Annotated in this window: 42 protein-coding genes (1 of these 42 only partly in view); 25 read left to right on the forward strand and 17 right to left on the reverse strand. The window is 62.8% G+C overall.

Annotated elements, in window-relative coordinates; translation table 11 throughout:
• The 9 genes from AC1DUB_RS17885 to AC1DUB_RS17925 all read left to right on the forward strand — a co-directional run.
• Positions 1–790 carry the 3' portion of an ABC transporter permease gene (locus tag AC1DUB_RS17885; RefSeq protein WP_477730667.1) on the forward strand. Its footprint begins 413 nt before the window's first position, so 790 of the gene's 1,203 nt are visible here — the last part of the coding sequence; its start codon lies beyond the left edge, outside the window; its stop codon occupies positions 788–790.
• Positions 791–798: 8 nt separating this feature from the next.
• Positions 799–1,086, forward strand: a complete 288-nt coding sequence (locus AC1DUB_RS17890; protein ID WP_477718654.1) for a hypothetical protein — start codon at positions 799–801, stop codon at positions 1,084–1,086.
• 51 nt (positions 1,087–1,137) lie between these two features.
• Positions 1,138–1,752 carry a DUF3299 domain-containing protein gene (locus AC1DUB_RS17895; protein WP_477718655.1) on the forward strand — a complete coding sequence of 205 codons (615 nt, stop codon included), beginning with the start codon at positions 1,138–1,140 and terminating at the stop codon, positions 1,750–1,752.
• Between the two features lie 18 nt (positions 1,753–1,770).
• Positions 1,771–2,187, forward strand: coding sequence for a hypothetical protein (locus AC1DUB_RS17900; RefSeq protein WP_477730668.1), 417 nt, complete (start codon positions 1,771–1,773; stop codon positions 2,185–2,187).
• Between the two features lie 97 nt (positions 2,188–2,284).
• Complete coding sequence (locus tag AC1DUB_RS17905) at positions 2,285–4,468, forward strand: TonB-dependent receptor (protein WP_477730669.1); 2,184 nt, start codon at positions 2,285–2,287, stop codon at positions 4,466–4,468.
• A gap of 75 nt (positions 4,469–4,543) precedes the next feature.
• Entirely contained in the window at positions 4,544–5,506 is a 963-nt protein-coding gene (locus AC1DUB_RS17910; RefSeq protein WP_477718658.1) for an AEC family transporter, read from the forward strand.
• 54 nt (positions 5,507–5,560) lie between these two features.
• Positions 5,561–5,923, forward strand: coding sequence for a DMT family protein (locus tag AC1DUB_RS17915; protein ID WP_477718659.1), 363 nt, complete (start codon positions 5,561–5,563; stop codon positions 5,921–5,923).
• Between the two features lie 281 nt (positions 5,924–6,204).
• The gene (locus AC1DUB_RS17920; RefSeq protein WP_011482621.1) at positions 6,205–6,852 is read left to right on the forward strand and encodes a DUF47 domain-containing protein; all 648 of its coding nucleotides are present in this window, start codon (positions 6,205–6,207) and stop codon (positions 6,850–6,852) included.
• 14 nt (positions 6,853–6,866) lie between these two features.
• Positions 6,867–7,877, forward strand: coding sequence for an inorganic phosphate transporter (locus AC1DUB_RS17925; protein ID WP_477718660.1), 1,011 nt, complete (start codon positions 6,867–6,869; stop codon positions 7,875–7,877).
• Between the two features lie 286 nt (positions 7,878–8,163).
• On the opposite strand, the gene AC1DUB_RS17930 is transcribed toward AC1DUB_RS17925, so the two are convergent.
• Positions 8,164–8,622, reverse strand: a complete 459-nt coding sequence (locus AC1DUB_RS17930; RefSeq protein ID WP_477718661.1) for a hypothetical protein — start codon at positions 8,620–8,622, stop codon at positions 8,164–8,166.
• A 7-nt stretch (positions 8,623–8,629) separates the two neighbouring features.
• Positions 8,630–9,166, reverse strand: coding sequence for an N-acetyltransferase family protein (locus AC1DUB_RS17935; RefSeq protein WP_477718662.1), 537 nt, complete (start codon positions 9,164–9,166; stop codon positions 8,630–8,632).
• A 210-nt stretch (positions 9,167–9,376) separates the two neighbouring features.
• On the opposite strand from AC1DUB_RS17935, the gene rpsP reads away from it, so the two are divergent.
• The 6 genes from rpsP to AC1DUB_RS17965 all read left to right on the forward strand — a co-directional run bounded on the left by rpsP (position 9,377) and on the right by AC1DUB_RS17965 (position 13,815).
• A complete protein-coding gene (gene rpsP / locus AC1DUB_RS17940; protein WP_011482625.1) occupies positions 9,377–9,628 on the forward strand; it encodes a 30S ribosomal protein S16 in 252 nt (83 codons plus the stop codon).
• Between the two features lie 17 nt (positions 9,629–9,645).
• Positions 9,646–10,254: a ribosome maturation factor RimM gene (gene rimM / locus AC1DUB_RS17945; RefSeq protein ID WP_477718663.1), complete on the forward strand. Its 609-nt coding sequence runs from the start codon at positions 9,646–9,648 to the stop codon at positions 10,252–10,254.
• Positions 10,255–10,318: 64 nt separating this feature from the next.
• Positions 10,319–11,098 (forward strand): tRNA (guanosine(37)-N1)-methyltransferase TrmD, encoded by a 780-nt coding sequence (trmD, locus tag AC1DUB_RS17950; protein WP_477718664.1) that lies wholly within the window; start codon positions 10,319–10,321, stop codon positions 11,096–11,098.
• Positions 11,099–11,228: 130 nt separating this feature from the next.
• Positions 11,229–11,585 carry a 50S ribosomal protein L19 gene (rplS, locus tag AC1DUB_RS17955; RefSeq protein ID WP_305635523.1) on the forward strand — a complete coding sequence of 119 codons (357 nt, stop codon included), beginning with the start codon at positions 11,229–11,231 and terminating at the stop codon, positions 11,583–11,585.
• A 165-nt stretch (positions 11,586–11,750) separates the two neighbouring features.
• Positions 11,751–12,458: a CoA pyrophosphatase gene (locus AC1DUB_RS17960; protein ID WP_477718665.1), complete on the forward strand. Its 708-nt coding sequence runs from the start codon at positions 11,751–11,753 to the stop codon at positions 12,456–12,458.
• Between the two features lie 328 nt (positions 12,459–12,786).
• Complete coding sequence (locus AC1DUB_RS17965; RefSeq protein WP_477718666.1) at positions 12,787–13,815, forward strand: CobD/CbiB family protein; 1,029 nt, start codon at positions 12,787–12,789, stop codon at positions 13,813–13,815.
• 78 nt (positions 13,816–13,893) lie between these two features.
• On the opposite strand, the gene rsgA is transcribed toward AC1DUB_RS17965, so the two are convergent.
• Genes rsgA through AC1DUB_RS17980 form a run of 3 tightly spaced genes read right to left on the reverse strand, consistent with a single transcriptional unit; the run spans position 13,894 to position 16,471 of the window.
• Positions 13,894–14,868: a ribosome small subunit-dependent GTPase A gene (gene rsgA / locus AC1DUB_RS17970; protein WP_477718667.1), complete on the reverse strand. Its 975-nt coding sequence runs from the start codon at positions 14,866–14,868 to the stop codon at positions 13,894–13,896.
• Positions 14,865–15,185: a 4a-hydroxytetrahydrobiopterin dehydratase gene (locus AC1DUB_RS17975; RefSeq protein WP_477718668.1), complete on the reverse strand. Its 321-nt coding sequence runs from the start codon at positions 15,183–15,185 to the stop codon at positions 14,865–14,867. The genes rsgA and AC1DUB_RS17975 overlap by 4 nt, the downstream gene beginning before the upstream one ends.
• Positions 15,182–16,471 (reverse strand): M48 family metallopeptidase, encoded by a 1,290-nt coding sequence (locus AC1DUB_RS17980; protein WP_477718669.1) that lies wholly within the window; start codon positions 16,469–16,471, stop codon positions 15,182–15,184. Before AC1DUB_RS17980 ends, AC1DUB_RS17975 begins: the two co-directional genes overlap by 4 nt.
• Before the next feature lie 35 nt (positions 16,472–16,506).
• On the opposite strand from AC1DUB_RS17980, the gene orn reads away from it, so the two are divergent.
• The 3 genes from orn to AC1DUB_RS17995 all read left to right on the forward strand — a co-directional run bounded on the left by orn (position 16,507) and on the right by AC1DUB_RS17995 (position 20,537).
• Positions 16,507–17,070 (forward strand): oligoribonuclease, encoded by a 564-nt coding sequence (gene orn / locus AC1DUB_RS17985; protein ID WP_477718670.1) that lies wholly within the window; start codon positions 16,507–16,509, stop codon positions 17,068–17,070.
• Between the two features lie 378 nt (positions 17,071–17,448).
• Positions 17,449–19,317 carry a DEAD/DEAH box helicase gene (locus AC1DUB_RS17990; RefSeq protein WP_477718671.1) on the forward strand — a complete coding sequence of 623 codons (1,869 nt, stop codon included), beginning with the start codon at positions 17,449–17,451 and terminating at the stop codon, positions 19,315–19,317.
• 311 nt (positions 19,318–19,628) lie between these two features.
• Positions 19,629–20,537 (forward strand): proline dehydrogenase family protein, encoded by a 909-nt coding sequence (locus AC1DUB_RS17995; protein WP_477718672.1) that lies wholly within the window; start codon positions 19,629–19,631, stop codon positions 20,535–20,537.
• Positions 20,538–20,540: 3 nt separating this feature from the next.
• Here the strand turns inward: AC1DUB_RS17995 and AC1DUB_RS18000 are convergent, their stop codons facing one another.
• The 4 genes from AC1DUB_RS18000 to AC1DUB_RS18015 all read right to left on the reverse strand — a co-directional run bounded on the left by AC1DUB_RS18000 (position 20,541) and on the right by AC1DUB_RS18015 (position 24,568).
• A complete protein-coding gene (locus AC1DUB_RS18000; protein ID WP_477718673.1) occupies positions 20,541–21,437 on the reverse strand; it encodes an NAD(P)-dependent oxidoreductase in 897 nt (298 codons plus the stop codon).
• Positions 21,438–21,496: 59 nt separating this feature from the next.
• Positions 21,497–22,855, reverse strand: a complete 1,359-nt coding sequence (locus AC1DUB_RS18005; RefSeq protein WP_477718674.1) for an NAD(P)H-dependent oxidoreductase — start codon at positions 22,853–22,855, stop codon at positions 21,497–21,499.
• 103 nt (positions 22,856–22,958) lie between these two features.
• On the reverse strand, positions 22,959–23,840 hold the full coding sequence (locus AC1DUB_RS18010; RefSeq protein ID WP_477730670.1) for a phytanoyl-CoA dioxygenase family protein: 882 nt from the start codon (positions 23,838–23,840) through the stop codon (positions 22,959–22,961).
• Complete coding sequence (locus AC1DUB_RS18015; protein WP_477718676.1) at positions 23,837–24,568, reverse strand: GntR family transcriptional regulator; 732 nt, start codon at positions 24,566–24,568, stop codon at positions 23,837–23,839. Before AC1DUB_RS18015 ends, AC1DUB_RS18010 begins: the two co-directional genes overlap by 4 nt.
• 139 nt (positions 24,569–24,707) lie before the next feature.
• Here AC1DUB_RS18015 and AC1DUB_RS18020 point away from each other — a divergent pair, with 139 nt between their 5' ends.
• Entirely contained in the window at positions 24,708–25,565 is an 858-nt protein-coding gene (locus AC1DUB_RS18020) for an alpha/beta hydrolase (protein WP_477718677.1), read from the forward strand.
• Positions 25,566–25,594: 29 nt separating this feature from the next.
• Here the strand turns inward: AC1DUB_RS18020 and AC1DUB_RS18025 are convergent, their stop codons facing one another.
• The 4 genes from AC1DUB_RS18025 to AC1DUB_RS18040 all read right to left on the reverse strand — a co-directional run bounded on the left by AC1DUB_RS18025 (position 25,595) and on the right by AC1DUB_RS18040 (position 29,587).
• A complete protein-coding gene (locus tag AC1DUB_RS18025) occupies positions 25,595–25,984 on the reverse strand; it encodes a tautomerase family protein (protein ID WP_477718678.1) in 390 nt (129 codons plus the stop codon).
• 63 nt (positions 25,985–26,047) lie between these two features.
• Positions 26,048–27,025 carry a GMP reductase gene (locus tag AC1DUB_RS18030; protein ID WP_477718679.1) on the reverse strand — a complete coding sequence of 326 codons (978 nt, stop codon included), beginning with the start codon at positions 27,023–27,025 and terminating at the stop codon, positions 26,048–26,050.
• 499 nt (positions 27,026–27,524) lie between these two features.
• On the reverse strand, positions 27,525–28,253 hold the full coding sequence (locus tag AC1DUB_RS18035; protein WP_477730671.1) for a hypothetical protein: 729 nt from the start codon (positions 28,251–28,253) through the stop codon (positions 27,525–27,527).
• A 419-nt stretch (positions 28,254–28,672) separates the two neighbouring features.
• Positions 28,673–29,587, reverse strand: coding sequence for a LysR family transcriptional regulator (locus AC1DUB_RS18040; RefSeq protein WP_477730672.1), 915 nt, complete (start codon positions 29,585–29,587; stop codon positions 28,673–28,675).
• A gap of 123 nt (positions 29,588–29,710) precedes the next feature.
• Between AC1DUB_RS18040 and AC1DUB_RS18045 the strand changes: the two genes are divergently transcribed.
• The 4 genes from AC1DUB_RS18045 (at position 29,711) to AC1DUB_RS18060 (ending at position 35,137) form a co-directional block, all read left to right on the forward strand.
• Positions 29,711–31,117, forward strand: coding sequence for a M20 family metallopeptidase (locus tag AC1DUB_RS18045; RefSeq protein WP_477730673.1), 1,407 nt, complete (start codon positions 29,711–29,713; stop codon positions 31,115–31,117).
• 49 nt (positions 31,118–31,166) lie between these two features.
• A complete protein-coding gene (locus AC1DUB_RS18050; protein WP_477730674.1) occupies positions 31,167–32,153 on the forward strand; it encodes a Bug family tripartite tricarboxylate transporter substrate binding protein in 987 nt (328 codons plus the stop codon).
• Positions 32,154–32,207: 54 nt separating this feature from the next.
• Positions 32,208–34,661 (forward strand): UvrD-helicase domain-containing protein, encoded by a 2,454-nt coding sequence (locus AC1DUB_RS18055; protein WP_477730675.1) that lies wholly within the window; start codon positions 32,208–32,210, stop codon positions 34,659–34,661.
• 113 nt (positions 34,662–34,774) lie between these two features.
• A complete protein-coding gene (locus tag AC1DUB_RS18060) occupies positions 34,775–35,137 on the forward strand; it encodes a hypothetical protein (RefSeq protein WP_477730676.1) in 363 nt (120 codons plus the stop codon).
• 51 nt (positions 35,138–35,188) lie between these two features.
• Here the strand turns inward: AC1DUB_RS18060 and AC1DUB_RS18065 are convergent, their stop codons facing one another.
• The 4 genes from AC1DUB_RS18065 to AC1DUB_RS18080 form a co-directional block, all read right to left on the reverse strand.
• Positions 35,189–37,420 carry a PhoX family protein gene (locus AC1DUB_RS18065; protein WP_477730677.1) on the reverse strand — a complete coding sequence of 744 codons (2,232 nt, stop codon included), beginning with the start codon at positions 37,418–37,420 and terminating at the stop codon, positions 35,189–35,191.
• A 213-nt stretch (positions 37,421–37,633) separates the two neighbouring features.
• Positions 37,634–38,443, reverse strand: a complete 810-nt coding sequence (locus tag AC1DUB_RS18070; protein ID WP_477718687.1) for a BPSS1780 family membrane protein — start codon at positions 38,441–38,443, stop codon at positions 37,634–37,636.
• Between the two features lie 204 nt (positions 38,444–38,647).
• Positions 38,648–39,598 carry a homoserine kinase gene (locus tag AC1DUB_RS18075; RefSeq protein ID WP_477730678.1) on the reverse strand — a complete coding sequence of 317 codons (951 nt, stop codon included), beginning with the start codon at positions 39,596–39,598 and terminating at the stop codon, positions 38,648–38,650.
• 28 nt (positions 39,599–39,626) lie between these two features.
• Positions 39,627–39,971 carry a hypothetical protein gene (locus AC1DUB_RS18080; RefSeq protein WP_477718689.1) on the reverse strand — a complete coding sequence of 115 codons (345 nt, stop codon included), beginning with the start codon at positions 39,969–39,971 and terminating at the stop codon, positions 39,627–39,629.
• A gap of 157 nt (positions 39,972–40,128) precedes the next feature.
• Between AC1DUB_RS18080 and polA the strand changes: the two genes are divergently transcribed.
• A complete protein-coding gene (gene polA / locus AC1DUB_RS18085) occupies positions 40,129–42,954 on the forward strand; it encodes a DNA polymerase I (RefSeq protein WP_477730679.1) in 2,826 nt (941 codons plus the stop codon).
• Between the two features lie 261 nt (positions 42,955–43,215).
• The coding region (locus AC1DUB_RS18090; RefSeq protein ID WP_477730680.1) for a helix-turn-helix domain-containing protein at positions 43,216–43,403 on the forward strand (188 nt) is incomplete at its 3' end.

Raw genomic sequence — 43,403 nt, forward strand, 5'->3', positions numbered from 1 at the left:
GGCGGTGGTTGGCGCGCAAGTCGCCCGGCAAACCGGCCTGAAAGTAGGTGACACCTTTGCGGGGACCCATGGCCTCGGGGGTGGCGGGGATGTGCACGGACAAACTCCCTACACCGTGGCCGGGGTGCTGGCGCCCAGCGGCACCGTGCTGGACCGCCTGGTGCTGACCGCGACCGAGTCGGTGTGGAAGGTGCATGAAACCGACACGGCCCTCGATGAAGAAGACCAGAAGATTCTGGAAGAAGAGCGCGAGGTCACGCTGGCGCTGATCCAGTACAAGTCGCCGCTGGCGGCGGTGACCTTTCCGCGCTACATCAACAGCAGCACCGACATGCAGGCGGCGGCCCCGGCGCTCGAAATCACGCGCCTGCTCAACATGGTGGGCGTGGGCACCGATGTACTGCGCGCCCTGGCCGGCGTGCTGCTGCTCACCGCGGCCCTGAGCGTATTCATTGCCTTGTGGGGTGCCGTGCGCGAGCGCCGCGCCGACCTGGCCCTGCTGCGCATGCTGGGTGCGCCGCCGCGCAAGGTGGCCGGCCTGCTGTTGTGTGAGGCCTTGTGGCTGGCCATGCTCGCCACGCTGCTGGGTGTGCTGGCCGGGCAGGGGCTGACGGCGCTGATTGGCTGGACGCTGCAGCTGGAAAAATCGGTGTTGATCGGTGCGCTGTCGTGGCCGGTCGAGTTGGTCAGTGTGCCGGTACTGGCGCTGGGTGTGGCGCTAGCGTCCGCGTTGCTGCCCGCCTGGGAGGCCTACCGGGTCAACGTGTTTGAACTTCTTCAACCAAGGTGAAACTTCTTATGAAAAACTTTGCTTTCCTTCAGAACGTCCTTCAACAAACGCCGTCCATTCTTGCCGCCGTTGCGCTGGGTGCCGTGTTGTCAGTGGCTTCAGTGGCGTATGCGCAGCACAGCGACAAGGAAACCAAGGAAGACGTCCAGCGACACCGCGCGATGGCCGCGGCCCACGAAGCCGCGGCCAAGTGCCTGGAATCGGGCAAAAAGGAGGAGGTGTGCGAGAAGGAACTGCAGGCTGCTTGCAAAGGGCTGGCGGTAGGGAAATACTGCGGCATGAAACACGTTCATTGAGGCAGGTGAATAATCCGGCTTGGCACCGCGCTACAACTTCTGGAGCACCGCGTGAAAAATCGTCTTTGCATTGAACCTTCGACGGGCTCGTCGACAGGGCGTTTGGCGCTTCGACTGGCGTGCGCGTATTCGCTGGGTTCCGCACTGCTTCTGGCCGCAACCGGCCTGCCGGCGCAAACGCTGTCATCGCCGCTGGCTTCGGGTACTGCGAAATCCGCAGCGCCTGCTGCGCCCGGTTTTGAACTTCCGGCAGGTCGGGGGCCGGGGGTGCATGGCGTCAACAGCCCTTTCCCGAATCTCTCGGCCAGAGACGACGTGGTGCCCTGGTCGGTGTTGACGGCGGTCAAAACGAAGACCGAAAAAAACCGCATTCTGCCGGTCTTCAGCATGGACCAGCTGGCACTGAACCAGAAAACCCAGCGTATCCAGGGCTTCATGATGCCGCTGGACCCGGGCGAAAAACAGCGCCATTTCCTGCTGTCGTCCGTGCCCCTCACCTGCGCCTTCTGCACGCCGGGCGGCCCTGAAAGCATGGTCGAGGTCAAGACCAAAACGCCGGTGAAATACAGCATGGAGCCGGTGGTGGTGGAGGGCCGCTTCCTGGTGCTCAACGACGACGCCTACGGCCTGTATTACCGGATCACCGATGCGACCAGCATCAAGTAAGGTTTCGGGCCGGCTCGCATGACGCGGTTGCCACGCGCTCCGGCCAGGTCCCTGGCCTGGTTACTCGTGTTCGCGCTGTTGCTGGCGCAGATGCTGGGCCTGATGCATGGCGTGGTGCACGGGTCGCAGATGCAGGCAGTGGGCAGCGGGCAGGGGCACCATCATGCCCACGATCACGATCACGATCACGATCACGATCAAGGCCCACATGCCGACCATGGCAATGGCTGGCTGGAGTCACTTTTCTCCTCACATGACGCCGATTCGGATTGCCGCCTGTTTGACCAGGCCAGCCATGGCAATGCGGCGCCCACGCTGCCGGCATTGAGCTTGCCGATACTGCTGTCATCGTGTGTTGTTGATATTCCCCAGGGCGAAGCACTCGCCCGCTGGGCGGCGCTGTTCGACGCGCGCGGCCCGCCCTTGACCAGCTGAATCCCCCCAGGTTGCGATGCGCTGGCCTCCAGGCCAGGGCGCAGCTTTGCCCCTGCGCCTGAGCAGGTTCGCATTTTCCCGATTCAACAAGGTCATCATGAACCCATCATTTTTGAACGGTGCCGCCGGTACCGTCGTTTACGCCCGTCCGGGCGCTCCCTTTTTTCCGCATCACTTCGTTCAGCGGGCTGTGCTCATGCTGGGCGCCGCGGCTGCGCTGCAATGCGGCGTTGCAAGCGCGCAGACGCCTGCAACGCCTGTTATGCCTGCGATGCCTGAAGTGGGCAGCCTGAAAGAAGTCACCATCACGGGCAACCCGTTAGGTGCTACTGATTTAATAGCGCCTGCCGCCCAGTATTCGGGAACGGGACTGCTGTTGCGCTCCAAGACCACGCTGGGTGAGACGCTGGACGGCGTGCCCGGCGTGAGCAGCACCTACTTCGGGCCGAACGCCAGCCGGCCCATCATCCGCGGGCTGGATGGTGACCGCATCCGCATCCTGGGCAACGGTGGCGCCACGCTGGACGCGTCCAGCCTCAGTTACGACCACTCGGTCACGACCGATCCGATCAGCATCGAGCGCATCGAGGTCCTGCGCGGGCCCGGGGCCTTGCTGTATGGCGGCAGTGCCGTGGGCGGTGTGGTCAACGTGATCGACAACCGCATCCCGCGCGAGGCGCTGTTCGATGAAAAAGGCGGCGTGGGCGGCAAGGTCGACCTGGGCCTGGCGACCGGCAATCGCGAAAAAAGCAGCGGCGCTTTGCTCGAAGGCGGCAACGATCGCTATACCCTGCATGTGGACGCATTCAACCGCGAAACCGGTGATGTCAAGGTGCCGGCCGACCTGGCCTGCACCAAGGACGGCGTCAACACCACCACTAACCGCATCTGCAATTCAGCCAGCAAGGTTCGGGGCGGTGCGGTGGGGGGCTCGGTGTTTTTTGACCAGGGCTACCTGGGCGCGTCGGTCAGCACTTACCGCAGCAACTACGGCACCGTGGCTGAAGACGACGTGACCATCGACATGAAGTCCGACCGTGTCGCGCTGGAAGGCGAGGTGCGCAACCTGGGCGGGCCTGTCCAGAGCATCAAGGGCCAGTTGAGCCATACCGACTACATGCACACCGAGTTTGAAGGGGCCACGCCCGGCACGGTGTTCAAGAACAGGGGCAGCGACTTCCGCCTGGAAGCGCGCCACGCGCGCTTCGGAAACCTGGACGGGGTGGTGGGTTTTCAGGCGGAAAACAACCGATTCTCGGCGGACGGCGCGGAAGCATTTGCGCCTTACAGCAAGACCTCGCAAAACGCGGTTTTTGCGTACGAAGAATACGGCACAAGCTGGGGCAAGCTGAGCTTTGGCGGTCGGCTGGAATCGGTCAAGGTCGAATCGCTGGGCAACCCGCTCGTGGCGCGGTTTGCGCCCTTGACGCGCGACTTCACGCCCCACAGCTATGCGCTCGGCGCCCTGTGGAATACGGCGCCAGGTTGGCAGCTCACAACGAACCTGGCTTACACCGAACGGGCGCCCAAGGATTACGAGCTTTTCGCCCAGGGCCCTCATGTGGCGACCAACGCCTGGGAAACCGGCGATGCGACGCTGGGCAAGGAAAAGTCGACCAGCCTTGATGTGGGCACCAGCTGGAAATCGGGGGCCAACCGCTTTGCCGCCAACGTCTACATGCATCGCTTCAGGAACTACATCGGCCTGATGGCAACGGGCAACACCTATGGCCAGGAAGATGGCGCGCTCAATCCGGCCGATGCCGACGGTGATGGTGTGGATGACAACGATCCGGACAACAAGCTCCTGCCGGAGTTTGCCTACACCGGCGTGCGTGCGCGCTTTGTGGGCCTGGAAGCCAGCGGCAATATCCGCCTGCTGGAAGGCGCTTCCACGCTGGACCTGGCTTTGCGCGGTGACCTGGTGCGTGCCACCAACCTGAACAACGGCCAGCCGTTGCCGCGCATTGCACCGGTGCGGCTGGGTGCCAGCCTGTTGTGGGCAAGCGGGCCCTGGGGCAGCGGCATCGGTTTTGACCATGCCATGGCGCAGAACCGCGTGGCTGCGGGCCAGCGCGCCACATCGGCTTATACGCTATGGAACCTGGCGGCGACTTACCGCACGAAAGCCGGCCCTTCCAGCCTGCTCTGGTATGCCAGGGTGGACAACCTGACCAACCAGCTGGCCTACAGTGCTTCGTCGGTGCTGACCACCACAGCATTTCCCAAAGCGCCTTTGCCGGGTCGCAGCCTGAAGGTGGGATTGCAGGTCGCCTTTTAAGCGCAGGCAGATGGAGCACCAGGAGGCGGGACGCCAGGAGCGCGCACGGTGGAGGGCGCGCTAAGATTGCCCCGGATGAACCAGCCTGTCTTTGTGTCCCTGCTCCCGGTTGTCTTGTTGATTGCTGCAGGTTTTATAGCTGGTCGCGCAGGCTGGATAAGGCCTGTGGCCATTAAAGATCTTTCCAGCCTGGTTTTTCTGCTGCTCGCGCCGGCGCTGCTGTTTCGCACCATGAGCCGTGTGCGCGTCGAGCAACTTGACTTCAAGCCGGTCGCAGCGTATTTCCTGGCCGTCATCATCCTGTTTGCCGGCACGCTGCTGGTGCAGGGCTTCAATCGCCGCGCAGCCGTGCTGGCGCTGGCCAACACGTTTTCCAACACGGTCATGATTGGCATTGTGCTGGTCGGCCTGATGTACGGGCCCGTGGGCCTGGTCACGCTGCTCACGCTGGTTTCCGTGCATTCACTCGTGTTGCTCACCAGCGCCACGGTGGTGCTCGAGCTGGCTGTGGCCTACGAGCAAAAGCGGGGCACTTCGGACGAAGTCACAAGGGCACCGCGCCACCCGGTGACCACGGTGCTGATGGCCGTGAAAAACGCGTTGCTGCATCCGGTGCCGCTGCCCATCATCGCGGGCCTGCTGTTTGCGCAAACCGGGCTGGCGATTCCCGCCGCGATCGACAAGCCGCTGGAGTTGCTGGCCAATGCCTTCGGACCGCTCGCGCTGGTGATGGTGGGCGTGACGCTGGCCTACACACCCGTGGGGCCGCACTGGCGCCAGGCGCTGTTGCTGGCCGGGGTGAAGAACCTGTTGCATCCCTTGCTGGTGTTTGCCCTGTGCCATCTGCTGGGCGTGGGCGGCGTGCCCATGGCCGTGATGGTGGTGGCGGCCGCCTTGCCGATCGGCGCCAATGTATTTCTGTTTTCGCAGCGCTACAAGGTTGCCGAAGAACTGACCACGGCCAGCGTGGCGGTTTCCACTGTGCTGGCGCTGCTGACCCTGACCCTGGTGCTGCTGCTGGTCGGGCAGCCCGTATGAAGTATGAAGTATGAAGTATGAAGTATGAAGTATGAAGAATAGGAGTGTGATCTGATGCAATTCCTGCAATCGTTTCCGGTGTCGGCCCAGGCCATTGGATTGTTGCTGCTGTCCAATGTCTTCATGACCTTTGCCTGGTACGGGCATCTGAAAAACCTGGCGACCTCGCCCTGGTATGTGGCCGCGCTGCTCAGCTGGGGCATTGCCTTGTTCGAGTACCTGCTGCAGGTGCCTGGCAACCGGATCGGTTTTACCCAGTTCAGCGTCGGGCAACTCAAGATCATGCAGGAGGTGATCACCTTGGGCGTGTTTGTTCCTTTTGCCGTGTTTTATCTGAATGAGCCCCTCAAGCTTGATTACCTGTGGGCTGCGCTGTGCATGATGGGCGCGGTGTACTTCATCTTCCGATCCGCCTGAAAGGCTCTTCAGCCAGGCAGGGGCCGCGGAACCGGCTTAGCCGGGCCGCAGGCGCAGCGGCCCCTCGGGGGGGAGCGCAGTACACGAAGTGACGAGCGCGGGGACTCTGTAGCCAAGCAGGGGCCGCGGGACTGGCTTTGCCAGACCGCAGGCGCAGCGGCCCCCTCGGGGGGCAGCGCAGTACACGAAGTGACAAGCGTGGGGGCTCTATCCCACCCCGGTTAAACTCCCCCGCAGTTACAAAAACGTCATAGTTCTGACATATTCCCTGAGGATTCGATATGCTGTTTGGCAAATTGCTGCCGCGCGAAGGCAATTTTTTCGAGATGTTCAACCAGCATGCCAGCCGCATTGTCGAGGCTGCCCATGCCTTTTCGGACCTGGTGGCCAACTACAGCGACGTGCAGAAGCGGGAGTCCTACAACCTGGCCGTTGACAACGCCGAACGCGCGGCCGACCGGATTACCCAGGAGGTGAACCGGATGCTGCACAAGACTTTCATCACGCCGATTGATCGGGAACAGATCCATTCCCTGATCAACACCATGGACGACGTGGCCGACCTGATCCAGGACTCTGCTGAAACCATGGCGCTGTATGACGTGCGCCACATGACCGAAGAGATCGTGCGCCTGACCGACCTGAGCGTGAAGTGCTGCGAGCGGCTCAAGGATGCTGTGGCCCTGATCGGCAAGCTCAATGATGCGGCCACCGCCGAGGCGGCGCTCAAAACCTGTGAAGAGATTGACAAGCTGGAGTCCGATGCCGACCGTGTGATGCGTTCGGCCATGAGCAAGCTGTTCCGTGAAGAGCCGGATGTGCGCGAAGTCATCAAGCTCAAAGCCATTTACGAGTTGCTCGAAACCATCACCGACAAGTGCGAGGATGTGGCCAATCTCATCGAGGGCATCGTCCTCGAAAATTCCTGATCGCCGGCTCCGCTATGCAAACCGTACAGACCGCCCTGTGGGTCGTAGTGCTGCTGGTGTTCCTGGCCATTGCCTTTGACTTCATGAATGGCTTCCACGATGCGGCCAATTCGATCGCCACGGTGGTGTCCACCGGCGTACTCAAGCCGGCTCAGGCCGTCGTCTTTGCGGCCGCGTTCAACCTGATCGCCATTTTCATCTTCCACCTCAGCGTGGCCGCCACCGTGGGCAAGGGCATTGTGCAGCCCGGTGTTGTCGACACACACGTGGTGTTTGGTGCGCTGACCGGCGCCATCACCTGGAACTTCGTGACCTGGTATTACGGCATCCCGAGCAGCTCGTCGCATGCCCTGATAGGCGGCATTGTGGGCGCGGTGATTGCCAAGGCCGGGGCCGCTGCCCTGATTTCGGCGGGCATCCTCAAGACGGTGCTTTTTATCTTTATATCGCCATTGCTGGGTTTTCTGCTCGGCTCCCTGATGATGGTGCTGGTCGCCTGGGTCTGCCGGCGCGCAACGCCGTCAAAAGTGGATGGCTGGTTTCGTCGCCTGCAGCTGGTGTCCGCCGGGGCCTACAGCCTGGGGCACGGCGGCAATGACGCGCAGAAAACCATAGGCATCATCTGGATGCTGCTGATTGCCACCGGCTATGCGTCGGCGAGCGACGCCGCCCCCCCTGGCTGGACGATCGTGAGCTGCTACCTCGCCATTGCGGCGGGTACCATGTTTGGCGGCTGGCGCATCGTCAAGACCATGGGCCAGAAAATTACCAAGCTCAAGCCCGTGGGCGGCTTTTGTGCCGAAACCGGCGGTGCGCTGACGCTGTTCCTGGCGACCGGGCTCGGTATTCCTGTCTCAACCACGCACACCATCACGGGCGCCATCGTCGGGGTGGGTTCCACGCAGCGGGCTTCTGCCGTGCGCTGGGGCGTCGCCGGCAACATTGTCTGGGCCTGGATATTCACCATTCCCGCCTCCGCCTTTGTGGCGGCCATTGCCTACTGGTTCAGCCTGCAGATTTTCTGAACGGTTTTCCGCAGGGCCGCCCCAAGCAAGTTCAGCCCCCGGGAGGCATCCTTCGACAGGCTCAGGACGAACGGAGTTCAGTGAGCAAACCTTGGGGTCATCCCCCTTCAGCCGGGGCCGCGGAACCGGCTTTGCCGGGCCGCAGGCGCAGCGCCCCCTCGGGGGGCAGCGCATTACACGCAGTGAAAAGCGTGGGGGCCCATTTCGACGCCGGGCCGCCCCAAGGCGAAACCGCCCCCTCGGGGGGCAGCGCATTACACGCAGTGAAAAAGCGTGGGGGCCCTGTTTACTGGCTTATTTTCCTCGCCTCTTCCACCTGGTATTCGAAGTAGCGCTGGAAGCTGAACGCAATGCTGGACATCAATGAAACGGTGCCAAACAGCAAGGCAAACACCACGGCGCCTATGGTGAGCCAATTGGTGTAGCCGGCGGGGGCCTCGGGTGCCTCCGGATTGTGGCGTGCATTCCATTTTTCGAACGGCATCAGGCCGTAGTAAATGGCGGTCAGCGCGGTGCCGGCCAGCATGAAGCCCAGCAGCGGAATCAGCACCCAGGCGAGCTGATCGTCCTGGCCATACAAGCGCACGCGTTCAACACCCCACCAGCCCAGGGCTGCGGCGATGGGGTGCACCCACAGCCAGCGGTCTTTCATGCCAAACAGGTACAGGCGATGCAGCCCCAACTGGCCGCCGATGAAGGCCAGCCAGGCGGCGGCTGTTTTGTTTTTTGAGGTGAATGAGTGCATGCGGGGATTATGGAGCGGGCAGTTGGGCGGGCGGTTGCGTATCGCCCGCGCCCAGGGTTTTTTGCATGATGACGATGTCGCGCCAGGCGCCGAATTTCCAGCCACAGGACTCGATGAGGCCGACTTGCGTGAAGCCCAGCGCGAGATGGACGCCGACGGACCCGGCATTGGCCGAGTCACCAATAATGGCCATCATCTTGCGGATGCCCACAGCCTCGCAGCGTGCCAGCAGTTCGGTGAGCAGTGCGCGGCCCAGGCCCTTGCGGTGCAGGTCGGGAGCCAGGTAAATCGAATCTTCCACCGAATACCGGTAGGCCGGCCGCGGCTTGAACCAGTTGCCGTAGGCAAAGCCGGCGATCCTGCCGTCCTCCTCGGCGACCAGGTAAGGCAGGCCCTTGGACAGCACATCGGCCCGGCGGGCCGTCATGTCGGCCACGCTGGGGGGCTCGGTTTCAAAGGTGCCCGTGCTGTGGAGCACATGGTGCCCGTAAATGGCGGTGAGGGCGGGAAGGTCTTCGTCGCGGCTGGGGCGTATGAGAGGCATGGGGTGCGGTAATTCTGGCTAAAAAATCGGTTAGGCGGGTGCCGGGAGGAATCCATTTTCCGGTAAAACCGTCGGAAGCGGGTCAGCGGGTTATAATGTCAGGCTTTGCAGCATTTCGCTGGCCGGGTGGCCATGTCGTGTGTCTCAAGCGCTGCAGGAATATTTGGGGTGTGTATTACCCGTCACATCCCACCACCCGAAGGATAAATCATGGTCGTCATTCGACTTGCACGCGGCGGTTCCAAACACCGTCCTTTTTTCAATATTGTTGTGGCTGACAAACGCGTTCGCCGCGATGGCCGCTTTATCGAGCGCATCGGTTTTTACAACCCGATCGCCAAAGGCGGTGAAGAAGGTTTGCGCATTGCGCAAGACCGTCTGACCCACTGGCTCGGTGTCGGCGCTCAGCCGTCGCCTACCGTTGAGCGTCTGGTCAAGCAGGGCGCCGCCAAGGCTGCCTGATCTTTTCAGACGTCTTGATGTTGCCCGGCCGTGAGCCGTCTGCAGGCTTGACGCCGTCAAGCCTTCCGGACGACGCCATTGAGGTCGGGCGCATCCTGGACGCCTGGGGTGTCAAGGGCTGGGTGAAAATCCTGCCGCACAGCACCGATCCGGAGGCCCTTTTTTCGGCCAAATCCTGGTTTCTCCAGGCACCGGAGGCCAAATTCCGCCCGGGCTTCAACGCGTTCTCCGGAACCGTTTTGCTCAGCGTGGACGAAGCCAAAATCCACTCCGACACTGTCGTCGCCAAAATCAGCGGCCTGGACGACCGCAATGCCGCAGAGGCCTTGCGGGGCGCCCGCATTTTTCTGCCGCGCAGCAGTTTCCCGGCTGCCTCCAAAGACGAGTATTACTGGGTCGACCTGATCGGCCTGAATGTGGTCAACCGCGAAGGTGTGACCTTGGGGCAGGTGCGCGACCTGATGGCGACCGGTCCCCATTCGGTGCTGTGCGTGGAGTACACGGCGCAGCAGGAAGACGGCACGTCTGTAACCGCCGAACGCATGATTCCCTTTGTCTCCGCCTATATCGACACGGTCGATATTGCGGGCAAATGCATCACGGTTGACTGGCAGCCCGACTATTGACGCCGGTGCAGGCTCTCGGGGTGGATTGCCCTGAGTCGGCCGGTGCGCGCAAAATAGCCTTTCCATGCGCTTTGACGTCATCACCCTGTTTCCCGAGCTTTTTGCGCCATTTCTGGTCAGTGGCGTCACCCGCCGTGCCTACGAAACGGGCCTGGTCGAGGTCAAGCTCTGGAATCCCCGCGATTTTGCCGAGGGCAGCTACCGCCGTGTGGACGACCGGCCGTTTGGCGGCGGCCCCGGCATGGTGATGATGGCCGAGCCGCTCACGCTCTGCCTCGAACAAATACGTGCCGAGCGTACCGCTGGCGGCGTGGCAGATGTGCCCACCGTGCTGTTCTCCCCCATAGGCGAGGCGCTGAACCATGCGGGCGTCGAAACCTGGTCAGCCAGCAGCGGTGCCGTGCTGGTTTGCGGCCGCTATGAGGGCCTGGACCAGCGGTTCATTGAAACCCATATCGATCGGCAGATCAGCCTGGGCGATTTCGTGTTGTCCGGCGGTGAGATCGCCGCCATGGCCCTGCTGGACGCCGTGGCGCGTTTGCAGCCCGGCGTGCTGAACGACGAAGGCAGCCACCAACTGGACAGCTTCAATCCGGCGCTGGACGGCTTGCTGGATTGCCCGCATTACACCCGGCCGGAATCCTGGCGCGGCCAGCCCGTGCCGCCCATCCTGTTGTCCGGCAACCATGCCCAGATCGAGCGCTGGCGGCGTGAGGAGCGGCTGGCGCTTACCCAGCGCCAGCGTCCCGAACTGGTGCAAAAGGCGCGGGTGGCCGGCCATTTGACCGCTCGCGACGAAGCTTTTCTGGCTGATTTGTTCGAAAATCCTGAAAAAGATGCCTAGCTGCTATAATCAAAGGCTTTTCGATCCTCTGGCGGCCACTGCAACCATCTGAATCATCTGCGGATGAATCCTTGGATTTGCGGTCTTTAGCGTAGCGCGTGAATGAACGAAGAAGTTAGATGGAAAAATCATGAATCTGATTCAAACCCTCGAGCAGGAAGAAATTTCCCGCCTGAACAAAACCATTCCCGCTTACGCTCCTGGCGACACCGTCATCGTGAGCGTGAATGTGGTTGAAGGCACCCGCAAGCGTGTGCAGGCTTTTGAAGGTGTGGTGATTGCCAAGCGCAATCGCGGCCTCAATTCGAGCTTCATCGTTCGCAAAGTGTCGAACGGCGAAGGCGTTGAGCGTACCTTTCAGGTCTATAGCCCGCTGATCGCGAAGATTGAAGTCAAACGCCGCGGTGATGTGCGTCGTGCCAAGCTGTACTACCTGCGTAGCCGCAGCGGAAAGTCTGCACGTATCAAGGAAAAACTCGGCGCCTGATCAACCGGTCGGGTTGTGCTTGCAGCTCAACCCGGCGCGGGGCGGCCTCAAAGGCAACCTGAAAATTCCCTTGAAAAAGCCGCTCCGAGAGCGGCTTTTTTTATGTCTTGCCAGCTCCCGTGATCGCCTCATCAACAGTCCCTCAACCTCAGCCGATGCGCTCCCATGAAGTTCAGCAAGCCCTTGCCGAAATTTGACCCCCGCAGCATCCCGGTGCAGGGCGTTGATGACCATCTTGCGGGTGTGCCGCTGGAGCGCCTGACGCCGCCGGCCCTGCGCGAGCGCTTTCGGCATCCGCCGGTCTGGACCCCGGAGCACAGTGTCGAAAAGAAATTTGCCGACCGCGAGCCGGCGCTTGCGGCGGTGCTGTTGCCCCTGGTGATGCGGGACGAGCTCACCTTGCTGTTGACCGAGCGGGCGACCAATCTCTCCACACATTCCGGCCAGATCGCGTTTCCGGGCGGCCGCACGGACGAGTCCGACCAGGATGCGGTGGACACTGCCCTGCGTGAAGCCCACGAGGAAATTGGCCTGCCGCGCAACCATGTGGAAGTGCTGGGTACCTTGCCCACCTACGTGACGGGAACCGCGTTCATCATCACGCCGGTGGTGGCGCTGGTGAGGCCGGGGTTTGCGTTGCAGCCCAACCCCGGCGAGGTGGCTGATGTTTTTGAGGTGCCGCTGGGCTACCTGATGAACCCTGCCCACCACCGCCGCCATGAATTCGAATTTGACGGCATGCTCCGGCAATGGCTCTCGATGCCCTACACCGAGCCGTTGGACGAGGCTGACGGCGGCGAATCACGGGAGCGCTACATCTGGGGCGCCACGGCCGGTATGCTGCGCAATCTTTACCGCTTTCTAAGCGCCTGAGTTTATAAGCCCACCCCCGTCCAGGCTCACTGCGTGTAGCCTGTTCCCCCTCAAGGGGGAGGAGAAACAGCCCCACCCCCGTCCGGACTCACTTCGTGTAGTCCGTTCCCCCCTCTAGGGGGCGGTGCCTGCGGCCCGGCAAAGCCGGTTCCGCGGCACCCTGAAATACCCTTCCGCTGGGTTACGCCCACTGAACTCTTAAACCCAGCATGAGCCGCAGGACCGGCTTTGCCGGACTGCAGGCGGGCGGCCCCCTCGGGGGGGCAGCGCATTACACGAAGTGAAAAGCGTGGGGGCTCGCCTCACCGTGGGGGCAGTATGATTCCGCATGAGCTTTTTTGCCGTTTTGTTTGCACTCATCATCGAACAGGCCCGGCCCCTGGCCCGCGGCAACTGGGTTCATGCCGGATTTCGGGGATGGGCGCGCTGGGCCAACCGCAGCCTGGATGCCGGCAAACCACACCATGGCTGGATTGCCTGGACGGTCGCCGTGGTGTTCCCCGCGCTTGCAACGCTGCTGGTTCACTGGCTGCTCTGGAGCATCAACGCCTTGCTGGCCTTTGCGTGGAGTGTGGCGATTTTGTATGTCACGCTCGGCTTCAGGCAGTTCAGCCACTATTTCACCGACATACGCGACGCGCTGGACGATGGCGATGAGACCACGGCGCGCGAGCTGCTCGCGCAGTGGCGCCAGGTGGATGCCAGTGAATTGCCGCGCAGCGAAATCGTTCGTCACGTCATTGAATACTCGGTGCTCGCCGCCCATCGCCATGTGTTTGGGGTGTTGGGCTGGTTTTCGGTGCTGGCCGCACTCGGCCTGGGGCCGGCGGGGGCGGTTTTTTACCGCATGAGTGAGTTTGTGTCGCGTTACTGGGTCTACAAAAGCAAGCGGGCGGAAGCCGCCGGTGAGGGCGCCAGCCCCGCGCTCCAGCAGGCGGCCACGCGCGCGTGGGGCATCATCGATTTTCTGCCGGCCCGCGTCACCTCGCTGGGGTTTGCGGTGGTGGGCAGTTTTGAAGATGCCATTGACGCCTGGCGCAGCTACACACAGCGCTTTCCCGCCAATACACCTGTAGCCTCCGAGAATCGCAATGACGGACTGATTCTTGCCGCCACGTCGGGCGCCGTGAATGTGCGGCTGGGCGGCGAAGCGCTCAAGACCGCTTATTCGTCCGAGGCCTCCCGGGGCGGTGGACTGGATGCCGAAGTGGTGGAGGGGTCTGGAATCATCGAGACCACGTCGGGACGGGAACCTGAAGTGGCGCACCTGCGCAGCATTGTGGGCCTGGTGTGGCGCTCCGTGGTGCTGTGGATGGTGCTGCTCGCCTTGCTGACGCTGGCGCGCCTGCTGGGCTGAGAGGGTCCGAACGACCCCTGCAGCGCGATCCGATCTCGGGTCGATCGCCAAGTTCTGTCGGTGCCCTGAGGGCGCTGTTCAATAACGGGTCTGCGACAGCTCCGCAAACAATTCGCTATACAAACGATAGCGATTTGCGCTGATGCTGCTGGGGCCATCTGCCAAATTCACTTCTGAAATCACGCCGCAGCCGGGCTCATGAAGATGCGTGCAGTTGTAGAACTTGCAGTTCTGTGCGTGCGCCTTGAGGTCGGGCATATAGCCGGCCAGCTGCATCGGGTCGATGTGGTGCAGGCCGAACTCCTGAAAGCCTGGTGAGTCGATGAGTGCGGTGGTCTTGGCGCTGTCAACCCAGTACAGCGTGGTGCTGGTGGTGGTGTGCTTGCCGGAGTTCAGGGCTTGTGAAATCTCGGCCGTCAGCACCCGGGCCTGGGGCACCAGAAGATTGGTGAGGCTGCTTTTCCCGGCCCCGGAGGGCCCGAGCACCAGCGTCTTTTTGCCTTGCAGCAATTCGATGAGCCTGGCGGCCTGCGTTCCGTCGATGTCGGTGTCGGCCTCGGGCTGGGCGGCCTTGGGCTTGATGGCCAGCGGCAGCATCTGGTAGCCCATGGCTCGGTAAGGCGCGAGTTTGGTCCATGCGCGCTGGAACGGCTCGGTCAGGTCGCTTTTGTTCAAGGCAATGATGGGGGTGATGCGCTCGGCTTCAGCCGCGATCAGGGCCCGGGTCAGCTGGCTTTCCGAGAATTCGGGCTCAGCCGCGATCAGGATGAGCACCTGGTCCAGGTTGGCGGCAAACGACTTGGTGCGCATCTCGTCCTGCCGGTAAAACAGGTTGCTGCGCTCCTCGATTTTCTCGATGGTGCCTTCATCCTGCGAGGGCAGCCAGCGTATGCGGTCACCGACCACGGCCTGGCTTTTCTTGCCGCGCGGGTGGCAAATCACACGGTCGCCCGACTCGGTTTCCACCAGCACATGGCGGCCAAACCCGGCCACCACCAGACCCGGCCGGGTGCCCGAGACCGGCGCCGCCCCGGCGCGAGCCGGTTTGCTCAAGCGAGCAGGGCGTCAACCTTGGACGCGCAGAAGAAGTCGCTGGCGGAAATGCCGTTTACGTCGTGCGTGTTGAAGCGGACCGTGCATTTGCTGTAACTCACCGTCAGGTCGGGGTGGTGGTCTTCGGCATTGGCAATGAAGGCCAGTGCATTCACAAAAGCGATGGTCTCGTAGTAATTCTTGAAGCTAAAGGTCTTCTCCAGCGCGCCATCGATCAGTCGCCAGCCCAGTGGCTGCTCGCCATTGAGCTTGCTCAGTTGCGTGACGATTTCGGTGGCGCTCAGGGCACGGCGGTTTTGATGAACAGGATGGCTCATGATGCAACGCTTTGGGTTGAAGGGTTCATGCGTCCCAGCCGCTCGGAGGCGGGCGGGTGCGAGTAATAAAACTTCACAAACACCGGGTCGGGTGTCAGTGTGCTGGCATTGTCCTGGTAGAGCTTGAGCAGGGCGCTTTGCAGATCCTTGCCATCCGTCTGTGCGATCGCATAGGCGTCGGCCTCGAACTCATGCTTGCGCGAGAACTGGGCAAACAGCGGCGAGATAAAAAAACTGAACAGCGGAACCACCAGCATGAACAACAGCAGGGCCAGCGCGTCGTTGGCTCCGGTCATGCTCGGCCGCACGCCGAGCCCGGTATAAAACCAGGCCTGGGATGACAGCCACCCCAGCAGCGCAAAACCGACCAGGCTCAATGCAAACATCGAAACGATGCGTTTGATGATGTGTTTGTGCTTGAAGTGACCGAGTTCGTGGGCCAGCACCGCGTCCACCTCGCCGGGGGTCAGTTGCTTGAGCAGGGTGTCGTAAAAAACCACGCGCTTGGCCGCGCCAAAGCCGGTGAAGTAGGCGTTGGCGTGGGCCGAGCGTTTGCTGCCATCCATCACGAAAAGCCCCTTGGCTGCAAAGCCGCAGCGCTGCATCAGTGCTGTCACCCGCGCCTTCAGCACTTCATCTTCGAGTGGTTTGAATTTGTTGAAAAGTGGTGCGATCACGGTGGGGTAGAGCACTAAAACCAGCAGGTTGAAACCCATCCACGCCCCCCAGGCCCAGAGCCACCACCATTTGCCGGCGCTGCCCATCAGCCAGAGGATCAGCGCCACAATCGGCAGGCCGACGACGGCGCCGACCAGCGTGGATTTCACCAGGTCGGTCAACCAGAGCCGGAAGGTCATTTTGTTGAAGCCGAAGCGCTCTTCAATCCTGAAGGTGCTGTACAGGGTAAAAGGCAAGTCGAGCAGGCCGCTGATGACGCCGAATGCCGCCAGCAGTGCAAGCTGGGTCACCAGGCTGCCATAGGCTGCCAGGCCGGAGTGGAGCAGCGCCTGATTGAGCGCATCGATGCCGCCCAGCAGCGTCCAGCCCAGCAGCAAGGCGGCCGCGAACGCCGTCTCCAGCATGCCGAAGCGCGCTTTGGCGACGGTGTAGTCGGCTGCCTTCTGGTGCGCCTCCAGCGAAATGGTGGCCGCAAATGCCGCAGGGACGCTGCTCCTGTGCCGCATCACATGGTGTATTTGCCGGGACGCCAGATAAAACCTGACCAGCAACCCGATCACCAGCAAGGCGGCAAACACCAAGGTAAAGACAAGTGAATAGTCGGTCATGATTCGCAGTTTAGGCTATCGGCGAGAATCGGGAGATGTCTGAAATTGAATCCACACTCAAAAAATCCGACCAGAACCTTGTCTGGCTTGACTGCGAAATGACCGGCCTGGACCCGGAAAAAGAACGGCTGATCGAGATTGCCGTGGTCGTGACTGGTCCGCAGCTCACGCCGCGCATCGAAGGCCCGGTGCTGGCCATTCACCAGTCCGATGAGCTGCTGGACCAGATGGACAATTGGAACAAGGGCACGCACGGCCGCAGTGGGTTGATTGACAAGGTCAAGGCCAGCACGGTCACCGAGGAGGCTGCCGAGGCCCAGTTGCTGGCGTTTTTGGCCCAGTACGTACCCAAGGGCGGATCTCCCCTGTGCGGCAACAGCATCAGCCAGGACCGCCGCTTTCTGGTCAAGTACATGCCGAAGCTGGAAGCGTTTTTGCACTACCGCAACGTGGATGTCAGCACGTTCAAGGAGTTGGCCAAGCGCTGGCGGCCCGAGGTCTATAGCAGTTTCAAGAAACGCCAAAGCCATACCGCGCTGGCCGATGTGCATGAATCGATTGACGAGCTGGAACACTACCGGCAGCATTTTTTGAAGTGATGCTCTCAAGCGAGTTCTGGCCATTTCCCCGCATTGATGGCGTTTGTAGCTCCTGAAATAATAGCAAACAGCCTGGCGAGCGCCTCCCGCGGAAAGCCGTAATGGCCTTGGCTGAACCGGGGGACTGGTAGAAACCCGTAAACCGAGCTATAATCAAAGGCTTGCAGTTGCACAGGGTGCGCTGCATTTGTACATCTACCTCACACTTTTGGACTCTACCGACAGAGTCACCGCTTCGGGCTGATTCGCCTGAACCGCATATTCGTTTGATGGTTGGTGTTTTATTAACCATGAACGAATCCTCTCGCATCGCGGGGGGTGAAGTTTCCTGTCCTTCGCTAACAAAGCGTTGCGCACGGGTGATGATTGAGAATAAACATGACTGACTCTTTTGAGGCTCGCGGCGACTTTTTGCCTGAAGCAAACACCGATACCGACATCCTGGGCGTTCCGGATTTTTCCGATGCGCCTGCCACCGCCGCCACCTCGCTGGACGCCATTGCGCCCCAGCCCAATGGTTTCGTGAAGCTGGGCCTGGCCCAGGAACTGCTGCAGGCCGTGGCCGACATGGGTTTTACCCAGCCTACCGCCGTGCAACTCGCCACCATCCCCAAGGCCATGCAGGGCCTGGACGCAGACGGCACAGACCCGAAAGCCAAATTCACCGACCTGCTGGTTTCCAGCCAGACCGGCAGCGGCAAGACCGCCGCTTTCCTGCTGCCCGTGCTGCACACCCTGTTGATGCAGCAGGAAGAAGCCGAGCGTCAGGAACGCGCTGAATTTGAACGCCTGAGCGCGGAAGCCATCGCCAAAGGCGAAGCTCCTCCGAAAAAGCCCAAGCGCAAAGACCCGACCAATGCCCGCAATTTCAAGGCCGCCACCCCTGGCGCGCTGATTCTGTGCCCGACGCGCGAATTGGCCCAGCAGGTTTGCGCCGACGCGATTGACCTGGTGCGCCATTGCCGCGGCCTGCGCATTGCCAATGTGGTGGGCGGTATTCCTTACCAGCTGCAGATTGCCAAGCTGCAAAACGCCAATCTCGTGGTGGCCACGCCGGGCCGCCTGCTGGACCTGCAGCGCAGCATGCAGATCAAGCTCGACCAGGTGCAATTCCTGGTGGTTGACGAGGCCGACCGCATGCTGGACCTCGGCTTTGCCGACGACCTGACCGAAGTCAACCAGCTCACCATTGAGCGCAAGCAGACCATGATGTTCAGCGCCACGTTTGCGCCGCGCATCATGCAGCTGGCCACGCGCGTGATGCGCCAGCCGCAGCGCGTGGAAATTGATTCCCCGCACGAAAAACACCTGTCCATCACGCAGTCCCTGCTGTGGGCCGACAACATGACCCACAAGCGCAAGCTGCTGGACCATTGGCTGCGCGACACCACAATCAACCAGGCCATCGTGTTTGCGAGCACGCAGGTCGAGTGTGACGGCCTGGCCAATGACCTGGTGCAGGACGGCTTCAGCGCCGTGGCGCTGCATGGCGCCCTGGGCCAGGGTTTGCGCAACCGTCGCCTGATGGCTTTCCGTGACGGCCGCGTGCAGGTTCTGGTCGCTACCGATGTGGCCGCCCGCGGCCTGGACGTGCCCACCATCACCCACGTGATCAACTACGGCCTGCCGATGAAAGCCGAAGACTATGTGCACCGCATCGGCCGCACCGGCCGTGCCGGCCGCTCGGGCCAGGCCATCACGATTGCCGAGTTCCGCGACCGCCGCAAGATTCAGGATATCGAGCACTACACGCAGCAAAACCTCAAGCCCAGCGTCATTGCCGGTCTGGAGCCGCAGCAGCGTTTCGCGCCGACGTCCGAGCGTCCGCGCGGCAATTTCGGTGGTGATCGCGGCGGCCGCAGCTTCGGCGGCGGCGGTGGTGGCTACGCAGGCCGCAAGCCGTCAGGCGGCTTTGGCGGTGGTTCGGGTGGTGGGTTTGGCGGCAACCGCGATGACCGCGGCGGCTCCTTCCCGGCGCGTCCCGCGCCGCAGGGCAACGGGTATGCCGATCGCACCAGTTTCAATGATCGCGGCCCACGCCGCCAGGACGACCGCAGCTTTGGCAACAACAACGCTGGCTTCGCCCCACGTGACGATCGCAACTTCGGCGCCCGCAATGAAGGCTTCGCGCCGCGCCCTGACTTTGCAAACCGCAAACCCGCGTTCGCCAAGCCTGCGGGCAAGGTGTTTGTGCCGCGCGATGCTGCCAAGAAGGCTGGCAAGTTCTCCAAGCCTGCACGCGACTGATCGCGGACCGGCCTCGATAAAAGCCCCGGCGACGCCAAGTCGCCGGGGCTTTTTTTGTATATGATCCGCAGGCCGCGCGCCTTTCGGCGCGCATCCGGAAAACAGATGACCGCAGCCGCCTGGCCACCCCTCTCGAAGCACTGAACGCAAGCCACGGTCGCACGCCCTGAGCGCGCGGCCGCTGCCTTGCCTGAACGCCTGCCGGATCGTCCCGGCCGGGCGTTCCCTTTCGACCACGCACTCATCGCGAAGCGGCCCGGCGCCGCCCGATGTCTTGCGCCGTCCGCTTCATTCTTTTTTCGGAAAAAATCATGTCCCTGTTCAATACCCTGATGGCGTCGGCCATCTCCCTGGTTCCGCGCGCGTTGATCCGCAAGGTCTCGCGCCGTTATATTGCCGGCGAAACCGCGGCCGAAGCGCTGGCGCGCGTTCGCGCGCTCGATGCCCGAGGCTTCTCGGCCACGCTAGACGTGCTCGGTGAGACGGTCTCGTCGCTGTCGCAGGCCGACCGCACGACCGATCAGTACCTGCAGATGCTCGACGCAATCGGTCACCACGGCCTGCGCGCGAATATCTCGGTCAAGCCGACCGCGCTGGGCCTGTTGCTCGATGAGGCGCATTGCGAAAGCAACTTCCGGCGCCTGATTGCGGCGGCCGAGCGGCACGGGATTTTTGTGCGCATCGACATGGAAGACGCAAGCATTACCCAGAAGGAAATCAATCTGCTCGCGCGATTGAAATGCGATCATGACCGCGTCGGCATCGTGCTGCAGGCCTACCTCAAGCGTACTTACGGCGACATCGGGCCGCTGCTCGGCGAGCGTGAAAATCTGCGCCTCTGCAAGGGGATCTACGTCGAAGGCCGCGAGCACTTGGTCGACCAGGCATGGCGAGACCGGCGCGCCATCAACGCGCATTTCCTGAACCATGCGGCGCGTTGCTTCGACAGCGCGACCTTTGTCGGCCTCGCGACGCACGACGAAGAGTTGATCGACCAGTTGATCGAACTGTCGCGCCGCAAAGGTGTGGACAAGGACCGGTTCGAGTTCCAGATGCTGCTCGGTGTCTGCGAAAACCTGCAGGGCAGGCTGCTCGGCATGGGTTACGCAGTGCGCATCTACGTGCCTTACAGCAAGGACTGGTACGGCTACAGCATGCGCCGGATCAAAGAAAATCCGCAGATCGCGGGTTACCTGATGAAGGCCGCGCTGACCCGTTGAAGCTCAGCTCATGCCGTTGCGGCTGGCCAGTTCCACAAAGAGTCCCGACTGGTCGAGGTCTGTCAGGCCGTGTTCCACACCCTCGGCGTAGAGCTGCTCGAAGAGCCCGGTGATGGGCGCATCAAAGCCGATTTCCTGAGCGGTTGCCAGCGCATTGCGCATGTCCTTGAGCTGTATCGACAAGCGGGCGCGTGGCGCGAAGTCCCGCTCCACCATGCGCTGGCCGTGCAACTGCAACACGCGGCTGTCGGCAAAACCGCCGGTGATGGCTTCCTTGACCTTGGCCATGTCGGCGCCGCCCTTGGTGGCGAACAGCAAGGCTTCGGCCACCGCGCCAATCGTGATGCCGACAATCATCTGGTTGGCCAGTTTGGTGAGTTGCCCGCTGCCGTGCGGGCCGACATGCGTGGCGCGGCCAAACACCTGGAGCAGGGGCAGGGCGCGCTCGAAGTCGGCCGGCTTGCCGCCCGCCATGATGACCAGCGTGCCCTGTTCAGCGCCGACGGTGCCTCCGGACACCGGCGCATCCAGGTGCGCGATGCCCAGGGCGCCCAGCCGCGCGGCGTGGTCGCGTGCTTCACGGGGCGTGATGGACGCCATGTCAAGGAAGAGCGACCCTGGTTTCATCGCTGCTGCAACGCCTTGCGCGAACAGTACGTCTTGCACCACGGCGCCGTTTTCCAGCATGCTGACCACGATGTCGGCCCCGCGCGCTGCCGCACTGGCCTGGGCGTGAACGGTCGCGCCCAGGGCGGCCAGCGACGCGGCCTTGTCGGGGGTGCGGTTCCACGCCTGCAGCGCATGGCCGGCTTCACACAGACGCCTGGCCATGGGCAGCCCCATGCTGCCGGTGCCCAAAAAGGCGATTTTTTTTGCGTGCGGGTCGCTTTCAACGGTCATTCAGGTTCCTGGTTAATGGCGGATGTACCCATCATCCGGCACGCAGCGCAAGAAGGCTGTCAGGCGGCTTTCTTCATGGCCGGCGAGAACATGGTTTCCATCTCATGGCGCACCTTGTAGGCGGGTGTTGAGGTGTCCATGGCCACGTCGGCCCAGCTCAGGCTCTGGCCTTTCTTGACCGCCCGCACCACCTTGACCTGGTGCGCCAGGCCCAGGGGCAGGCCACCCATCTGCAGGGAGGTGTCGGCCGGCAGCAGCTTGCCCCAGACCGTGTAGCCGCCTTCGCCGTCCAGCATGTCGCCGGGTTTGAGGTCGCGCTTGGCGGTGGCCACCACGTCGGCGTTCCAGCAGGTCGCCACGCCGGTCGGTTCGCCGCGCAGCGCCACGCTGGCCACCGACACGCCGACCTCCAGCCCGATCAGGTGCCAGCGCTTGTACAGCGTGAAATAGCGGCCGCTCGGATCGGTATGTGCGTTGTACTCTTCAAAGCAGTTCTTGATGTAGTCGGTTTCGGCCTCGACCGTGACCCAGACCCCCATGCGGATGTCGTAGGGAATCTTGCGGCCATTGGCTTCCAGCGAGGAGATGACTTCGACCATGCCCTTGCGCTCCAGCACGCCGCCCTCTTGAATAGGTCGCGTCACAAAGGGAATGTCTTCGATGCTGGCGGGCGGGTAGAGCAGGCCGTTGCTGGGCACGGTGAGGCCGGTAGCGTTGGCCACGGCGGTGCATTCGATGGAGGGTTTGGAGCCATCGAGGAAGCTGTTGAACATTTTCGGGTTCAGTCCGCCACGCAGGGCCTGCTCGGGCGTGAGGCCGTAGTTGCCCCACACCGTATCGGGCGTGGATTCGCAAAAATGCGGCAGCCATTTGTGGCCACGGCCTGCCGCCACCACCGGAAACCCGCAGGTGCGGGCCCAGTCCACCAGGTCGCAGATCAAGGCCGGCTGGTCACCGAAGGCCAGCGAGTAAACCACCCCGGCCTCAGCCGCCTTGCGCGCCAGCAGCGGGCCGCAAAAGGCATCGGCCTCCACCGTGACGTTGACCACATGCTTGCCATGCGCAAAAGCCTGCAGGCAGTGCTCGACGGCCGCCACCGGGTTGCCGGTGCATTCCACAATGATGTCGATTTGCGGATGCATGACGACCGCCTGCCAGTCGTCCGTGATCCAGGTCGCGCCTGTTTTGATCGCCGTTTGCGCCGATTCCGCCTGGCTCATTTCGGGTTTCCAGCCGACGCGGGCGAGGTTGGTGCGGGCCGCGTTGGGCGACAGGTCGGCAATGGCGACGAGGTGTATGCCGGGGGTTCTGGGAATCTGCGCCAGGTACATGGAGCCGAATTTTCCGGCGCCTATCAGGCCGATGCGCACGGGTTGGTTGTCGGCGGCGCGTTGCTGGAGTTTGGTGTAGAGGTTCATGGTGTTTTGTTCGTGAAAACCGCTCTTGCCGAGCCTGTCGACGTGCCGCTTGCGCAGCGCGCTTCGACAGGCTCAGCCCGAACGGAAAGGGGGTGGAAAGTTCTCAGGCCGCCTTGCGTTCAGGGGCGATTTCGTCCGTCGACGTTTGCAGCGCGGTGGCCGGCACGCCATCTTTCCAGGGCAGGTCCACCGGGTAGTCAGCCAGCAGGCAGTCATCCGGCAGGCAGGTGATGGGGGTGAAGTCGCGGTGCGCAATGTACTCGGGGCGCTTGTGGCGGCGAATGTGGTTGCTGACGGCGCACAGGCTCAGGTAGACGCTGACGCGGTTGAAGGGCGACAGGTTGCTCCCCGAGGCGTGGACCAGGCAGGAGTGGAACAGGATCATCGAGCCGGCCGGGCCTTTGGGGCTGACAATGCCACCCTGTTTGCCGCCGGCACGCTGCACTAGCTGGCGAATCAGGTCGTTGTCCACCGTCCACAGCGGGTAGCTGGTGGTGGTGAGGTCATGTCTGGCGTCCACCACGCCCTTTTTGTGGCTGCCGGGAATGAACATCAGCGGGCCGTTGTGCTCGGTGACATCGTCCAGGAAGATCGCCACATTCATCGCACGTTCGGTCGGCATCATGTCGTCGTTCAGCCAGGTGCCGTAGTCCTGGTGCCACTGCCAGACATCGCCTTCAAAGGCCATCTTGCCGTTGATCTTGAACTGGTGCATGTAGAGTTTTTCACCCAGCAGGTCTTCCACCGGCTCGATCATGCGCGGATGCCGGCCCAGTTTGGCAAACGGCTCGCTGTACATGTGGGCGGCGAAGTTGGTGCGCACCGCGTCCTTGCCTTTTTCGCGCACGTTGTAGTCCTCGCGCCGGCTGTAAAGGTCGGGCACGGCGTTGTTGAGCGCCTGCGTTTCTTCCGGCGTAAAAAGGCCGGGGAAAAACAGGTAGCCGTCGCGGTCGAATTGGGCGAGTTGTTCGGGCGTCAGTTTCATCGTGTGTCTCCATGGCTTTGGCGGGGCAGAACGGGCTGGGCTGTGATGTTCGCGGAAGGGGCAGGCTGCTTGAGTGCGCTGGACAGCAGGCTCGCCAGGTTGTGGCTGGCGTCCTCGTCATGCTGGCGGATCAGGGTTTCGGCCGTGTCTTCATCTCCGCTGGCTATCGCCCTGGCAATCGCCTCGTGCTCATCCCAGATCGATTCGCGCATGGTCGACACCTGCAGCACCGCGCCCATGGCGCGGCGGATGTGGTGCCAATGCAGCTGCGCGCTCTGGGCGATCAGCGGGTTGCCGGATGCGGCATAAATCGCAGCATGAAACTGCGCGTCCGCCGCCATCATGGCCTTGACCTTGTTGCTCCGTGCGGCAGCGCGCCCCTGGCTGATCAGACGCGGATCCAGCGGGCTGCGGGCACGTGCAGCGAGCCGGGCGGCCAGCGCGTCCAGAGCGCCGCGTACCTGGTAAATCTGCACCAGCCAGGCCACGTCGAGCGGCGCCACCAGCACTCCGCGGCCGGGCGCGTCCAGCACAAAGCCATCTTTTTTCAGCAGCCGCAAGGCCTGCAGGACCGGCTGGCGCGACACCGCCAGCCGCTCCGCAATATCTTCCTGCATGATGCGCGAACCCGGCGCCAGGGAGCCGTCGCTGATGGCGTCCAGCAGGCTGCGATAGACCTGGTCCACCAAGTCGGGGGTTGATTCGATTTTGATGAGATGGGAAGTCATTTTTTGTACTCTGTATACAGAATACGCCGAATGGCAAAAAAGCTACTCCGGGTTTTCCCGTGGGGTCAGGGGCGTGCGCGACTGTGCCAAGATGGCGGCAGTTTGAGCAGTTTTGACGACTTGATTTTCAGGAGCATCCATGAACCAACCTGACCCTGCGTGGCTAGACAGCATGTACAACAACCGGGCGCGCGTGGCGGAGCACGAGGCGCATTTCACGCACTGGGCCGAGGCTTCGGCGCAGGCCAGGAGCACGCTGCCTTGCACGCTGGACGTCCCCTACGGCCAGGGCAGCGGTGAAAAGCTGGACGTGTTTCCGGCTGCGAAGCCCGGGGCGCCGGTGGTGGTGTTCATTCACGGCGGTTACTGGCGGTCGCTGGACAAGGCCGACCACTCCTTTGTCGCTCCTGCCTTCGTGGAGGCGGGCGCCTGTGTGGTGATTCCCAATTACGACCTGTGCCCGGCCGTGACCATTCCCGACATCGCGTTGCAGATGGTCAGGGCGCTGGCCTGGACTTACCGCAACGTGGCGCGGTTTGGTGGCGACCCGAAGCGCATCACCGTGATGGGGCATTCGGCCGGTGGCCATCTGGCCGCCATGCTGCTGGCCTGCCGGTGGCCGGTCCATGCCGGGGACCTGCCGGCCGAGCTGGTCAAAAACGCGCTGTCGATTTCGGGCCTCTATGAGCTTGAATCCATCATGCATACGCCGTTCCTGCAGGAGGCGCTGCGCTTGACCCCGGCGCAAGTCCTGCAGGCCAGCCCGGCGTGGATGCCGCCGCCTGCGCGGGGCGTGCTCTACACCGTGGCCGGGGCCGACGAGAGCGAAGAATTCCTGCGGCACAACGCGCTGATCGAGCAGGCATGGGGCCCCCGGGTGGTGCCTGTGCGCGAAGCCTTGCTGGGGCTGAATCACTTCAGCATCGTCGAGGCCCTGGTGCAGCCTGGTCACCGGCTGAACCAGCTGGCCCTGGATCTGTTGCGGGCTACGGCCTAGGTGTGATGTTTCAATAGGGTGAACAGGCCCTAAATATTGACGTCGTACTCCAGTGCGACGTCAGACGCCGGGATGCCGCCGCGAATCGCCCAGTTCTCGCGTGGCGCTTCCCGCACCACCACCTTGATGTGGTCGGCGGGGACGCCGCACAGGCCCAGGTTTTGCACGATGGCCTGGTACAGCGCGCGTTTGGTCTCGACGGAGCGCCCGATGAAGCAGTCGATGCTGACCAGGGTGTATTGGTCGCCCTTGTCTGGAGGCCCGACAAAGCGGTGCGGCTCGTGGACGAAAAGGCGAATCATCGTGGTCCAGTGCGGGACTTTAAGCACCGCAATCATCGCGGCCTGCACGGCATCGATGAGGGCCGTTTCTTCTTCGCGTGAATATTTTCGACGTATTTCAATGGCTGCAGTGGGCACGGATCCTCGCTTTCATGGTTTGGCGATGACTGTACTCCTGCAGCAGCCTGGACCGGCAAAGCCTCACATCAGCAGGTGTTCGCCTGCGTTGTCGCCGCCCAGGATCACGTAGTTGACCTTGCGGATGTCCATCAGTTTCTTGCCCCCGGCATAGCTGATGGAGCTCTGGATGTCTTCTTCCATCTCGCGCAGGGTGTCCGCCAGCGTGCCCTTGATGGGTTCCAGGATGCGTTTGCCTTCGACGTGCTTGTACTCGCCCTTGTTGAAGTCCGAGGCGCTGCCGTAATACTCCTTGAAGAGCTTGCCATCGACCTCCACGGTTTTGCCGGGGCTTTCTTCCAGGCCGGCGAGCAGGGAGCCTATCATCACCATGGTCGCGCCAAAACGGATGGACTTGGCAATGTCGCCATGCTCGCGTATGCCGCCGTCGGCAATGATGGGCTTGGTTGCCACGCGGGCGCACCACTTGAGCGCCGAGAGCTGCCAGCCGCCGGTGCCAAAGCCGGTTTTCATTTTGGTGATGCAAACCTTGCCGGGGCCAACGCCCACCTTGGTCGCATCGGCGCCCCAGTTTTCCAGGTCAATCACCGCTTCGGGCGTGGCCACGTTGCCGGCAATCACGAACGATGCGGGCAGCTTTTGCTTGAGGTAGCCGATCATTTTCTGCACGCTGTCGGCATGGCCGTGGGCAATGTCTATCGTGATGTATTCGGGGGCGAGACCCTCGGCCACAAACTGGTCCACCGTGTCGTAGTCGGGCTTTTTAACCCCCAGCGAGATTGACGCGTAAACGCCTTTGGCCGTCATGTCTTTGACAAACTGCAGGTTGTCCAGGTCAAAGCGGTGCATGACGTAGAAGTAGCCGTTCTTGGCCATCCAGGTGCAGATGTTTTCATCGACCACCGTTTTCATGTTGGCCGGCACCACCGGGATGCGGAAGGTGCGCCCGCCCAGCGTCACACCGGCATCGCACTCCGAGCGGCTTTCTACCCGGCATTTGCGGGGCAGCAGCAGCACATTGTCGTAATCGAAAATTTCCATGTTTCCCAAGCTCCTGAAGACTGTTGATAACCAGGGATGCTCTGCCTAACTCGCGCCGCGCGCGGCGGGGCTTTTGCGGGATGAGCCGCAAGGCGCAAAACCCAAGGCAAGGCTGGACGCCTTGCCTGGTTTTGCAACGCGGCGGATCGCCCGCAAAACCACGCCCCTTCGGGTTCGACCCAAAACGGGCGCTTTGCCCACCAAACCGCTTGCGTGTGCCTTCGGGCACACGACGCGCGGTTTGGTGGGCAAATCATCCCGTTTTGGACTCGAACGCGCATGGCGGGAGTTAGGCAGAGCATCCCCAGGCACTTGGACTGGACCGGTCCTTGTCCGCATTGTCCCCATGGAACGCAGAAACAAAAAACCGGGCGCAATTGCTTGGGCCCGGTAAGTGATTCTAGGCGCGCGGGTGTCCGGCGATGATGCCGCGACCTGTATACCCTTTATATGGGCAGTCCCATTCCGGGACGCTATTCCGGGCTCCTATTTCGGGTCGCTATTTCGGGCCCTGGCTGGGCGTTGGGGGACTTGCCTCGCAACGCGACTGGGCCGCAGCCCGCACCCGTTTTTTCTCATCCTCAACCCAGCCAATCACACGCAGCCGGCCCGCATTGGCGCCCTGTGCAATGGCCATGGAGCGCGCTTCGAAAAAACGGTTCTGGTTCTGCTCTGTGTTTGACAGCTTTCGACCATCCCAGGAGACCTGGAGCAGGTTTCTGACGAGGTTCCGCTCGGTGGGCGAGCCCTCGGTGCCGGCTGGCAGGGTTTCAACCAATGCCAGCCAGGCTGTCCAGCGTTGCCCCTGTGCGGCGGACGGGGCGGGCTTGAGCTCTATCGAAGCACCCAGATAGTCGGCCAGCGGCAGGCCGTGGGCCACCCGCAGTGTGCTGCCTGTGAGGCGGTTGACGGAATGGGTACGGTTGCTGGTCTTGGCGGGAACAGGCTGCCCCGAGGCCTCCAGACGGGCCAGTGCATCGCGCGTTGCCACCGCAGACAGCGGCGCGTCGTCGCCTTTGCTGCCTGGGACGACCCAGTCCAGCGCGATCTGGCCGGCGTTGGCCCGCGGCGTGGTCGGGTCTACCCAGCAACTGTCGCAGTCGGCGTTGATGAAACGCTCGATGAGTTGAGTTGGCCGGGGCTGGCCGTCGCTGGCGCAGAACGATTGGGCCCAGGAACCGGACGCGGCGCAACTGAACAAAGCGGTTAACAGAACAAGGTGTTTCATTTCAGGGGTTCCTGCAGCATGGGACCATAGGAGCACAGGCATTTTCCCAGATGTCGTTTGGGGCGCCTGACTCTTAGAACCTGTTTACGATCTAAACGAGGCCGCGTTGGGGTGCAATCGGGATGAGTGGGGCGCCCGGGTCCGCCGCATGGGCTAATGCCCATGCATGGGCCTGGGTGGCTCAATCGCCCGACCGCACAGCCGGCCGGCTGTGCGTCGTGCGGCTGCCCCCATGGGGATGCAAACGCGACCGCGTTTGCGTCACCCCAACCCGAAGGGCAAGCGCCTTCTCGGGCGGTCTGCGGCGTTGCGGCGCTTGCCCATAGCCCGAGCTATGGGCGGCGCACCGCGCCTTGCATCCCATCCCGAGAAGGTGCTTGCGCGGCCCCGTTTAGATCGTAAACAGGTTCTTGCACCCTTTAAGCAGCCTGGCCAAGCCTGAGCGCAGTCGCTATCAGGTGATCCTTGAAGTCGCTGGCCAGTATGCCGGGCGTTTGCCCCTGCAGCGTCAGCACTTGCAGGCTGCGCTGGCGGAATTGCGGCTCGCTCACCGGCACGGCCACCAGCTCACCTGCCCGAACGGCGTGCGCGGCGCTGACCAGGGCCGAGAGCGTCAGCACCTCGCCCTGCATGACCAGCGCCAGTAGGGTGGGGTAGTTGCCGGTGTAAGCCACCTGGTAGTGCAGGCCCTTGAGGCTGCAGCACAGGTTCAGCATTTGCCGCACCGTGGTGCCGGCCTCGGGCACGGCCAGCGGATGGCGCACGATGTCAGCCACCGACACACTGCGCCGCCGGGCCAGCGCATGGCCGGGTGCCGCCAGCACCATGATGGGCGCGGGCTGGTTGTGTTCGATCTTCAGGCCCTTGTCCGGGGCGACGGAAAACTTGATCCCCAGGTCCACCTCGCCGCGCAGCAGGTGCCGGCTCACCTCGTCGGGCGTGCCCACCTGCAGGTGAATGCCGCAGCCGGGATGCGCTGCGCGAAATGAAGACATCACCTCCGCCATGAAACCGCAGGCCAGGCCCTCGGTGCAGGCGAGGCGGATGCGGCTGGCGCGTTGCCCGCCTAGCCCCTTGACTTCGTCGACCACGCGTTCGGCGTCGAGCATGGTGGTGCGCACATAGGCGGCCAGCCGCTCCCCGGCAGCGCTGAGCGCCATGCCGCGGGCCTGGCGCTCGAACAAGGCACAGCCCAGGCTGCCTTCGAGTTTGGTGATCTGGCGGCTGACGGCCGATACCGCCACATGCAGCTGTTCAGCCGCCTGAGTCACCGAGCCGGTACGGGCGACTTCCAGAAAGTAGCGGGTGGCTGTGCCCAGCAATGACAAGGACATCGTATGGCTTCCCGTGTGGCTTGCGTGCATTGCCGCCAGCGCAAGGGTGGGTTGCTTATTCTCAAATTGTGAAACCTCTTTGAGTTTATTAGACTTTTGGCAATGCTCCAAGGATGCCAAAACATGACGCGCGACCAATTGCTCGAATCTGCCTCCGCCTGGTTTGACGCCGGGAATTTCCAGCGTGACCTCGCCCGCCGCGTGGCCTGGCGCACGGAGAGCGACGGCGGGCAGCCCGGCCCAGCCCTGGGTGACTACTTGCGCGATGACATCGTGCCGTCCCTGATCCGGCTGGGCTTTGACTGCGAGGTGAAGGCCAACCCGGTGGCTACCGGCGGGCCGCTGCTGGTGGCGCGCCGCGTCGAGGGCCAAGACCTGCCTACCGTGCTGACCTACGGGCATGGCGATGTGGTCAACGGCCAGGACAAGCACTGGCGCGAGGGCCTGAGCCCGTGGCAATTGACCGTGGAGGGCGACCGCTGGTACGGCCGCGGCACGGCAGACAACAAGGGCCAGCACACCATCAACTTCGCAGCGCTGGAGCACGCCCTGGCCGCGCGTGGCGGCCGGCTGGGCTACAACGTGACGGTGCTGCTGGAAATGGGCGAGGAGGCGGGCAGTCCGGGCCTGCGTGAGCTGTGCGAGCGCGAACGCGAGCTGCTGCGTGCCGATCTGCTGATCGCCTGCGACGGGCCGCGCGTGCAGGCACAGCAGCCCACCTTGTTCCTGGGCTCACGCGGGCTGGTCAATTTCTCGCTGCGCCTGCAAAGCCGCGAGCGCGCCTACCACTCGGGCAACTGGGGCGGCGTGCTGACCAACCCCGGCATCGTGCTGGCGCACGCCATCGCATCCATGGTCGATGAACGGGGGCGTATCCAGGTCGAGGGTTTGCGCCCACCGGCACTGGCGGACAACATCCGGCGCGCGCTGCGCGACGTGCAAGTCGGCGGCGGCACGGACGACCCGCAGATCAATCCCGCCTGGGGTGAGCCCGGCCTGACGGCGGCTGAACGCCTGGTTGGCTGGAACACGCTGGAAGTGCTGGCGCTGGGGGCTGGCTCGGCTGAGCGCCCCATCAATGCAATTCCACCTCATGCCGTGGCGCACTGCCAGCTGCGCTTTGTGCCGGGTACGCCGTGGCAGCAGTTGCAGAGCATCGTGCGCGCCCATCTGGACGCGCACGGCTTTGACGCCGTGGAAGTGAGCGTTACCGCCGATTCACCCGCCACGCGGCTGGATCTGGACAACCCCTGGGTCGGCTGGGCCATGCAGTCCATGTCCGCCAGCAGTGGCAAGCCCGTCACCCTGCTGCCGAATCTGGCCGGCTCGCTCCCCAACGACGTGTTTGCCGATGTGCTGGGCCTGCCCACGCTGTGGGTGCCGCATTCCTACCCGGCCTGTGCCCAGCACGCGCCCAACGAGCACCTGCTGGCGTCCGTCGCCAGCGAAGGCCTGCGCATCATGGCTGGACTGTACTGGGACCTGGGCGAGCCGGGCCTGCCCTGGCAGCGCAGCGCGCGTGCCCCATGAGCCCCACGGAGCCCCTCGCTTGAGTTTTTTAACCTGAAAAGAGAACAGCATGACATCGACATCACGCCGCGCAACGCTGATCACTGCCCTGGCCGCTCTGGTGACCAGCCTGGCGAGCCCGCTGGCCCTGGCCCAGAGCTGGCCAAGCAAGCCTCTCAAGCTGATCGTGCCGTTCCCGCCGGGCGGCGCAACCGACGCCGTGGCCCGCCTGATTGCGGAGCGCCTGGGGCCCCGCCTGGGGCAAGCCGTCATCATCGAGAACAAACCGGGCGCGGCGACCGTCATCGGTGTGGACGCGGTGGCCAAGTCCATTCCCGATGGCCACACGCTGCTGGTCTCAGGCACCAGCAGCTTCACCGTCGTGCCGGGCTTGCGCAGCAAACTGCCCTTCGATCTGCTCAAGGACCTGGCCCCGATCGCGCTGGTCACCTATGCGCCCTTGGTGCTGGTCACGGCGCCGTCCAAGCCCTACCAGCGCCTGTCCGACGTCATCGCGCAAGCCAGGGCCAAGCCCAAATCGCTGACCTACTCCACCTATGGGCCCGGGACTGCGCCCCATCTTTCCGCGGAGCTGCTGGCCCACGCCGCCGGTGTCGAACTGGAGGCCGTGCCCTACAAGGGCAGTGCCGAAGCCCTGATAGGCCTGATGCGCGGCGATATTGATGTGGGCGTGGAAACCCTCTCGGCCGCCAGTGCGCAGATCAAGGCCGGCAAGCTGCGCGTGCTGGCGGTGACCAGTGGCAAGCGCACGGCGTTCCTGCCCGAAACGCCGGCCATGGAGGAACTGCGCCTGCCGCAGGCCAGCTTTGATGGTTTCTATGCCGTCGCCGCCCCTGCGGGCACGCCAGTGGCGGTGGTCCAGCGGCTGACGCGGGAAATCAGCGAAATCATGGCCATGCCGGAGGTGAAGGAAAAATGCGCCCAGTTGTCGCTGGAAGCCGTAGCCCTGGGCCCCGACGCGTTGCGTGCGATCATGAAAACCGACATCGCCAGGTTTCGTGAACTGGGGGAGCGGATCAAGATCAGTCTGGATTAACCCCTTCCCGGGTGCGGGGAGGGGGTGTGGGTGCCGGTTTTCTACAATGGACCCATGTTCCCACAAGTCACACGAGATTCCCCGCTGCTGCACAACCTCAACCCCGAGCAACATGCCGCTGTCACCCTGCCGAATGAGCACGCCCTGATTCTCGCCGGGGCGGGCTCCGGCAAGACCCGCGTGCTGACCACCCGCATTGCCTGGTTGCTGCAAACCGGCCAGGTGTCGCCCGGCGGTATTCTGGCCGTGACGTTTACCAACAAGGCTGCCAAGGAAATGCTGGCCCGCCTGTCTGCCATGCTGCCCGTCAATGTGCGCGGCATGTGGATTGGCACCTTCCATGGCCTGTGCAACCGGTTTTTGCGGGCGCATTACAAGCTAGCCAATCTGCCGCAGAGTTTCCAGATTCTGGACACGCAAGACCAGCTGTCGGCCATCAAGCGGCTGTGCAAGCAGTTCAATGTGGACGACGAGCGCTTTCCGCCCAAGCAGTTGGCGTGGTTCATTGCCAGCTGCAAGGAAGACGGCCTGCGTGCCAAGGATGTGCAGGTGCGTGACGAGGAAGGCCGCAAGAAGGTCGAGATCTACGCGCTGTACGAAGAGCAGTGCCAGCGCGAAGGCGTGGTGGATTTTGGCGAGTTGATGCTGCGCAGCTATGAACTGCTGCGTGACAACGCCCCCGTGCGCGAGCACTACCAGCGGCGTTTTCGCCATATCCTGATCGATGAGTTCCAGGACACCAACAAGCTGCAATACGCCTGGATCAAGATGCTGGCGGGCCAGGGCCCTGAAGCCACGCAGGGCGCCGCCGCGATGCCGGGCGGCTCGGTGGTAGCGGTGGGTGACGACGACCAGAGCATCTACGCCTTTCGCGGTGCGCGTGTGGGCAACATGACCGACTTCGTGCGCGAATTCGATGTGCAGCACCAGATCAAGCTGGAGCGCAACTACCGCAGCTTCGGCAACATCCTGGATTCGGCCAACGAGCTGATCAGCCACAACAGCAAGCGCCTGGGCAAGAACCTGCGCACCGAGGCCGGCCCGGGCGAGCCGGTGCGGGTGTATGAAGCCACCTCTGATTTTGCCGAGGCCCAGTGGTTTGTCGACGAAGTGAAGCAGCTGGTGCGAGACGGCGCCGAGCGTAAGGAGATCGCGCTGCTGTACCGCAGCAATGCGCAAAGCCGGGTGATGGAAACCGCGTTGTTCAATGCCGGCGTGCCTTACCGCGTGTATGGCGGCCTGCGCTTTTTCGAGCGCGCCGAGATCAAGCATGCGCTGGCCTACCTGCGCCTGCTGGAGAACCCGCACGACGACACCAGTTTTTTGCGCGTGGTCAACTTTCCGCCGCGTGGCATTGGTGCGCGCAGCATTGAGCAGTTGCAGGACATTTCGCGCGCCTCGGGTTGCTCGCTGCATGACGGTGTCAGTGCGGTGACTGGCAAGGCCGGTGCCAACCTGGGTGCTTTTGTCGCCAAGATCGATGTGCTGCGCGAGCAGACCACGGGCCTGACCCTGCGCGAAATCATCGAGCTGGTGCTGCAGCACAGCGGTCTGGAAGAGCATTACAAGCTGGAAAAAGAAGGCCAGGACCGGCTGGAGAACCTGGCCGAACTGGTCAACGCCGCCGAGTCCTTCGTCAGCCAGGAAGGCTTTGGCCGCGATGCCGTGGCCTTGCCGGTAGACGAACTGGGTTCGCGCGCGAACCTGGCCCTGGACCAGTCGCCAGCCAGCCAGGGTCTCGATCCTTCTGCAGCGCTGCTGAGTGAGCCCTTGCCGGAATTGCTGGCGCCCGACACCGAAACCGGTGAAACCCTGTCGCCGCTGGCAGCCTTTCTCACGCACGCCGCGCTGGAGTCCGGCGACAACCAGGCGCAGGCCGGCCAGGATGCCGTGCAGCTGATGACGGTGCACTCGTCCAAAGGGCTGGAGTTTGATTGCGTCTTCATCACCGGCATGGAAGAGGGCCTGTTCCCGCATGAAAATTCCATGAGCGACCACGATGGCCTGGAGGAAGAGCGCCGCCTGATGTACGTGGCTATCACGCGCGCGCGCAAGCGCCTCTACCTCAGTCATTCGCAGACCCGCATGTTGCACGGCCAGACGCGCTACCACCTGAAAAGCCGGTTCTTTGACGAGCTGCCGGAAGCGGCGCTCAAATGGATCACGCCCAAAAACCAGGGCTTTGCATCCGGCCTGGGCATGGGATCCGGTGGGTGGGGCGGTGCTCATAATTCTGGAGCTAGTGGCACCCGTGGCGACTGGGCCAGCAACGTTTTTTCTTCAAAGTCCGGTTCATCCGAGCGCTTTGCCAATCCACCGGTGCCGCCGCAGCGCAACGCGCCTTCGCATGGGCTTAAAGGCGGCATGCAGGTGTTTCACGCCAAGTTTGGCGAGGGCAAGGTGCTGATGCTCGAAGGCAGTGGTGACGATGCGCGGGCGCAGATCAATTTCACCCGGCATGGCGTGAAATGGCTGGCACTGAGTGTGGCCAAGCTGACGGTGGTTTAGGACCGTGGTTAAGATAGGTCAAACCCATGATGCAGTCCTGATGCCGTCCTCAGGCAGTGCCTGCACCCCCAGCATACCCAGCATCCCCGGGATCAAGCCGCCCGCGAGAACACATGAACGAGCCCGAACCGTCCGCTGACACCTCTTCCCCGATTTACGTGCCGCATCAGGAGTTTTGCGCCGGCGTGCCCATGGGGCGTTTCCGCTTGATCGTGAATCCGGAGCGCGCGCAGAAGTACGTCAAGCATCGGCTGTTTGTCGTGGGTATCGCACTGCCCCTCCTGGGCATTGGAACGGCGCTGAGCCTGTGGGGTTATCTTTGGGCGGGGCTTCCGCTGGTCATCGTCGGCGCCCTGCTGCATCGTGTCATCAAGTCCCACGCCGCCAAAATCCTGCTGTACCTGGCCATGCATGACGCCAAAACATACAACCAGGCCATTGAGTACGAAATCCTCGAAGTACGTTACGCGAATTGAGCGCCGCCGCGCTCCCGCGCCTGGCCCTGTTCCGGGCCAGACGCTGGCGTGTCAGCTGCCGATACGCCCACCGTCGTTTTTCGTGATCACGATCGTGGCCGAGCGCGGGCGTTTGCCAGTCCCGTAACCCACATTGGCCGGCCACTGGCTGGTGTATTTGGCCGGGTCGCCGATGTTGGCCTGTGCGGTGGTTTCGCCCGGGTGCTGGATGTTCACAAACAGGGTTTTGCCGTCCGGTGTTTCGGCCAGCCCCGTGATCTCGCAACCCACTGGCCCCACCAGAAAGCGCTTGAGCTTGTCGGGCGTCGGCGCCTTGCCGACATAGGTGTCAACCGCGAGCGCGCCACCATCAGCGCGCGGGTAGCTCAGGGTGACCTTGCGGCCGTCGCCCACCTGACCCGGCAGGCCGGCCAGCATCATGCAGTTGGTGACATCGGTGTAGGCGCTGTCATCGGTCTGGATCCAGCATATGCCCGTGCTGGGGCTGAAGGCCAGGCCGTCGGGGCTCGAAAAGTCCTGCTCGCCCGTCAATTTCGACAGGTTCACGGAGCCGGGTGCTGCACTGGCTTCGGCGCCGAAAAGATACACGTCCCAGGTGAAGCTGGTCGCAGCCGAACCGGCGGCGCCTTCTTTCATGCGCAGGATGTGGCCATTGGGATTGCCGGTTTGCACCGTCGCTGTGCCCCTGATGTCGGAATAGGCGCGCGGGTTGGCGCTGTCGGGTGCCAGCTGCGACGAGCCACTGGGCTCGACACGGCGGTTGCTGTTGTTGGTCAGCGAGTAATAAATTTCACCATTGGCCGGGTTGACCGAGCACCATTCGGGGCGGTCCATTTTGGTGGCGCCCACGGCATCGCCCGCCAGACGCGTGTTCACGGCGATGTCGGCCTGATCGGCGAACGGGTATTTGGCATAGCCGGCCACGGCGGGGTTGGTTTGCGAAAGCTCCAGCCACTGGCCGGTGCCGTCCGCATTGAATTTGGCCGCGTAGAGCTTGCCGTTGTCGAGGTACTTGTCGCCGGCGGCCAGGCGGTCGGCCGGGTTGGCATCGGCTGCATCCCATTTGGCGGCAGACACCCACTTGTAGATGTACTCGTTGCGTGAATCATCGCCCTGGTACACGGCCAGCGGCTGGCCAGGAACCACCTTGCCGAACGCCGCGCTTTCATGGGCGAAACGGCCAAGTCCAGTGCGTTTTTTGGCGGGTTTTGTTTTGTTGTAGGCGTCCATCTCAACGATGTAGCCCATGCCGTTGAGCTCGTTGCGGTAGTCGTCGCTGCCAGTGGCCGAGGTGCCGGTTTTGGCGTTGATCCAGCGCGCGAACCGGTCGTCCTTGCCGGCGGTTTCCCAGCCGTGGCGCGTGCTGGCGCCTTCAGCGCGGCCGTAGCGTACCAGTGCGGTCACGCTTTTGTTGCCTTCGCGGGCTGCGTCATCGCCCTTGGGGCGCGTGAAGTAGCCGGCCCAGTTTTCCTCGCCAGTCAAAAAGGTGCCCCAGGGCGTTTTGCCGGTACCGCAGTTGTTCAGCGTGCCGCGGGTTTTGGTGCCGTTGGGCGAGAACCTGGTGACCATCAGCGGGTTGCCGCGTGCTGGCCCGGCAATCTCGATCTCGCTCAGCGGTGTCAGGCGTGTGTTGAAGGCGGAGTCTTTGAGATATTCCCACTTGGCGCCCTTGCGGCGGACTTCGACCACGGCCACACCATGGATGGCAAGCTCTTTTTCGACTTCGCTGGCCGGGCGCGGCAGGCTGCTGGTGCCGCCGTTGGCATGCAGGAAGAAGGACGAGAGTTTTTCGTCGGTTGTCGCTTCGTGGTTCATCGCCAGCAGGCCGCGGCTGTTGGCGCTGTTTGATGGTCGGCCGTTGTTGTCCAGCCCGAACCACTCCATGCCGTCGTGGTGGTCGCCCGCACGGTTTTCATAGTCGCTGTCGGTGCCGTCGTTTTTGTAGGCGGGTGTGGACGCCGTCAGGGGGTCGCCCAACGCGTAGAGCACGCTGGTGGTATAGCCGGGCGGCACCACCACCATGTCGGCCAGGCCTTTGGCCACTTCCTTGAAACCCAGCAGCTTTTCATGGGGTGCGGCGACAGCCTCCTCGCCGAGACCTACGGCCGACGCGGCCAGGCTGCCAAAGACGGCGGCGGCAGCGGTGCCTACCGAGCCCCGCAACACCGAGCGGCGGCTCAGGCGGGCATCCAGAACCGTTTCGAAAGACGGATTGTTCGACGTATTGTTGTTCAGGTCATCAGGGTCGATATAGGCGCTATCGGTGTGGGTTGGCTTGGACATTGGCAGCTTTCGTGTGACATTGCATTGAAACTGGCAACGGGATCGCGTTGCCGGTTCACGCATTGTGTGAAACAAAGGTGACAATTCCGTGACGCCCGCTCCCCCCAGGCTTGCCGGGATAGGAGGGGTATGGGGATATGCGGGGATCAGCCTCGCGTATGAGCCTCGCCTGTGAATGCCCGGCCGGTTGCTTCTGCGATGTTCAGTCCGCGCTCAGGATCGGTCGGCTGGCTGGTCACCGGAGTCGGTGGGTAGTTCGGGCGTGGCCAGGAAGCTGTCCCGGAAGGTGAAGTAAATCGAGGTGAAAAACATCGCCACGATGACCAGCGCTACGGGAAACATCACGACCGTTGCGAGCGTGGGGTTGCCCAGCACGCTGGCAATCAATGAAACCAGCAGGGCCGCAAACAGAAACACACCGGTCCACGCGAAACCAAATACCGTGAGCGCACCCAGATTTTTGTAGCAGGCCATGAAACTGAAAAACAGGCTTTTGACCGGCGTCACGCCATGCCAGTGCACCAGCGCCGGAGCATGCCAGAACAGCAGTGACAGCGGCAGGTAAAGGCCCAGCGCCACCCACATGGCCGTCTGGAAACCGCGCTGCAGCAACAGCTCTTCGGTGATCTTGCCGCCCACGAGATACAGCCTGGCAAATTCTCCGCCATCGAACAGCGCCGAGATTCCCATCAGCGTCAAAAACCCTGCCGCGTACAGCCCGCCCAGCACCATCATGGCGCGCATGCGCTGCTGGCCGGCACGAAAGGCGCTGATCAGAATCGACGGCATCGGAAATTTGCCCTTGGTGGCCTCTTGCGTAGCGGCCATCAGGCCCAGCGTGGCGGCGGGCAGCAAGGCGAGTGCCAGCGCCGCGCCAATGAAGGGCACCAGTGTCGCCAGCGAGAGCATGGCCATGAACATGAAAAACAGGCCCGACATCGCCAGGGGCTGCTTCATGAAGGTTTTGATGCCGAGCTTGACCCAGGTGACGCCGGTACGCGCGGGAACAATATTGAGTTTCATGGTGTTGACAGGGACGGGCCGAAAATAGGATGGAAAAGGGGGCAGGGGACAGGGCAAACCTGTTCAAGATCTGCGACAACGCCGGATGACGCATAAATTGGACGCTGCAAAGGCACAGTTTGCCTCAAAGTCGGGCCGCCACGCCCGGAGTTGCCCCTCCGGCGGGGAGCCGCGGCTTGTTGGGGTTAAGGTTAAAGGTTGGGCTTAAAGGGCGTACGGGTCTGTGAGCCGCTGGCGCAGCACACGCTCGAAATGGCCCGGGTCGTGCGCCTTGAGCACGGCTGCCTCCCGCGGCAAATGAAAGTCCCACAGTCGCGAGATCCAGAAGCGCAGCGCCCCGGCGCGTTGCATGGCCGGCAGCAAGGTGCGCTCCTGCGCAGTCAGGCGGCGCACGCTCTGGTAGGCGGCCACGAAAGCATCGGCACGCGCGCTGTCTTGTGCACCGCTGTCCAGATCAATGCACCAGTCATTGAGACAAACCCCGATATCAAACAAAAAGGTATCGCAGCCGGCAAAATAAAAATCAAAAAACCCGGTGAGCTTGCCGTCCTCAAACATGACGTTGTCACGAAACAGGTCGGCGTGCACCGCGCCCCGCGGCAGGCTGCGGCAGGCCGATGAGGCGGCGACATGGTTCTGGTAAGCCAATTCACCCAGGATCAGGCTGCGTTGCTCGGGCGTGAGGTGCTGCAGCACCACGGGCACAGTTTCGTTCCACCAGGCGAGGCCGCGCAGGTTGGGCTGCTGGCGCGGGTAGTCCAGCCCGGCCAAGTGCATGCGGGCCAGCATCTCGCCTACGGCAGCGCAGTGCGCGGGTGTGGGGGCGAGTTCGCTGTGGCCACGCAGCTTGTTGACCACGGCAGTCGGCTTGCCCTTGAGCCGGTGGAGGATCTCACCCTTGCCGTTTTCGGCCGGATCGGGCACCGGAATGCCATGTGCCGCCAGGTGTTTCATCAGGTGCAGGTAATACGGCAGTTGTTCGAACGTCAGGCGCTCGAACAGCGTCAGCACGTAATGGCCCTGATCGGTGTCTACAAAGTAGTTGGTGTTTTCGATGCCGCCTGCAGCGCCCTTGATGCTCTGCAGTTGCCCCAAATTCAAGGCGTTCAAGAACGCTGCGGCCTCGTCAAACGAGACCTCGGTAAAAACGGCCATGCCTGAAACTGAACCCTGAGCTAAAAAATTAAAACTTGAGCACGTTCCAGACGCGCGAACCGTTGGTGTCGCCGCTGGCTGCTGCCGGTGCGGCGCCCCTTGCGCCTTCTGCCGGCTTGACCTCGTAGGCAGGACCACCGGTTTTGGGTTGGACGACGATTTGCTGGGTCTCGCCGCCTACCCGTAACTCATCGATGCGCGTGCCGGCATCTTCGGTATGGATGCGTTTGATGGCTTTGTCCGGGCGTCCGGTGCGCGCTGGTGCCGCCTCTTTTTTCTCTGCGGCCGCAGGTGCCTGCGTTTGCGCCACAGCTGCAGCCAGCGGCAGCGCTGTGAGCACAGCGGCAAGAAGGGGGCTAAAAACGTGTTTCATACTTGTATTGTAGGCTTGCGGGGACGTGTTTACAAAGGCCTTGAGTGTCGTAAAAAGGTGGCTTGCGACGTAGGCGGAAATCCAGTGTGAAAGAAGGCGCCAGGCGCCGTTTGTGTTTGATGGAGGCCTCTGCCGATATCCCTGACAATCAGGCCCTATGAGTTCTGACAAAAAAACACTGCTGCTGGTGGACGGCTCCAGCTACCTGTACCGCGCCTTCCATGCCATGCCCGACTTGCGCGCCAACCCGGGCGATCCAACCAGCCCGGCCACGGGCGCCATCCGCGGCATGATCAACATGATGCAGAAGCTGCGCAAGGACGTGCGCGCCGACTACGCCGCCTGCGTGTTTGACGCCAAGGGCCCGACCTTTCGCGATGCGCTTTACCCGCAGTACAAGGCCCAGCGCTCACCCATGCCCGACGACCTGCGCAGCCAGGTGGAGCCTATCCATGAAGTGGTGCGGCTGCTGGGCTGGAAAGTGCTGGACGTTCCAGGCGTGGAGGCCGATGACGTGATTGGCACGCTGGCCTGCCTGGCTTCGAAGCAGGGCATTGAAGTCATCATTTCCAGCGGCGACAAGGACCTGAGCCAGCTGGTCGATGAAAACATCACCGTCATCGACACCATGAATGACCGCCGGCGCGACCTGGCCGGGGTCGAAGCCGAATTCGGCGTGCCGCCGCGCCTGATGGTGGACTACCAGGCACTGGTTGGCGATGCCGTGGACAACGTGCCCGGCGTGCCCAAGGTTGGCCCCAAAACGGCGGTGAAGTGGCTGCTGGAATACGGCTCGCTCGATGCCCTGGTGGCGCGTGCCGGCGAAATCAAGGGCGTGGTCGGCGACAACCTGCGTCTCTCGCTGGAATGGCTACCCAAAGGCCGGGAGCTTCTGACCATCAAGAAAGACTGCGACCTGATCGACTACATCGATGGCCTGCCCGCTCTGGAATCAATAGCCATCGGTGGGCAGCAGACGGAGGCCTTGAAGGCTTTTTACGAGAAATACGGCTTCAAGGGGCTGGTCAGGCAAATCGACACCGAAAGTACGCCACCCGAATTGATTGGCGGACCCGAGGGTCGGCATGCCAAATCGCCGGGCTCCGTGGGTCCTTCGGCTTCGCCCGGCTTGTTTGACGAACCCTCGCTGCCGGATGTCCCTTTGGCCGGGCGGGCCAGCAATCTCAAGTACGACACCATCTTCACCTGGGAGTTGCTTGACAGCTGGCTGGCCAAAATTGAAGCCGCAGAATTGGTGGCGGTGGACACCGAAACCACCTCGCTGGACGAAATGCTGGCCCAGATCGTGGGCATCAGCTTCAGCGTGACACCCGGCGAGGCTGCCTACATTCCGCTGACGCACGACTACCCCGATGCGCCCGCGCAATTGCCGCGAGACGAGGTGCTGGCCCGCCTCAGGCCCTGGCTGGAAAACCCGGCCAAAGCCAAGCTGGGCCAGCACGTCAAATACGACCGCCATGTGTTTGCCAACCACGGCATCGAAGTGCAGGGCTATGCGCACGACACCATGCTGCAAAGCTATGTGCTGGAAGTGCACAAGCCGCATGGCCTGGCCAGCCTGGCGGAGCGGCATGTAGGGCGCAGCGGCATCAATTACGAAGATCTGTGTGGCAAGGGCGTGCACCAGATCAAGTTCAACCAGGTCGATATTGCCAAGGCCGCGGAATACTCGTGCGAGGACTCCGACCAGACGCTGGACGTGCACCGCGTGCTCTGGCCCCAGATCCAGGCCAACGACAAACTGCGCTTTGTGTATGAGCTCGAAATGAAGAGCAGTGAAACGCTTTACCGCATCGAGCGCAACGGCGTGCTGATTGACGCCCCCACGCTGGCCAAGCAAAGCGGTGAGCTGGGCGCGCGCATTGTGCAGCTGGAAGCCGAAGCCCACGAACTGGCGGGCCAGCCCTTCAACCTGGGCAGCCCCAAGCAGATCGGCGAAATCTTCTTCGGCAAACTGGGCTTGCCCGTCGTCAAGAAAACCCCGAGCGGCGCGCCAAGCACCGACGAGGAAGTGCTGGAAAAGCTGGCGGAGGACTATCCCTTGCCCGCCAAGATCCTGGAGCACCGCGGGCTTTCCAAACTCAAGGGCACTTACACCGACAAGCTGGCGCAGCTCGCGCATCCCAGGACGGGCCGGGTGCATACGCATTACGCGCAGGCGGTTGCCGTTACCGGGCGCCTGTCGAGCAACGACCCCAACCTGCAGAATATTCCGGTGAAAACGGTGGAGGGCCGCCGCGTGCGCGAAGCCTTCGTCGCACCGGCCGGCAGCGTGATCGCCAGTGCCGACTATTCGCAGATCGAACTGCGCATCATGGCCCACCTCAGCGAAGACGAGGCCTTGCTGCGCGCCTTCACCGAGGGTCTTGACGTGCACCGCGCCACCGCGGCCGAGGTGTTTGGGGTCGCGGTGGACCAGGTGAGCAGCGAACAGCGCCGCTACGCCAAGGTCATCAACTTCGGCCTGATCTACGGCATGAGCAGTTTTGGCCTGGCGCGCAACCTGGGCATTGAAACCAAGGCGGCGGCCGCCTACATTGACCGCTATTTCCAGCGCTATCCCGGCGTCAAGCACTACATGGATGAAACGCGCCTCTCCGCCAAAAGCAAGGGCTATGTGGAGACCGTGTTCGGCCGGCGCCTGTATTTGCCCGAGATCAACTCACCCAACGGCCCGCGCCGGGGTGGCGCAGAACGCGCTGCCATCAACGCGCCCATGCAGGGCACCGCGGCCGACCTGATCAAGCTCAGCATGGTCAAGGTGCAGGAGGTGCTCGATGCCGAGAAGCGCTCTACCAAAATGATCATGCAGGTGCACGATGAACTGGTGTTTGAAGTACCCGAGGCAGAAGTGGAATGGGTGAGGGTCGAGATCCCCCGCATCATGGCGGGCGTGGCCGACCTCAGGGTACCGCTGCTGGCCGAGATCGGAGTCGGCCCGAACTGGGACAAGGCGCACTGAGCCTGCTACGCTAGCGCCAATACGTTTCAGTCAAGGACCCGTGAAGCTCCCTCCCCTTCTGGGGGAGGGTTGGGGTGGGGGCCAGCGACGACCGAGTCAGCACGGTGGCCCGACGCCCACGCCGTGAGCCCCCATCCCGGCCTTCCCCCAGCGGGGGAAGGAGATGATCGGCACTGCATGCGGCGTGCTAACGGAACCGTATTGACACTAGTGGACTGTAACGTTTAAAACGGAAGTATCATTGTAGCCATGGAGGTTGCGATGAAACTGACCAAAAGCGAACGCATGGAACTTCAACAGCAAGCTGCAGCGAGGAACGCCCGAGCCGATTCGGCGCGCCATGCCCGGTTGATTCTGCTGCTGGCCGATGGGCTCACCTGGGCGGAGATTCGCGCCAAGCTGGACTGCAGCGACAGCTACATTGACCGGTGGAGCAAGCGCTTTGAGAG

It is taken from the genome of Polaromonas sp. P4_F9, assembly GCF_056401235.1.

What these genes read in the sequence shown, in the direction of transcription:
- AC1DUB_RS17925 (WP_477718660.1), top strand. Translation starts at nt 6,867, where the DNA reads ATGCAAACCGTACAGACCGCCCTGTGGGTCGTAGTGCTGCTGGTGTTC.
- AC1DUB_RS18020 (WP_477718677.1), top strand. Translation starts at nt 24,708, where the DNA reads ATGAACCAACCTGACCCTGCGTGGCTAGACAGCATGTACAACAACCGG.
- AC1DUB_RS18005 (WP_477718674.1), bottom strand. Translation starts at nt 22,855, where the DNA reads ATGAACCTCTACACCAAACTCCAGCAACGCGCCGCCGACAACCAACCC.
- AC1DUB_RS18070 (WP_477718687.1), bottom strand. Translation starts at nt 38,443, where the DNA reads ATGAAACTCAATATTGTTCCCGCGCGTACCGGCGTCACCTGGGTCAAG.
- polA (WP_477730679.1), top strand. Translation starts at nt 40,129, where the DNA reads ATGAGTTCTGACAAAAAAACACTGCTGCTGGTGGACGGCTCCAGCTAC.
- AC1DUB_RS17910 (WP_477718658.1), top strand. Translation starts at nt 4,544, where the DNA reads ATGAACCAGCCTGTCTTTGTGTCCCTGCTCCCGGTTGTCTTGTTGATT.
- AC1DUB_RS17990 (WP_477718671.1), top strand. Translation starts at nt 17,449, where the DNA reads ATGACTGACTCTTTTGAGGCTCGCGGCGACTTTTTGCCTGAAGCAAAC.
- AC1DUB_RS18030 (WP_477718679.1), bottom strand. Translation starts at nt 27,025, where the DNA reads ATGGAAATTTTCGATTACGACAATGTGCTGCTGCTGCCCCGCAAATGC.
- orn (WP_477718670.1), top strand. Translation starts at nt 16,507, where the DNA reads ATGTCTGAAATTGAATCCACACTCAAAAAATCCGACCAGAACCTTGTC.
- AC1DUB_RS18055 (WP_477730675.1), top strand. Translation starts at nt 32,208, where the DNA reads ATGTTCCCACAAGTCACACGAGATTCCCCGCTGCTGCACAACCTCAAC.
- AC1DUB_RS17905 (WP_477730669.1), top strand. Translation starts at nt 2,285, where the DNA reads ATGAACCCATCATTTTTGAACGGTGCCGCCGGTACCGTCGTTTACGCC.
- AC1DUB_RS18050 (WP_477730674.1), top strand. Translation starts at nt 31,167, where the DNA reads ATGACATCGACATCACGCCGCGCAACGCTGATCACTGCCCTGGCCGCT.
- AC1DUB_RS17915 (WP_477718659.1), top strand. Translation starts at nt 5,561, where the DNA reads ATGCAATTCCTGCAATCGTTTCCGGTGTCGGCCCAGGCCATTGGATTG.
- AC1DUB_RS17960 (WP_477718665.1), top strand. Translation starts at nt 11,751, where the DNA reads ATGAAGTTCAGCAAGCCCTTGCCGAAATTTGACCCCCGCAGCATCCCG.
- AC1DUB_RS17995 (WP_477718672.1), top strand. Translation starts at nt 19,629, where the DNA reads ATGTCCCTGTTCAATACCCTGATGGCGTCGGCCATCTCCCTGGTTCCG.
- AC1DUB_RS17900 (WP_477730668.1), top strand. Translation starts at nt 1,771, where the DNA reads ATGACGCGGTTGCCACGCGCTCCGGCCAGGTCCCTGGCCTGGTTACTC.
- AC1DUB_RS18060 (WP_477730676.1), top strand. Translation starts at nt 34,775, where the DNA reads ATGAACGAGCCCGAACCGTCCGCTGACACCTCTTCCCCGATTTACGTG.
- AC1DUB_RS17965 (WP_477718666.1), top strand. Translation starts at nt 12,787, where the DNA reads ATGAGCTTTTTTGCCGTTTTGTTTGCACTCATCATCGAACAGGCCCGG.
- AC1DUB_RS18065 (WP_477730677.1), bottom strand. Translation starts at nt 37,420, where the DNA reads ATGTCCAAGCCAACCCACACCGATAGCGCCTATATCGACCCTGATGAC.
- AC1DUB_RS17935 (WP_477718662.1), bottom strand. Translation starts at nt 9,166, where the DNA reads ATGCCTCTCATACGCCCCAGCCGCGACGAAGACCTTCCCGCCCTCACC.
- AC1DUB_RS17920 (WP_011482621.1), top strand. Translation starts at nt 6,205, where the DNA reads ATGCTGTTTGGCAAATTGCTGCCGCGCGAAGGCAATTTTTTCGAGATG.
- AC1DUB_RS18015 (WP_477718676.1), bottom strand. Translation starts at nt 24,568, where the DNA reads ATGACTTCCCATCTCATCAAAATCGAATCAACCCCCGACTTGGTGGAC.
- trmD (WP_477718664.1), top strand. Translation starts at nt 10,319, where the DNA reads ATGCGCTTTGACGTCATCACCCTGTTTCCCGAGCTTTTTGCGCCATTT.
- rimM (WP_477718663.1), top strand. Translation starts at nt 9,646, where the DNA reads ATGTTGCCCGGCCGTGAGCCGTCTGCAGGCTTGACGCCGTCAAGCCTT.
- rplS (WP_305635523.1), top strand. Translation starts at nt 11,229, where the DNA reads ATGAATCTGATTCAAACCCTCGAGCAGGAAGAAATTTCCCGCCTGAAC.
- AC1DUB_RS18080 (WP_477718689.1), bottom strand. Translation starts at nt 39,971, where the DNA reads ATGAAACACGTTTTTAGCCCCCTTCTTGCCGCTGTGCTCACAGCGCTG.
- AC1DUB_RS18075 (WP_477730678.1), bottom strand. Translation starts at nt 39,598, where the DNA reads ATGGCCGTTTTTACCGAGGTCTCGTTTGACGAGGCCGCAGCGTTCTTG.
- AC1DUB_RS17890 (WP_477718654.1), top strand. Translation starts at nt 799, where the DNA reads ATGAAAAACTTTGCTTTCCTTCAGAACGTCCTTCAACAAACGCCGTCC.
- AC1DUB_RS18000 (WP_477718673.1), bottom strand. Translation starts at nt 21,437, where the DNA reads ATGACCGTTGAAAGCGACCCGCACGCAAAAAAAATCGCCTTTTTGGGC.
- AC1DUB_RS18035 (WP_477730671.1), bottom strand. Translation starts at nt 28,253, where the DNA reads ATGAAACACCTTGTTCTGTTAACCGCTTTGTTCAGTTGCGCCGCGTCC.
- AC1DUB_RS18010 (WP_477730670.1), bottom strand. Translation starts at nt 23,840, where the DNA reads ATGAAACTGACGCCCGAACAACTCGCCCAATTCGACCGCGACGGCTAC.
- AC1DUB_RS18045 (WP_477730673.1), top strand. Translation starts at nt 29,711, where the DNA reads ATGACGCGCGACCAATTGCTCGAATCTGCCTCCGCCTGGTTTGACGCC.
- AC1DUB_RS18040 (WP_477730672.1), bottom strand. Translation starts at nt 29,587, where the DNA reads ATGTCCTTGTCATTGCTGGGCACAGCCACCCGCTACTTTCTGGAAGTC.
- rpsP (WP_011482625.1), top strand. Translation starts at nt 9,377, where the DNA reads ATGGTCGTCATTCGACTTGCACGCGGCGGTTCCAAACACCGTCCTTTT.
- AC1DUB_RS17975 (WP_477718668.1), bottom strand. Translation starts at nt 15,185, where the DNA reads ATGAGCCATCCTGTTCATCAAAACCGCCGTGCCCTGAGCGCCACCGAA.
- AC1DUB_RS17930 (WP_477718661.1), bottom strand. Translation starts at nt 8,622, where the DNA reads ATGCACTCATTCACCTCAAAAAACAAAACAGCCGCCGCCTGGCTGGCC.
- AC1DUB_RS17980 (WP_477718669.1), bottom strand. Translation starts at nt 16,471, where the DNA reads ATGACCGACTATTCACTTGTCTTTACCTTGGTGTTTGCCGCCTTGCTG.